The organism is Undibacterium paludis (assembly GCF_022568815.1).
GTDB lineage: Bacteria > Pseudomonadota > Gammaproteobacteria > Burkholderiales > Burkholderiaceae_D > Undibacterium.
This window is the reverse complement of the sequence record NZ_JAKZHX010000010.1, coordinates 114,616-172,286: the sequence shown is the minus strand read 5'-3', so window position 1 is coordinate 172,286 and position 57,671 is coordinate 114,616. Positions and strand designations below refer to the sequence as shown.

The 57,671-nt window shown below is 53.4% G+C and carries 50 protein-coding genes (2 of these 50 only partly in view); 25 read left to right on the top strand and 25 right to left on the bottom strand.

The window, feature by feature from the left end; all coding sequences use genetic code 11:
* Both ompA and LZ463_RS18115 read right to left on the bottom strand, forming a co-directional pair.
* Nucleotides 1-659, bottom strand: partial view of an outer membrane protein OmpA gene (ompA, locus tag LZ463_RS18120; protein ID WP_277624091.1) — the 5' portion only. 1 nt of this gene lie to the left of the window's left edge; only the first 659 of its 660 coding nucleotides appear in the window; it begins with the start codon at nucleotides 657-659; its stop codon straddles the left edge of the window (only 2 of its three bases are visible, at nucleotides 1-2).
* Between the two features lie 302 nt (nucleotides 660-961).
* On the bottom strand, nucleotides 962-1,522 hold the full coding sequence (locus LZ463_RS18115; protein WP_241457219.1) for an OmpA family protein: 561 nt from the start codon (nucleotides 1,520-1,522) through the stop codon (nucleotides 962-964).
* Nucleotides 1,523-2,026: 504 nt separating this feature from the next.
* On the opposite strand from LZ463_RS18115, the gene gyrA reads away from it, so the two are divergent.
* The 12 genes from gyrA (at nucleotide 2,027) to rfaE1 (ending at nucleotide 16,652) form a co-directional block, all read left to right on the top strand.
* Entirely contained in the window at nucleotides 2,027-4,681 is a 2,655-nt protein-coding gene (gene gyrA / locus LZ463_RS18110; RefSeq protein WP_241457218.1) for a DNA gyrase subunit A, read from the top strand.
* 13 nt (nucleotides 4,682-4,694) lie between these two features.
* The gene (gene serC, locus LZ463_RS18105; RefSeq protein ID WP_241457217.1) at nucleotides 4,695-5,798 is read left to right on the top strand and encodes a 3-phosphoserine/phosphohydroxythreonine transaminase; all 1,104 of its coding nucleotides are present in this window, start codon (nucleotides 4,695-4,697) and stop codon (nucleotides 5,796-5,798) included.
* A gap of 220 nt (nucleotides 5,799-6,018) precedes the next feature.
* Nucleotides 6,019-7,092 (top strand): prephenate dehydratase, encoded by a 1,074-nt coding sequence (pheA, locus tag LZ463_RS18100; RefSeq protein WP_241457216.1) that lies wholly within the window; start codon nucleotides 6,019-6,021, stop codon nucleotides 7,090-7,092.
* A gap of 7 nt (nucleotides 7,093-7,099) precedes the next feature.
* Entirely contained in the window at nucleotides 7,100-8,008 is a 909-nt protein-coding gene (locus tag LZ463_RS18095; protein ID WP_241457215.1) for a prephenate dehydrogenase, read from the top strand.
* Nucleotides 8,009-8,088: 80 nt separating this feature from the next.
* Nucleotides 8,089-9,438, top strand: coding sequence for a 3-phosphoshikimate 1-carboxyvinyltransferase (gene aroA / locus LZ463_RS18090; protein WP_241457214.1), 1,350 nt, complete (start codon nucleotides 8,089-8,091; stop codon nucleotides 9,436-9,438).
* A 57-nt stretch (nucleotides 9,439-9,495) separates the two neighbouring features.
* Complete coding sequence (gene cmk / locus LZ463_RS18085) at nucleotides 9,496-10,173, top strand: (d)CMP kinase (protein ID WP_241457213.1); 678 nt, start codon at nucleotides 9,496-9,498, stop codon at nucleotides 10,171-10,173.
* 161 nt (nucleotides 10,174-10,334) lie between these two features.
* Entirely contained in the window at nucleotides 10,335-12,035 is a 1,701-nt protein-coding gene (gene rpsA, locus LZ463_RS18080; RefSeq protein WP_241457212.1) for a 30S ribosomal protein S1, read from the top strand.
* A 27-nt stretch (nucleotides 12,036-12,062) separates the two neighbouring features.
* Nucleotides 12,063-12,368 (top strand): integration host factor subunit beta, encoded by a 306-nt coding sequence (locus tag LZ463_RS18075; protein ID WP_110256992.1) that lies wholly within the window; start codon nucleotides 12,063-12,065, stop codon nucleotides 12,366-12,368.
* Between the two features lie 157 nt (nucleotides 12,369-12,525).
* Nucleotides 12,526-12,840, top strand: a complete 315-nt coding sequence (locus tag LZ463_RS18070; RefSeq protein WP_241457211.1) for a LapA family protein — start codon at nucleotides 12,526-12,528, stop codon at nucleotides 12,838-12,840.
* Nucleotides 12,841-12,930: 90 nt separating this feature from the next.
* Nucleotides 12,931-14,106: a lipopolysaccharide assembly protein LapB gene (gene lapB / locus LZ463_RS18065; protein WP_241457210.1), complete on the top strand. Its 1,176-nt coding sequence runs from the start codon at nucleotides 12,931-12,933 to the stop codon at nucleotides 14,104-14,106.
* Nucleotides 14,107-14,349: 243 nt separating this feature from the next.
* Complete coding sequence (locus LZ463_RS18060; protein WP_241457209.1) at nucleotides 14,350-15,723, top strand: UDP-glucose dehydrogenase family protein; 1,374 nt, start codon at nucleotides 14,350-14,352, stop codon at nucleotides 15,721-15,723.
* 11 nt (nucleotides 15,724-15,734) lie between these two features.
* The gene (gene rfaE1, locus LZ463_RS18055) at nucleotides 15,735-16,652 is read left to right on the top strand and encodes a D-glycero-beta-D-manno-heptose-7-phosphate kinase (RefSeq protein WP_241457208.1); all 918 of its coding nucleotides are present in this window, start codon (nucleotides 15,735-15,737) and stop codon (nucleotides 16,650-16,652) included.
* Nucleotides 16,653-16,718: 66 nt separating this feature from the next.
* On the opposite strand, the gene LZ463_RS18050 is transcribed toward rfaE1, so the two are convergent.
* Nucleotides 16,719-17,525 carry a DODA-type extradiol aromatic ring-opening family dioxygenase gene (locus LZ463_RS18050; protein ID WP_241457207.1) on the bottom strand — a complete coding sequence of 269 codons (807 nt, stop codon included), beginning with the start codon at nucleotides 17,523-17,525 and terminating at the stop codon, nucleotides 16,719-16,721.
* 179 nt (nucleotides 17,526-17,704) lie between these two features.
* Here LZ463_RS18050 and LZ463_RS18045 point away from each other — a divergent pair, with 179 nt between their 5' ends.
* The 3 genes from LZ463_RS18045 (at nucleotide 17,705) to cysM (ending at nucleotide 20,388) form a co-directional block, all read left to right on the top strand.
* The gene (locus LZ463_RS18045) at nucleotides 17,705-18,598 is read left to right on the top strand and encodes a LysR family transcriptional regulator (protein ID WP_241457206.1); all 894 of its coding nucleotides are present in this window, start codon (nucleotides 17,705-17,707) and stop codon (nucleotides 18,596-18,598) included.
* 140 nt (nucleotides 18,599-18,738) lie between these two features.
* Nucleotides 18,739-19,224 (top strand): ComEA family DNA-binding protein, encoded by a 486-nt coding sequence (locus LZ463_RS18040; RefSeq protein WP_241457205.1) that lies wholly within the window; start codon nucleotides 18,739-18,741, stop codon nucleotides 19,222-19,224.
* A gap of 261 nt (nucleotides 19,225-19,485) precedes the next feature.
* Nucleotides 19,486-20,388, top strand: a complete 903-nt coding sequence (gene cysM, locus LZ463_RS18035; RefSeq protein ID WP_241457204.1) for a cysteine synthase CysM — start codon at nucleotides 19,486-19,488, stop codon at nucleotides 20,386-20,388.
* Between the two features lie 209 nt (nucleotides 20,389-20,597).
* Here cysM and LZ463_RS18030 read toward each other — a convergent pair whose 3' ends face one another.
* The 5 genes from LZ463_RS18030 to LZ463_RS18010 form a co-directional block, all read right to left on the bottom strand.
* Complete coding sequence (locus LZ463_RS18030) at nucleotides 20,598-20,897, bottom strand: hypothetical protein (RefSeq protein ID WP_110257001.1); 300 nt, start codon at nucleotides 20,895-20,897, stop codon at nucleotides 20,598-20,600.
* Between the two features lie 314 nt (nucleotides 20,898-21,211).
* A complete protein-coding gene (gene mltB / locus LZ463_RS18025; protein ID WP_347176280.1) occupies nucleotides 21,212-22,237 on the bottom strand; it encodes a lytic murein transglycosylase B in 1,026 nt (341 codons plus the stop codon).
* A gap of 160 nt (nucleotides 22,238-22,397) precedes the next feature.
* Nucleotides 22,398-24,410: a transglutaminase TgpA family protein gene (locus tag LZ463_RS18020; RefSeq protein WP_241457203.1), complete on the bottom strand. Its 2,013-nt coding sequence runs from the start codon at nucleotides 24,408-24,410 to the stop codon at nucleotides 22,398-22,400.
* Nucleotides 24,411-24,412: 2 nt separating this feature from the next.
* Nucleotides 24,413-25,387 carry a DUF58 domain-containing protein gene (locus tag LZ463_RS18015; protein WP_241457202.1) on the bottom strand — a complete coding sequence of 325 codons (975 nt, stop codon included), beginning with the start codon at nucleotides 25,385-25,387 and terminating at the stop codon, nucleotides 24,413-24,415.
* Nucleotides 25,388-25,443: 56 nt separating this feature from the next.
* Nucleotides 25,444-26,364, bottom strand: a complete 921-nt coding sequence (locus tag LZ463_RS18010; RefSeq protein WP_241457201.1) for an AAA family ATPase — start codon at nucleotides 26,362-26,364, stop codon at nucleotides 25,444-25,446.
* A gap of 316 nt (nucleotides 26,365-26,680) precedes the next feature.
* Between LZ463_RS18010 and LZ463_RS18005 the strand changes: the two genes are divergently transcribed.
* From LZ463_RS18005 to LZ463_RS17995, 3 genes are all read left to right on the top strand, one after another.
* Nucleotides 26,681-27,619: a histone deacetylase family protein gene (locus LZ463_RS18005; RefSeq protein ID WP_241457323.1), complete on the top strand. Its 939-nt coding sequence runs from the start codon at nucleotides 26,681-26,683 to the stop codon at nucleotides 27,617-27,619.
* 8 nt (nucleotides 27,620-27,627) lie between these two features.
* Complete coding sequence (locus tag LZ463_RS18000; RefSeq protein WP_241457200.1) at nucleotides 27,628-28,179, top strand: GNAT family N-acetyltransferase; 552 nt, start codon at nucleotides 27,628-27,630, stop codon at nucleotides 28,177-28,179.
* 72 nt (nucleotides 28,180-28,251) lie between these two features.
* Nucleotides 28,252-28,749, top strand: coding sequence for a nuclear transport factor 2 family protein (locus tag LZ463_RS17995; RefSeq protein ID WP_241457199.1), 498 nt, complete (start codon nucleotides 28,252-28,254; stop codon nucleotides 28,747-28,749).
* A 40-nt stretch (nucleotides 28,750-28,789) separates the two neighbouring features.
* On the opposite strand, the gene LZ463_RS17990 is transcribed toward LZ463_RS17995, so the two are convergent.
* The 10 genes from LZ463_RS17990 to LZ463_RS17945 form a co-directional block, all read right to left on the bottom strand.
* Complete coding sequence (locus LZ463_RS17990; RefSeq protein WP_241457198.1) at nucleotides 28,790-29,284, bottom strand: phage tail protein; 495 nt, start codon at nucleotides 29,282-29,284, stop codon at nucleotides 28,790-28,792.
* A gap of 278 nt (nucleotides 29,285-29,562) precedes the next feature.
* Nucleotides 29,563-30,036 (bottom strand): phage tail protein, encoded by a 474-nt coding sequence (locus tag LZ463_RS17985; protein ID WP_241457197.1) that lies wholly within the window; start codon nucleotides 30,034-30,036, stop codon nucleotides 29,563-29,565.
* Between the two features lie 12 nt (nucleotides 30,037-30,048).
* On the bottom strand, nucleotides 30,049-31,602 hold the full coding sequence (locus LZ463_RS17980) for a hypothetical protein (RefSeq protein ID WP_241457196.1): 1,554 nt from the start codon (nucleotides 31,600-31,602) through the stop codon (nucleotides 30,049-30,051).
* A 115-nt stretch (nucleotides 31,603-31,717) separates the two neighbouring features.
* Complete coding sequence (locus LZ463_RS17975) at nucleotides 31,718-36,076, bottom strand: hypothetical protein (protein WP_241457195.1); 4,359 nt, start codon at nucleotides 36,074-36,076, stop codon at nucleotides 31,718-31,720.
* A 26-nt stretch (nucleotides 36,077-36,102) separates the two neighbouring features.
* Nucleotides 36,103-37,083, bottom strand: a complete 981-nt coding sequence (locus LZ463_RS17970; RefSeq protein WP_241457194.1) for a hypothetical protein — start codon at nucleotides 37,081-37,083, stop codon at nucleotides 36,103-36,105.
* A 1-nt stretch (nucleotide 37,084) separates the two neighbouring features.
* Entirely contained in the window at nucleotides 37,085-38,605 is a 1,521-nt protein-coding gene (locus LZ463_RS17965) for a hypothetical protein (protein ID WP_241457193.1), read from the bottom strand.
* Between the two features lie 59 nt (nucleotides 38,606-38,664).
* Nucleotides 38,665-41,907: a DUF6603 domain-containing protein gene (locus tag LZ463_RS17960; RefSeq protein WP_241457192.1), complete on the bottom strand. Its 3,243-nt coding sequence runs from the start codon at nucleotides 41,905-41,907 to the stop codon at nucleotides 38,665-38,667.
* A gap of 29 nt (nucleotides 41,908-41,936) precedes the next feature.
* Complete coding sequence (locus LZ463_RS17955) at nucleotides 41,937-42,416, bottom strand: hypothetical protein (RefSeq protein ID WP_241457191.1); 480 nt, start codon at nucleotides 42,414-42,416, stop codon at nucleotides 41,937-41,939.
* 46 nt (nucleotides 42,417-42,462) lie between these two features.
* Nucleotides 42,463-43,659 carry a hypothetical protein gene (locus tag LZ463_RS17950; RefSeq protein WP_241457190.1) on the bottom strand — a complete coding sequence of 399 codons (1,197 nt, stop codon included), beginning with the start codon at nucleotides 43,657-43,659 and terminating at the stop codon, nucleotides 42,463-42,465.
* A 24-nt stretch (nucleotides 43,660-43,683) separates the two neighbouring features.
* Nucleotides 43,684-44,691, bottom strand: a complete 1,008-nt coding sequence (locus LZ463_RS17945) for an exonuclease/endonuclease/phosphatase family protein (RefSeq protein ID WP_241457189.1) — start codon at nucleotides 44,689-44,691, stop codon at nucleotides 43,684-43,686.
* 416 nt (nucleotides 44,692-45,107) lie between these two features.
* Here LZ463_RS17945 and ylqF point away from each other — a divergent pair, with 416 nt between their 5' ends.
* Nucleotides 45,108-46,040, top strand: a complete 933-nt coding sequence (ylqF, locus tag LZ463_RS17940) for a ribosome biogenesis GTPase YlqF (RefSeq protein WP_241457188.1) — start codon at nucleotides 45,108-45,110, stop codon at nucleotides 46,038-46,040.
* Nucleotides 46,037-46,816 carry an enoyl-CoA hydratase gene (locus LZ463_RS17935; RefSeq protein WP_241457187.1) on the top strand — a complete coding sequence of 260 codons (780 nt, stop codon included), beginning with the start codon at nucleotides 46,037-46,039 and terminating at the stop codon, nucleotides 46,814-46,816. Before ylqF ends, LZ463_RS17935 begins: the two co-directional genes overlap by 4 nt.
* A 1-nt stretch (nucleotide 46,817) precedes the next feature.
* On the opposite strand, the gene LZ463_RS17930 is transcribed toward LZ463_RS17935, so the two are convergent.
* The 3 genes from LZ463_RS17930 to LZ463_RS17920 all read right to left on the bottom strand — a co-directional run bounded on the left by LZ463_RS17930 (nucleotide 46,818) and on the right by LZ463_RS17920 (nucleotide 48,631).
* Nucleotides 46,818-47,249 (bottom strand): hypothetical protein, encoded by a 432-nt coding sequence (locus LZ463_RS17930; RefSeq protein ID WP_241457186.1) that lies wholly within the window; start codon nucleotides 47,247-47,249, stop codon nucleotides 46,818-46,820.
* Between the two features lie 547 nt (nucleotides 47,250-47,796).
* Nucleotides 47,797-48,465 carry a GntR family transcriptional regulator gene (locus LZ463_RS17925; RefSeq protein ID WP_241457185.1) on the bottom strand — a complete coding sequence of 223 codons (669 nt, stop codon included), beginning with the start codon at nucleotides 48,463-48,465 and terminating at the stop codon, nucleotides 47,797-47,799.
* A complete protein-coding gene (locus LZ463_RS17920) occupies nucleotides 48,449-48,631 on the bottom strand; it encodes a hypothetical protein (RefSeq protein ID WP_241457184.1) in 183 nt (60 codons plus the stop codon). The genes LZ463_RS17925 and LZ463_RS17920 overlap by 17 nt, the downstream gene beginning before the upstream one ends.
* A 140-nt stretch (nucleotides 48,632-48,771) precedes the next feature.
* Here LZ463_RS17920 and LZ463_RS17915 point away from each other — a divergent pair, with 140 nt between their 5' ends.
* Together LZ463_RS17915 and LZ463_RS17910 are read left to right on the top strand one after the other, a co-directional pair.
* Complete coding sequence (locus LZ463_RS17915) at nucleotides 48,772-49,575, top strand: AraC family transcriptional regulator (protein ID WP_241457183.1); 804 nt, start codon at nucleotides 48,772-48,774, stop codon at nucleotides 49,573-49,575.
* Between the two features lie 197 nt (nucleotides 49,576-49,772).
* Complete coding sequence (locus tag LZ463_RS17910; RefSeq protein ID WP_241457182.1) at nucleotides 49,773-50,918, top strand: ABC transporter substrate-binding protein; 1,146 nt, start codon at nucleotides 49,773-49,775, stop codon at nucleotides 50,916-50,918.
* Nucleotides 50,919-50,995: 77 nt separating this feature from the next.
* Here the strand turns inward: LZ463_RS17910 and LZ463_RS17905 are convergent, their stop codons facing one another.
* Complete coding sequence (locus LZ463_RS17905) at nucleotides 50,996-51,934, bottom strand: 4-hydroxyproline epimerase (RefSeq protein WP_241457181.1); 939 nt, start codon at nucleotides 51,932-51,934, stop codon at nucleotides 50,996-50,998.
* A 230-nt stretch (nucleotides 51,935-52,164) separates the two neighbouring features.
* The gene (locus LZ463_RS17900) at nucleotides 52,165-52,725 is read right to left on the bottom strand and encodes an SRPBCC family protein (RefSeq protein ID WP_241457180.1); all 561 of its coding nucleotides are present in this window, start codon (nucleotides 52,723-52,725) and stop codon (nucleotides 52,165-52,167) included.
* Nucleotides 52,726-52,874: 149 nt separating this feature from the next.
* Between LZ463_RS17900 and LZ463_RS17895 the strand changes: the two genes are divergently transcribed.
* The gene (locus LZ463_RS17895; RefSeq protein WP_241457179.1) at nucleotides 52,875-54,935 is read left to right on the top strand and encodes an energy transducer TonB; all 2,061 of its coding nucleotides are present in this window, start codon (nucleotides 52,875-52,877) and stop codon (nucleotides 54,933-54,935) included.
* Between the two features lie 127 nt (nucleotides 54,936-55,062).
* On the top strand, nucleotides 55,063-55,554 hold the full coding sequence (locus LZ463_RS17890; RefSeq protein WP_241457178.1) for a rhomboid family intramembrane serine protease: 492 nt from the start codon (nucleotides 55,063-55,065) through the stop codon (nucleotides 55,552-55,554).
* Here the strand turns inward: LZ463_RS17890 and LZ463_RS17885 are convergent.
* On the bottom strand, nucleotides 55,505-56,797 hold the full coding sequence (locus LZ463_RS17885) for a hypothetical protein (protein WP_241457177.1): 1,293 nt from the start codon (nucleotides 56,795-56,797) through the stop codon (nucleotides 55,505-55,507). The two genes, LZ463_RS17890 and LZ463_RS17885, sit on opposite strands and share 50 nt — an antisense overlap.
* A 113-nt stretch (nucleotides 56,798-56,910) precedes the next feature.
* Here LZ463_RS17885 and LZ463_RS17880 point away from each other — a divergent pair, with 113 nt between their 5' ends.
* Nucleotides 56,911-57,534 (top strand): tRNA-uridine aminocarboxypropyltransferase, encoded by a 624-nt coding sequence (locus LZ463_RS17880; RefSeq protein WP_241457176.1) that lies wholly within the window; start codon nucleotides 56,911-56,913, stop codon nucleotides 57,532-57,534.
* A gap of 71 nt (nucleotides 57,535-57,605) precedes the next feature.
* Here LZ463_RS17880 and LZ463_RS17875 read toward each other — a convergent pair whose 3' ends face one another.
* A protein-coding gene (locus tag LZ463_RS17875; RefSeq protein ID WP_241457175.1) for a CE1 family esterase crosses the window boundary here: on the bottom strand, nucleotides 57,606-57,671 show its 3' portion. The gene runs 981 nt beyond the window's last position; only the last 66 of its 1,047 coding nucleotides appear in the window; the start codon falls outside the window, past its right edge; it ends in the stop codon at nucleotides 57,606-57,608.

Below are 57,671 nucleotides of genomic sequence, written 5' to 3'. Positions count from 1 at the left end.
TATTTCAGGTTGCGTGTACCAACAACTTCGATCTCAACGCGACGGTTTTTGGCGCGGCCTTCAGCTGTCTTGTTGTCAGCTACTGGTTGTTTTTTGCCTTTGCCTTCAGTGTAGACGCGGTTGGCTTCGATGCCTTTGCTTACCAGGTAAGCTTTGACAGCTTCAGCGCGACGGATGGACAGTTTTTGGTTGTATTCGTCGGAACCTACGCCGTCAGTGTGACCAACAGCGATCACGACTTCCAGGTTGATGGATTTCAGTTTGGATGCCATGTCGTCGAGTTTGACTTTGGCTTCTGGTTTCAGAACAGCCTTGTCAAAGTCAAAGAATGCGTCAGCAGCGAAAGTGACTTTTTCGGATGTAGGTGCTGGTGGAGCAACTGGTTTCACGGGCGCAACCGGTGCTGGTGGTGGAGTAACAGCGGGTGCCACTGCTGGAGCTGGTTGTACCAGTGGTGCGTCGCAACCTGGAACTGCGTCAGCAGGAGTCCAGTAGCCAGTGCGCCAGCACAGGCCGAATGCATCACGTGCAATCACGCCACGGCCGTCCTGAACGTAGGCGCTGTGTGGCTTGTTTGCCATGATGTCTGTGATTTGTGCGGAAGCAGAAAAGGATGCAACTGCGGACGCTGCGATAACGAGCTTGACTAAATTTTTCATATTTCTCCTCTCGGGTGAGATTATTACCGCAGATGAACTGCGCGAATTAATACTGCATAAAACCGAATATTAACACGACGATGATGACATTACTATTTCGTCAAACAATAGCCCTGTTATTAATCAACCTTCGCTCTATTCTGCCATATCAATTCTGTTTAAGACGAAAATTGTTAAATAGACAAAGTTACACTTAGTTAAAAATGTCGCTTTTTGACAACGAAATGAACAGTTTGCCAAGCTAATACCAGTTTCCCCGAGGGAAACGTTTGGATTTGCTTGGCCTATGGGAAACAAAGATATTATTTTGCCAATCCACGAACTTCGATGACAATCCGGCGGTTCGGCGCCAGGCATTCTGCCAGTTTGGCTTTGGGCAGTTTTTCATCGCAAGCCTTGATTTGCTGGGTTTTGCCCATGCCCAGGGTGTCCATGGCGGCGCTGACACCTTTGCTGGACAGGTAGGCGGCGACGGCATCGGCACGTTTTTCTGACAGTTTCTGCAAGACTTGCGGCTTGCCGGTGATGTCGGTATGACCAGTGACGACGATCATGTCCACTTTGGCGCAGTCAGGCAGCTTGCCCAGTACCTGGGTGTCGATATTCTGTTTGGCGGCGTCTTTCAACTTGTCCTTGTTGGTGTCGAACGACTCGTCACCTGATAGCGTGACAGAAAAATCGCAACGCTTGGGTGGCGCAGGTGGTGCCGGTGGTGTAACTGGTGCCGGCGGGGCAGGCTGTACCAGCACTGGTTCTGCGGCCTTTACGGCTGAGGCAGGTTCGGCAGTCTGTGTTTGCGCTGTGGCCAGGGCGGGCAGGGAAAGTGCGGTCAGCAGGAGCAGCAGGTAAGAATTTTTTGTCATGATCATTGTCTCCAGTATGGGTTGGCTGTGGTTTTATTTTTATGATTTTGATTAGAGCATACAAATTTGTGTTCAGACTGTCATCCGGGCGACTTTGTGGTCGCTTGTGGCTCCTGGCTTTCCCTCAGTTTGCCCGCTGTTTGCTGTCGTTTGCTGCCGTTTGTTTGTGCTTGGGATGCGGGCCAGCTACTCCGCCGGGTACGGCAATTGAACACTGGCGGCTATTGCTGACTTTTGTTGCAACAGTTGCGGCCCATTAGTACGGTCTGAATTGCTATAAATGGAATTCAGCTATCGAGGCATGTTAGAATCAAGAGTTAAACGCCTGTCTTGTTGAAAGGCGTTATCAATTAACCAACGGAGTTCCTGACCAGATTTGGTATTGGCTTTTTCAGAGTGGGGACGCCTGTCGTACTGATTGCATGTGCGGCGGGTATCTACAGTTCTGAATGGCTGGTGCCTGGCATGGTCATGGGTTCCAAGTTCTAATTTTCCGGCTCGCCAATGGATCAATTCGCAAAAGAAACACTCCCGATTTCCCTTGAAGAAGAAATGCGCAAGAGCTATCTCGATTACGCGATGAGCGTTATCGTAGGTCGCGCTTTGCCGGATGTGCGTGATGGCTTAAAGCCTGTGCATCGTCGCGTCTTGTTCGCGATGCACGAAATGAACAATGTCTATAACCGACCTTTCGTCAAATGTGCGCGTGTGGTCGGTGAAGTCATGGGTAAGTACCATCCCCATGGCGATGCGTCCATTTACGACACCCTGGTGCGTATGGCGCAGGACTTTTCGCTGCGTTATACCCTGGTCGATGGTCAGGGTAACTTCGGTTCCGTCGACGGTGACAATGCTGCGGCGATGCGTTATACCGAGTGCCGTCTTGACAAGATCGCCAATGAACTGCTGGCAGATATCGAAAAAGAAACCGTCGATTTTGTTCCTAACTATGACGGTAAGGAGAAAGAACCTTCCGTCCTGCCTACCCGCATCCCCAACCTGCTGATCAATGGCTCGTCCGGTATTGCCGTGGGTATGGCGACGAATATCCCGCCACATAATATTACCGAGACCATCAACGGCGCCCTGCATGTCTTGCGCAATCCTGAATGCACGATTGATGAACTGATCGAGATCATCCCTGCGCCAGACTTCCCTACCGGCGGCATCATCTATGGTGTGTCCGGTGTGCGTGACGGTTATCGTACTGGCCGTGGCCGTGTGGTCATGCGTGCCAAGACTCACTTTGAAGAATTTGGCAAAGACAGTCGTACCGCATTGATCGTTGATGAATTGCCTTTCCAGGTCAACAAGAAGTCGCTGCTGGAACGTATTGCCGAACTGGTACGCGACAAGAAACTTGATGGCATTTCTGATATTCGTGATGAGTCCGACAAATCCGGCATGCGCGTTGTCATTGAGCTGAAACGCGGCGAAGTGCCTGATGTGGTGCTCAACAACCTGTACAAGCAAACGCAGTTGCAGGACACTTTTGGCATGAACATGGTAGCCCTGGTCAATGGCCAGCCCAAGCTGCTGAACCTGAAAGAAATGCTGTCCTGCTTCCTGTCGCATCGTCGCGAAGTGGTGACACGCCGTACCGTGTTTGAACTGCGCAAGGCGCGCGAACGTGGTCACGTGCTGGAAGGTCTGGCGGTTGCGCTGGCCAATATTGATGACTTTATTGCCATCATCAAGGCTGCACCGACACCACCGATAGCCAAACAGGAATTGATGACCCGTGCCTGGGACAGTTCCATGGTGCGCGAGATGCTGACCCGTACTGCGGCAGACAATCCTGGCGGCATTGACGCCTTCCGCCCTGAGAACCTGCCCAAGCATTACGGCATACAGTCTGATGGCCTGTACAAGCTGTCTGACGACCAGGCGCAAGAGATCCTGCAAATGCGTTTGCAACGCCTGACCGGTCTGGAGCAGGACAAGATCGTCAATGAATACAAAGACGTCATGGCAGAAATCGCTGACTTGCTTGATATTTTGTCCAAGCCAGAGCGCGTTACCGTCATCATCACTGATGAATTGACCCTGGCCCGCAATGAATACGGTGAAGGCAACAAAGACGTACGCCGTTCAGAAATCTCGCATAATGCGACTGACCTCGGTACTGAAGACCTGATCACGCCGCAAGACATGGTGGTGACCCTGTCGCACACCGGCTATATGAAGTCGCAACCGCTGTCTGAATACCGCGCGCAAAAACGCGGTGGCCGTGGCAAGCAGGCGACCGCAACCAAGGATGATGACTGGATCGAACAGCTGTTCGTGGCCAATACCCATGATTACATCCTGTGCTTCAGCAACCGTGGCCGCATGTACTGGCTGAAGGTCTGGGAAGTGCCGCAGGGTTCGCGCACATCTCGCGGCAAGCCTATCGTCAACATGTTCCCCTTGCAGGATGGTGAAAAAATCACGGTGATCCTGCCTTTGTCCGGCGACAACCGCACCTTCCCTGAAGACCATTATGTCTTCATGGCGACCAGCCTGGGCACAGTCAAGAAAACGCCTTTGACTGACTTCAGCAATCCACGTAAAGCTGGCATTATCGCGGTTGACCTGGATGAAGGCGACTTCCTCATCGGTGCAGCACTGACCGATGGCAAGCATGACGTCATGCTGTTCTCTGACTCTGGCAAGGCAGTACGCTTTGATGAAAACGATGTGCGCCCCATGGGCCGTACTGCTCGTGGCGTACGCGGCATGAACCTCGATGAAGGTCAGCAGGTGATTGCCTTGCTGGTGGCTGAAAATGAGCAGCAGTCTGTGTTGACCGCGACTGAAAACGGCTTTGGCAAACGCACACCTATCACTGAATACACCCGCCATGGCCGTGGTACCAAGGGCATGATCGCCATCCAGACATCCGAGCGTAATGGCAAGGTGGTGGCGGCAACCCTGGTTGATACTACGGATGAGATCATGCTGATCACGACCGGCGGTATTTTGATACGTACCCGTGTTTCAGAGATTCGTGAAATGGGCCGTGCGACCCAGGGCGTGACCCTGATTGCCGTTGAAGATGGCACCAAGCTGTCTGGCTTGCAGCGCATTGTTGAAACCGATGCGGATGAAAGCAGTGACAGTGCAGCCGATGCAGCAGGTACAACGGGCGGCCCAGCAGAAGACAATACAGCAGAGTAATGGATGATACGGCATGACAACGATTTATAATTTCGCACCAGGTCCGGCAGTTTTACCGAAAGAAGTCTTGCAGCAAGCCGCTGCAGAAATGCTGGACTGGCATGGCAGTGGCATGTCAGTCATGGAAATGAGCCATCGCGGGCCGGAGTTTACCTCCATCATCACGACGGCTTTGAGTGATTTCCGTGAACTGATGGCGGTGCCCGATAATTATAAAGTCTTGTTCCTGCAGGGCGGTGGCCTTGGTGAAAACGCCATCGTCCCCATGAACCTGATGGGGTTGAAGCCCCAGCCTGCCACGGCAGACTTTGTGCACACAGGTTCATGGACGGGCAAGTCACTCAAAGAAGCGCAAAAATACGGCAAGGTGAATATTGCTGCCTCTGGCGAGGCAGGCGGTTTCACTGCCGTGCCGCCGCGTGACAGCTGGAAGCTGACGCCTGATGCCGCCTACGTGCATCTGTGCACCAATGAAACCATAGACGGTATTGAATACCAGTTCACTCCAGATGTGGCGGCAGAAACCAATGGCGCGCCGATTGTGGCAGACATGTCTTCACACATCATGTCGCGTGTGATTGATGTCAGCAAATATGGCGCGATCTTCAGCGGCGCGCAAAAAAATCTGGGGCCGGCTGGCTTGACGATCGTCGTGGTGCGTGAAGACCTGCTCGGCCATGCCTTGCCTATCTGCCCGTCGGCCTTCAACTGGAAAATCATTGCAGACAATGATTCCATGTATAACACGCCACCAACTTATGCGATTTATATCGCTGGCCTGGTGTTCCAGTGGATCAAGCGCCAGGGCGGTGTCGCCGTTCTGGAGCAAAAGAATATCGCCAAGGCAAAGCTGTTGTATGACTATCTCGATTCCAGCGATTTTTATACGAACCGCGTAGCCAAAGACAGCCGTTCGCGCATGAACGTGCCGTTTTACCTGAAAGATGAGAGTCTCAATACGGAATTCCTGGCATCTGCCAAGGAGAACGGTCTGCTGCAACTGAAGGGGCACAAGTCCGTGGGCGGCATGCGCGCCTCGATTTATAACGCCATGCCGATAGAAGGCGTGCAGGCGCTGATCAATTTCATGCAGGAGTTTGCCAGCAAACACGCGTAATTTATTTCGATGTTAATATTGAAATAATTATTCGCTACTTCGTCAGCCCTTTCTGAGCATGGGACAACACCATCACCTGGAAACCGTGGCGCTGACGAGCCAGACCAAAAGCCTGGCGTGAGCGCATTGTATATAGGGCAGTTAATGGCGCGGCATGGCATTGCAAAACACATTTGCCCTGCCATCTTCAACACGATCAAAAACGGTTTTTAGGTATGGTATGAACGACAATAAATTACTTCCCCTGCGCATCAAGATTGATGCGATTGATGCCCAGATTCTTGATTTACTGAACCAGCGCGCCCGCGTTGCTGAAGAAGTTGGCCATGTCAAGGCAGAAACCAATGCGCCGGTATTTCGTCCTGAGCGTGAAGCCCAGGTGTTGCGTGGTGTGGCCGAGCGTAATCCTGGTCCCTTGCAGAATGACGACATACAGCTGATCTTCCGCGAAATCATGTCCGCTTGCCGTGCGCTGGAGCGTCGTGTGGTCGTGGCCTTTCTGGGGCCGGTCGGCACCTTCAGTGAACAGGCCGTGTACAAGCAGTTTGGCCATGCCATCCTGCCTTTGCCTTGCGTGTCGATAGATGAAGTGTTTCGCGCAACCGAAGCCGGTACGGCAGATTTTGGAGTCGTACCTATCGAGAACTCGTCCGAAGGGGCGATCAATCGTACCCTGGACCTGCTCTTGCAAACCAGCCTGGCCATCAGTGGTGAACTGGCGATACCGGTGCAGCATAGTCTGATGAGCAAATCCGGCAATATGGAAGGCATCAGCCGTATCTGCGCGCATTCGCAGGCACTGGCGCAATGCCAGGCCTGGCTGAACCAGCATTATCCCCATATAGAAAGACATGCCGTGGCATCCAATGCCGAAGCCGCGCGCATGGCCAGTGGCGATTACACCGTGGCAGCGATTGCCAGTGAAATCGCCGGCCATCAATATAATCTGGGTATCGTCTCTGCCCATATCCAGGATGACCCGCATAACCGTACCCGTTTTGCCGTGATTGGCCGCCTGCATACCACACCCAGCGGCAAGGACCAGACTTCCATCGTGCTGGCGACACCGAACAAGGCCGGTGCAGTCTATAACCTGCTGGCGCCGCTGGAAAAACACGGCGTTTCGATGACACGTTTTGAATCGCGCCCGGCCCGTACCGGCAACTGGGAATATTATTTCTATGTCGATGTCGAAGGTCATGTCATGGAGGCCAAAGTGGCGGCCGCCATGGGTGAACTGAACGACAAGGCAGCCTTCTTCAAGGTGCTGGGCTCTTACCCTTGTACTGTGTGAGTGCCTGATGCAAAAAGTTTTTGAACGCATTGCCGTATTTGGCGTAGGTTTGATTGGCGGCTCGTTTGCCCTGGCATTGAAAAAGGCTGGTGTCGTTGAGCAGGTGGTCGGGGTAGGGCGTAGCCGCGCTTCGCTTGAAAGGGCGCGGCAACTGGGTATCATTGATGAAATAGCCAGCGATACGGCGCATGCCTTGCGCAATACTGACCTGGTGCTGATTGCGGCGCCGGTAGCACAGACAGCCGCTATCCTGACGGCGATTTACCCGCATTTGCAGCCAGGCACCATTGTTACCGATGCCGGCAGCACCAAGGCTGATGTAGTGGCCGCAGCACGTGCCAGCCTGGCTGAAAAAATCGCCCAGTTTGTACCAGCCCATCCGATTGCCGGTCGTGAGCAGAACGGGCCTGAAGCAGCCCTGGTTGATCTGTATGCAGGCAAAAAAGCCGTTATTACCCGCCTGGCGGAAAACAGCGACGATGATGTAGGTCGTGTGGCCTGGGCCTGGCAGCAGTGCGGCGCCATCATCCATCACCTGGAGCCGGCGGCACATGATGCCGTATTTGCCGCCGTCAGCCATTTGCCGCATCTGCTGGCGTATGCATTGGTCGATGATATCGCGCGCAAGCCGCATGCCGACACCTTGTTCCAGTACGCAGCCAGCGGCTTTCGCGACTTTACCCGTATCGCCGGTTCCTCGCCTGAAATGTGGCGCGATATCAGCCTGGCCAACCGCATGGCCATGCTGGAAGAGCTGGATTCCTACACAGCGCGTTTATCGATTTTGCGGCAATATCTGCTGGATGCAGACGGTGCAGGCATAGAAGGTATCTACGCCAATGCACAGCGTGCCCGCCATAACTGGATCAGCGCGATAGAAGCGGCAGAGAAGCAGCAGCGTGGCGGCGGCGACTGATTTGCATTTCAGTCAATCAGGCTGCACTACTGTAAGCTACGTACCCACAGTACCCGAACCAGAATTCATCAAAGTACATCATGACTCAGACAAGCAAACCAGCAAGCAAACAATACCCGCACCACCTTGACCTGCAACCGGTGATGCAAGTGCAGGGCACGGTCAAGTTACCGGGTTCCAAAAGCATTTCCAACCGCACCCTGTTGCTGGCGGCGCTGGCGGAAGGCGAAACCAGAATCATGGATTTGCTGGCCTCGGACGATACCCTGGTCATGCTCAGCGCGTTGCAGAAACTGGGTGTACACTGGCAGCAAGAAGATGATACGCAAAATTACACGGTGCAGGGCGTGAATGGCCAGTTCCCCCAGCATCAGGCTGATTTATTCATGGGTAATGCCGGTACCGCGATACGCCCGCTGGTCGGCGCCCTGGCTGTGCTTGGCGGTGATTACACCGTACACGGCGTGGCGCGCATGCATGAGCGTCCCATTGGCGACCTGGTTGATGCACTGAACCAGGCTGGCGCGCAGATTGACTATACCGGTAACCCTGGCTACCCGCCTTTGCATATACATCGTGGCCATATCCATGCACAGCGCTTGCAGGTGAAGGGTAATGTGTCAAGTCAGTTCCTGACTGCCTTGCTGATGGCCGCGCCCCTGATGGCGCGCGAGCATGATGTGACGATTGAGGTGGTTGGTGAGCTGATTTCCAAACCCTATATAGAAATCACGCTGAATCTGATGGAAAAATTTGGTGTCAGGGTAGAACGTGATGGCTGGCAGGCGTTTACGGTGAAAAAAGGTCAGCGCTACGTATCGCCAGGCGTCATTCATGTGGAAGGTGATGCCTCGTCAGCATCTTACTTTCTGGCTGCTGGTGCGATTGCCGGTGGTCCAATTCGTGTGGAAGGTGTCGGCAAGGCCAGCATACAGGGCGACGTACGTTTTGCCGAAGCGCTGGAAAAAATGGGCGCAACGATCACCCGTGGAGATAATTGGATAGAAGCCAGCTCGAATGGTGTCTTGCAGGCAATTGATATGGACTTCAACCATATCCCTGACGCAGCAATGACGATAGCAGTAGCGGCCCTGTATGCCAATGGCACCACCACCTTGCGCAATATCGCCAGCTGGCGCGTCAAGGAAACTGATCGCCTGTCTGCGATGGCGACAGAGTTGCGCAAGCTGGGGGCGATTGTGGAAGAGGGTGCTGACTATATGACAGTGACGCCGCCAGCACAGATTTTGCCGGCGACGATAGATACTTATGATGATCACCGCATGGCCATGTGTTTTTCTTTGGCAAGTCTTGATGGTCGTGCGCGTCGTGGTGCTACCATGCGCATCAATGATCCTAAATGCGTGGCAAAGACTTTCCCTGACTATTTTGAAGTCTTTGCCGGGATCAATCACAAAGACTTGTTTTAAAGGTATTAGCGGTTTTTACTTTTTTAAGTTTCGAACACCTGGTAATTTTAGTAGCTTATGACTGTACGTAGTCCTGTAATCACAATTGATGGTCCCACCGCTTCGGGCAAGGGGACTGTTGCGCACCGGGTGGCCAAGCATCTTGGTTTTCATTACCTCGATTCCGGCGCCCTGTATCGCCTGACCGCCCTGATGGCGACACGCCACCATGTTGCCCTCGATGATGAGGCTGAAATTGCCATCATGGCAAGGACCCTGCCTTGCCGGTTTGTCCATGGCCATGTTTTTCTTGAAGATGAAGATGTGACCGATGCCGTCAGGGCTGAAGCCGTTGGTGTGGCTGCTTCGCGCATTGCGGTGTTGCCAGCCGTGCGGCAGGCCCTGGTCGATTTACAGGTGGCGTTTCGCTACACGCCCGGCCTGGTGGCCGATGGCCGTGACATGGGGACGGTGATCTTTCCCGATGCCTCTTTGAAAGTCTTCTTGACAGCAAGTGCCGAAGCGCGTGCAAGTCGCCGATATAAGCAATTGATTGAAAAGGGAATTTCTGCTAATATGGAAGACTTGGTAAAAGATTTGATGGAACGTGATGCAAGGGATAGCGCCCGTGCAACAGCGCCACTCAAGCCTGCACCAGATGCGATTATCCTGGATACCTCTGAATTAACTGCGGAAGAAGCGGTCAATAAAGTACTGATCTGGTATGCGCAAGCACAGAAAACAACAGAAAAGTAGCGTTTTTCAGGTCTTTTGACTTGAGCTGCCTGATGTTTGGCAACTGTGCGGCAAGTCCCCTTGATGACGCAAGGTTATTGAGGGAATGTTCAACCTAACCCGGTAAATGGTGCCTTTTGTACTATTCCGGCTAACTCGTAAATACTATGTCTACTGTTTTCATGTCCCAAGATTTCGCAACCGGTGCAGATAGCTTCGCAGCTTTGTTCGAAGAATCCCTGTCACGTCAGGATATGCGTTCCGGTGAAGTGATTTCTGCTGAAGTCGTTCGTATCGACCACAACTTCGTGATCGTGAACGCTGGCTTGAAGTCTGAAGCCTTTATCCCTGTTGAAGAATTCAAAAACGACCAGGGCGACCTGGAAGTGAATATCGGCGATTTCGTTTCCGTAGCGATTGATTCGCTGGAAAACGGTTTCGGCGACACAATTTTGTCCCGTGACAAAGCTAAACGTCTGGCCTCCTGGCTCGCGCTGGAAAAAGCGCTGGAGTCTGGCGAGATCGTTACTGGTACAGTTAATGGCAAAGTCAAAGGTGGCCTGACTGTTCTGACGAACGGCATCCGCGCTTTCTTGCCAGGTTCCCTGGTTGATACACGCCCAGTGAAGGATACAACTCCTTACGAAGGCAAAACCATGGAATTCAAGGTTATCAAGCTCGACCGCAAACGTAACAACGTTGTGCTGTCCCGCCGCGCTGTTGTTGAAGCGTCCATGGGCGAAGAGCGTCAGAAACTGATGGAAACCCTGAAAGAAGGCACAGTGGTTACTGGTGTTGTTAAAAACATCACTGACTACGGCGCGTTCGTTGATCTGGGCGGCATCGATGGCCTGTTGCACATCACCGACCTGGCATGGCGTCGTGTACGTCACCCTTCCGAGGTGTTGACAGTTGGTCAGGAAATCACTGCAAAAGTATTGAAATTCGACCAAGAGAAAAACCGTGTTTCCCTGGGCGTAAAACAACTGGGCGACGACCCATGGACAGGTTTGTCCCGTCGTTACCCTGCGAACACACGTCTGTTCGGTAAAGTAACCAACCTGACCGACTACGGTGCGTTCGTTGAAGTTGAACAAGGTATCGAAGGCCTGGTTCACGTTTCCGAAATGGACTGGACGAACAAAAACGTTGCTCCAAACAAAGTTGTTCAATTGGGCGACGAAGTTGAAGTCATGGTTCTGGAAATCGACGAAGAACGTCGTCGTATCAGCCTGGGCATGAAACAGTGCAAAGCCAATCCTTGGGATGATTTCGCGATCAACCACAAGAAAGGTGACAAAGTCAAAGGCGCGATCAAGTCCATCACTGACTTCGGCGTATTTATCGGTTTGTCTGGCAACATCGACGGCCTGGTACATCTGTCCGACCTGTCCTGGAATGAAACAGGCGAAGAAGCAGTTCGCCGCTTCAAGAAAGGTGACGAACTGGAAGCCATCGTTCTGGCAATCGACGTTGAGCGTGAGCGCGTTTCCCTGGGCGTTAAACAACTCGAAGGCGACCCATTCAATAACTACTGCGCAATGAACGACAAAGGCGCAATCGTTACTGGTACTGTCAAATCTGTTGAAGCCAAAGGCGCAGTCATCCAGCTGGCAGACGACGTTGAAGGCTACCTGCGTGCATCCGAAATCTCCCGCGACCGCGTGGAAGATGCCGGCAGCCACCTGAAAGTTGGTGACAGCGTTGAAGCAGTTGTGTTGAACGTTGACCGTAAGGCGCGCAGCATCCAGTTGTCCGTCAAGGCTAAAGATGCAGCTGAAACACAAGAAGCAATGCAAAAAATGTCTACTGATTCCAGCGCAGCATCCGGCACAACCAGCCTGGGCGCTTTGTTGAAAGCCAAGCTCGACAATAAAAACTAAGCTCAACAGTCATAAGGTTTTATTACTATGACCAAGTCGGAGCTGATAGCTCGTCTGGCAGAGCGGTATCCACAACTGGTAGCAAAAGATGTGGATATCGCTGTCAAAACCATACTGGACGCCATGTCGGACGCCCTGGCAACGGGGCAGCGCATAGAAATCCGTGGTTTTGGCAGCTTTGCGCTGAACAGTCGTCCGCCACGGATAGGCCGTAATCCCAAGTCCGGTGACAAGGTGATGGTTCCCGAAAAACGGGTACCGCACTTCAAGCCAGGCAAAGAATTGCGCGAACGTGTAGATGCCATGGTGGGGCAACCGATACACGATGACTAAGTCAGGCTGACTAGTCAACAATCGGGCTTCGACAGCGAGGTAAAAATAAAAACGGCATATCGGTTTTCCGATATGCCGTTTTTTTTCAGTACAATGCTCTTTTCGGGATCGCACGTCATAATTGCGTTATTCCCTGCTTATCCTTAAGGATGCATACATGAAATATATTTCAGGATTTTTCTACACGGTCCTATTTATCCTGTTGTTTGGCTTTGCCCTGAAAAATGATCAGATTGTTACTTTGCAATATTTTTTCGGTTATCAGCAATCGGCACCGCTGGTCATCATGTTGCTGGGTTTCTTTGTTGGTGGCTTTACCATCGGTATTCTTGCCATGGTGCCCATGGTGTTTCGCCACAGGCGTGACCTGCACAAGCATAAAAAGACCTTGGCAGAAATTGAAAAAGAACGTGAAGCTGCACAAAGGGCAAGTACTCAGGCGCCACAGCCTGATAGCATTCGCAATACCTGATTCTTTGCATACCATGCAAAGCAAAGCCCGGATGGCTTGAAACTCGTTGAATACGGTCGACCTGACCGCACACAATAAGAAGAAATACACATGGAATTTGAAATTTGGTGGCTACTGGGCATCCCCTTGTTCTTCACCCTGGGCTGGGCTGCTGCCCGCATCGACATACGCCAGCTGATCTCGGAATCACGCAGCCTGCCGCGTGGTTATTTCAAGGGCTTGAACTTCCTCTTGAATGACCAGCCAGACAAGGCTATTGATGTCTTCATCGATATCGTCAGACTGGACCCGGAAGCGGTTGACCTGCATTTTGCTCTCGGTAACCTGTTCCGCCGCCGTGGAGAGACCGAGCGCGCCATCCGTGTGCATCAGAACCTGCTGGCCAGGCCCGATCTGCCGACAGAACAAAAAACCCAGGCCATGTATGAACTGGGCCAGGATTACCTGAAAGCCGGCTTGCTTGATCGTGCCGAAGAAACCTATAACCTGCTGGCCAACAGCCCGTATGAAGCCCAGGCCAGGCGCGCCCTGCTGGAAATCTACCAGCGCGAAAAAGAATGGGCGCGCGCCATCGAAGCGGCCTATGCCTTGCAGGAATGCGGTGCTGGTGGCAGGCAAAAAGAAATCGCTCAGTTTTATTGCGAGATTGCGCAAGACGAACTGGTGCACACCAATACCGATGCCGCTCTTGCCACGCTGGAAAAAGCGTTGGCCATCGACAGGAACAATGTACGAGCGATCATACTCATGGGGGATGTGTATCAGAGCAAGGGTGACACAGAAAATGCCCTGGCGACCTGGCGCAGGGTAGAGCAGCAAAGTGTGCCGCATGTTGCCCTGGTGGCGCAGCGCCTGATGGATGCCTACAAGAAGCTCGACAAGGCGCAAGAGGGGTTGAATCTCATTAATAATTACCTGGCAGAGGCGCCATCGATTGATTTGCTGGAGGTCGCCTTCAAGGCCACGCTGGAGCTTGAAGGCATAGAGGCCGTCAACAACCTGGCCAGTGAAGAATTGCGCCGTACCCCGACCCTGCTGGGCCTGAACAAATTGCTTGATGGCAGGTTGATGGCAGCACCGCCAGAAATCCGGCCGGAACTGGCCGTGGTCAAGAACCTGGTGCATGGTTATGCACAAAAACTGGCGCGCTATCAATGTTCCAATTGCGGTTTCAAGGCCAGGCAGTTTTACTGGCATTGCCCTGGTTGCAGCAAGTGGGAAACCTATCCTCCGCGCAGGACGGAAGAGTTGAATGTCATGAATTAATGAATCCCGGTCCAAGCTACTGTGCGGAGCGATTTTTAGTTTGTTGAAGTGGGAAACTCATCGTCGTACTTCAGTACGAAACGCTTCTCAAAAAAGTGGCACCGCTCGCTACGCTTATATTGGAATTCATCGATACTCGTTAAATTAAAAGAATGTTGAATAAGGGCTGTGATCTGAAACTCTATGTGGATTACTGGATACTCAGATGTACAGAATGACTTATTTTTATTTGGTGATCAAAAAATGAAAATCACAATTATTGGTACAGGTTATGTCGGTCTGGTCACAGGTGCTTGCCTGGCTGAGCTGGGTAATGACGTGTTCTGCCTGGATGTCGATCCGCGCAAGATTGATATCCTCAACAATGGCGGCATCCCCATCCATGAACCTGGCCTCGAAGAGATTGTTGCGCGTAATCGCGCTGCCGGCCGCATACAGTTCTCTACCGACGTAGAAGCCAGTGTCAAACATGGGGATGTACAGTTCATCGCTGTCGGCACACCGCCTGACGAAGATGGTTCTGCTGATCTGCAATATGTGCTGGCAGCAGCCAGGAATATCGGCAAATACATGACGGGCTTCAAGGTCATCGTTGATAAATCTACCGTGCCTGTCGGTACGGCAGACCGCGTTAGTGCAGCGATTTCTGAAGAGCTGGCTGGTCGCGGTGCAACGGCAGAATTCTCTGTGGTCTCCAATCCTGAGTTTTTAAAGGAAGGCGCGGCGGTTGAAGACTTCATGCGCCCTGACCGCATCGTCATCGGTTGCGACCAGACGCCCCAGGGTGAAAAGGCGCGCAGCCAGATGAAGAAGCTGTACATGCCCTTCAACCGCAATCACGAGCGTACTTTCTGGATGGATGTACGCTCCGCCGAGTTCACCAAATATGCGGCCAATGCCATGCTGGCGACACGCATTTCTTTCATGAATGAGCTGGCCAACCTGGCTGACCATGTCGGTGCCGATATCGAGGCAGTTCGTCATGGCATAGGTTCTGATCCGCGCATAGGTCACAGCTTTTTGTATGCCGGTTGCGGCTACGGCGGTTCCTGTTTCCCCAAAGACGTGCAGGCACTGGAGCGCACAGCCCAGGATTATGGCCTGAACCTGCTGATCCTGCAGGCGGTGGAAGCCGTTAATGCAAGGCAAAAGCAGGTGCTGGGCAACAAGATACAGCAGCGTTTTGGGCAGAACCTGAGTGGCCGTCATTTCGCCGTCTGGGGTCTGGCATTCAAGCCCAATACGGACGACATGCGCGCAGCCTCTTCACGCGTACTGCTTGGTGAGTTGCTGCGTTCTGGTGCGACTGTCGCCGTGTATGACCCGGTGTCCATGCAGGAAGCCAGACGCGTGCTGGAGCTCGATTTTTATGATGCCCCTGAATTGCTGGAGTCCATACGCTATGCGGCTAATCCCATGGATGCACTGACTGATGCTGACGCCCTGGCCATCGTGACCGAATGGAAGGCCTTCCGTAGCCCGGACTTTGATCTGGTCAAGACCAAACTGAAGCAACCGGTCATCTTTGATGGGCGTAACCTGTTTGAGCCTGACGTCATGACTGAGCTCGGTATTGAATACCACGGCATAGGCCGCTCGGTACTCACGAATAAATAACTATGCAGCATATGGACGCAAAAACTAAACGTATTCTGGTTGCCGGCGATGTGATGCTGGACCGCTACTGGTTCGGCGAAGTCAATCGCATTTCGCCGGAAGCGCCTGTACCTGTCGTACGCGTGGAAAAGAGCGAAGAGCGCCTTGGTGGTGCGGCCAACGTTGCCCGCAATGCGGTGGCGCTCGGTGTGCAGGCTGCATTGATGGGAGTGATTGGTGATGATGATGCCGGCAACAGTGTGGAGCGCCTGCTCGAATCCTCCGGCATACAGACTTACCTGAGTCGTGACCAGCAGATTTCCACCATCATCAAATTGCGCGTGATAGGCCGCCAGCAGCAGTTGCTGCGCATCGATTTTGAAGAGCGCCCGACAGAGCATGTGTTGCGCGACAAGCTCAATCGTTTCAACTCTTTATTGACCGGCTTTGATGTTGTGGTGTTGTCTGACTATGCCAAGGGCAGTCTGGTGAATGTCAGTGCCATGATAACTGCCGCCAGGTCTGCCGGTAAAATCGTGCTGGTTGATCCCAAGGGCAGTGACTTCAGGCGTTATGCCGGCGCCAGCCTGCTGACGCCGAACAAGTCAGAGTTAAAGCAGATCATTGGTGACTGGGCCAGCGAAGAAGAACTGACGGCAAAGGCCCAGCAACTGCGCATGGATTTGCAACTCGACGGTCTGTTGCTGACCCGCTCGGAAGAAGGCATGACCCTGTTCACTGCCGATGGCGTGACCCATGTACCCGCCATGGCGCGCGAAGTGTTTGATGTCTCTGGCGCCGGGGATACCGTCATCGCCACCATGGCTGTCATGCTGGCGCAGGGCAAATCCATGCAAGAAGCGGTGGTCATCGCCAATCGTGCCGGTGGCATTGTGGTCGGCAAGCTGGGTACAGCGACCGTGACACGAGAAGAACTGTTCCCTGCATGATGATGTAATGATCAAGGGTAAGGAGCAGGCACTCAGGCTCGCCTGCTCCTTACCGCTGACAGGTCGTTAATTGTCTATTGCACCAAAGCGAAAGCTCGATGCGACCACGCCGCCAAAGATGTTTTCTTCATGATAAACGCAACTGGCGACTTCTCCTTCTGCAGCGCCCGCTGCCACCATCAACGGCAATAAATGCTCTTCCCTGGGGTGGGCGATGCGTGCTGACGGGGCGTCTTCCCAGTGGATCAGGCGGGCGACTCTTTCTGTCGTGCTGCTGGCGACCAGGCTGTCCTGCAGCCAGTCATCAAAGCTTGATGAAGGTTCTTTCGCCAGCGGGCCAAAACGACGCAGGTTGTGGTAACTGAGGCCGCTGCCGATGATCAGCACGCCTTCGTCACGCAAAGGCGCCAGCGCCCTGCCCAGTGCCAGGTGCTCTGCCGGGTCCAGGCCCGTGCGTAGTGACAATTGCACCACCGGCATATCGGCCTCGGGGTACATGACTGCCAGCGGTGCGAATGCGCCATGGTCAAACCCGCGCTGGCTGTCAAGCTGTGCTGGCAGAGCGGCTTGCCTGATCAGGCTGACAACCTGTTCGGCCAGCGCCGGCATGCCTGGGGCCGGGTAGCGTATTTTGTAGGTGTGCTCGGGAAAACCGGAATAGTCATACACCATGCCCGGCCATGGGTTGCTCATGACGCGGAATGAAGTCTCTTCCCAGTGGGCGGATATCATCAATATCGCCTTGGGTTTTTCGGGCAACTGGTGCGGTATGTCGACCAGCGATACTTCCAGCGCATGCATGGCGCGCCGTAAATCTTCCATATAGGGCCAGGGGCCGCCGCCGTGCGAGATGAAGTAGGTAGGCAATTTCATATTTGTCCTTTGCGATGACTGATCGAAAGGGATCAGCTACGTGAATGACTTGCGTGCAAGCTTTACATTATTTTTCATGATAATGTTTCTCAATCCGGAAATCGATAGTGTTAAAGTAATTGTATTGTTTCCATAAATGGAAACATTGAAAGACTTCTCTGACGACCCAAAGGCATGGCATGGACGAGCTCGATATCAACGGCATCAGGGTGTTTCGCGAAATCGTCGAGGCTGGCAGTTTCACGGCGGCGGCTGACCGGCTTGGCATGGCGGCACCCATGGTCAGCAAGCATATCGCCAGGCTGGAGCGCAAGCTTGGCGCGCGTCTGCTCAATCGCAGCAGTCGCAGCATGAGCCTGACCGAGGCGGGTAAAAATTTTTTCGAGCAGGGGCGGCAGGCGCTCGATATTCTTGATACTGCCGTCGCTAGCCTGGCACAGGCTGGCGGGCCACCACGCGGCGAATTGAAAATCAGTGCGCCAGTCTGGTGTGCCAATGCAGGTTTTGCTGACCTGTTGGCTGAATTTCACTCCAGCTATCCGGAAATACGCATTGACCTGCATCTCGATAATCATATGGCAGACCTGGTGGCGGACGGCTTTGACCTGGCCCTGCGCGTGACTGATGACCCTACACCATCGCTGATCGCCAGGCGGGTATGCAGCCTCAAATTTCACCTTGTTGCCACACCGGCTTTTCTGGACAGGCAAAAACTGGCTGGCGAAAGGAGGACCATTGCCATGATCATGCCGAATTATGTTCAACTGGAACGCCTGAACCTGCCATCGCTGGCGAATGACCCCGCACTGAAGTTCAATACCATCATGAAATCCAGTGACACGACCCTGAGCTACCATTGTGTGCTGGCCAGTATGGGGGCTGCGTTCTTGCCTGGATGGCTGGTTGATCATGACCTGGCTACCGGCAGGCTGAAAACAGTCGGTGCAGATGGTTCCGGCTTTGACGGCAATCTGTACGCTGTATATGCCAGCAGACGCCAGATGCCGGCCAAGCTGCGTTGCTTTATTGATTTTTTGCTGGAGAAACTTGGGGATCAGGTTTCGGTACCATAACCTGCCTTCAAACTGACACATTTCTGTGAAATACTTGTCAACGATTCCGTGCCGGATTCGTTGATGTCCATGTAGGGCAGGGAATCATACTGGACTATATATCTGAAAAATGGCTGTTCAAATTTCTAGGGAGTGTTCGCATGTTGAAGAAATTACTGTTTGCAATGATGGCCTTGTTGGCTGCTACAGGTTTTGCATTTGCTGATGTCGATGTCAATAAAGGGGATCAGGCTGCACTCGATGGTATCAAGGGCATAGGCCCGGCCAAATCCAAGGCCATCATCGAAGAGCGTACCAAGAATGGCGCCTTCAAGGACTGGGCTGATTTTGAAAGCCGCGTCAAAGGCATAGGCGAAAAGAATTCTACCAAGCTGTCTGAAGCAGGCTTGACTGTCAATGGCCAGGCCAAGCCGGGCGCCGCTGCAAAACCTGCTGCTTCTGCCAAGGCAGATAAAGCCGAGAAGGCCAGCAAGGCAGATAAAGCAGACAAGACTGACAAAGCCTCTGCCCCGTCAGCCTCCGCATCTGCTGCTGCCAAGGCTTCAGCGCCGACTGCTCCGGCAACGCCAGCAGCTGCTTCTGCTGCATCCGCCGCATCCAAGGCATCTGCCAGCGCCAAGAAGTGAAAACCAGGTAGCTTCAGCATCATTAGTGCGAATTACCAGGGCCCCCGGAACTGTTCCGGGGTTTTTTATTAGCTTATGCAAAATATGTATAAGCATGTGCGATGGCCTGGTTTGATGCGTGAAGGGCTTGATTTCTCTAGCTAAATGAACAAAAACAGCTGACGTCGCAGATAAAGACATAGGTCCGGCAGGTGCTTATGCGGCAAGCACCTATGGGTAACTGAGATTAGAATAAGACTTTGCATTTTTCAGCTGCTCACTATGTCCTATCTGACCATCGAAGACACCATTGGCAATACGCCGCTAGTCCGCTTGCAACGCATACCAGGTGAAAACAACCGATTGCGCAACAACGTCATACTGGGCAAGCTTGAAGGTAATAATCCTGCCGGATCCGTCAAGGACAGGCCAGCCTTGTCCATGATCAAGCGGGCAGAAGAACGTGGCCGCATCAAGCCGGGTGATACGCTGATAGAAGCAACCAGCGGCAACACCGGTATTGCGCTGGCGATGGCAGCGGCGATGCGTGGCTATAAAATGGTTTTACTGATGCCGGAAAACCTGAGCATAGAACGCCGTCAGAGCATGGCTGCTTATGGTGCGCAGATCATGCTGACTCCGAAGACTGGCGGCATGGAATATGCGCGTGACCTGGCCGAGCAAATGCAGGCGGAGGGGCGCGGTGTCATACTCGACCAGTTCGCCAATCCTGATAATCCGCTCGCTCATTACGAGACAACAGGTCCAGAAATCTGGCGCGATACCAAGGGAGAGATTACCCACTTCGTCAGCGCCATGGGAACGACGGGCACCATTATGGGTGTATCGGCTTACCTGAAAGAACAAAACCCGAAGATACAGATCGTCGGTGCGCAGCCCGAAGATGGTTCACAGATACCTGGCATACGCAAATGGCCCGAAGCTTATATGCCAAAGATTTATGACAAGGCCAGGGTCGACGTAGTGGAGTCAGTTTCGCAGGCAGATGCAGAGCACATGGCGCGCAGGCTTGCAGTGGAAGAGGGAATATTCTGTGGTATTTCTGCCGCCGGCGCCTGCGAAATTGCCTTGCGTATTGCCCAGACGGTAGAAAACGCCACCATTGTATTTGTTGTTTGTGATCGCGGTGACCGCTACCTGTCGACGGGTGTTTTTCCGGCTTGAGCCAAGAAATAACTGGTATTGAAATGACGGGCGCATGGAAAGTGTGTCCGTTTTTTTATGTTGGCGGACGGCAACAGTAAAGCAGCGGCTGGAACAAGCATAAAAAAATACCGAAACCACGCTTTCGGCGCACTTTCGGTATTTTTCAATTCTGCCGCGGTCTCCGACCATCAAGAAAGAAGATCGGGTGACCGTCAACCTCGGACGAATTACGCTGCGTCTTTTGGTTTGAATTGCTTGTCGCTGATGCGGAATTTTGCACGACGGTCGCCCATCAATTCACGCAATTCCTTGATGCTGACATCGCTGATTTCATGCATGCGGATCAGCAATGATGCGCCGACCGGCAGGCGACGATGCCTGATTTTACTGATGACTGGTGGTGCAACTTCCAGTGCTCTTGAGAGTGCTGCATCATTTTTCAGATGCAATTGCTTGATCAGAGTATCCAACAGATTGTTTGGATCATAGTCGATTTCATCGGATTCAAGCTGGGTCAAATTTGCCATAATTACCTCGCTGTTTTTGTCTATTGATGCTTTATTTAATTGCTTCAATAAAAATTAATCAAACGGTAATATTGTATCTTTAAAATAGAATTTGCTTGTCAGAAAATTAGCAAACCATTGTTAAATCTCTTGACACCTTGCTTTATTCATACGCAAATGTGACAACAAGATAACAACACTCTAGATTAAAAAATACCGAATGGCAATGTTGATTCCGGTAATCTATTACCAGAATAACATAAATTAACAATCGAGGCGACAGGTCTGTAAAGAGGTATTTTTCTTCATCTCTTCTTAAGACGTACCATTTGCATTCATTTTCCGCGAGCTGCTGCAATCGTCCGCCCCAGGTCATAAACTGACATCGCGTAAAAGTAGCTGCGGTTGTACAAGGTGATAGCAAAGAAGTTCTCTGTAGCAAGCCAATACTCCGTTGCTTCGTTGCCATTTTGCAGATCGACAAGCCCATACGGGATATTTGCTGGCGCTTCGCTACTGGCTGTTGTCGCGATGGCTTTTAAATCTTGCAATTGATAGCTGGCGGTCAAACCTTTCCCCAAGGCAGTGGTAAGAGCTTCGGACTTGTCACTGACGATCAGTGTTGCAGGAAAAGCGACAGGCAAGTTGCGTTTCCAGCCATGCTCGGCCAGGTAGTGGGCGACACTGCCTATGGCGTCCACGGGGGAGTCAGTCAGGTTGATTTTGCCGTCACCGTCAAAGTCCACTGCATACTTTCTGATGCTGCCAGGCATGAATTGCGGCCAGCCTATGGCGCCGGCGTATGAACCTTTGAAGACAAAGGGATCCAGCGAAGATTCGCGTGCCATCAGTAGCATGTTTTCAAGTTCTGCGCGGAAAAATTCCATACGCGCATCACGGTTGGGTGTGTCAGGGTAATCGAATGCCAGTGTGGTCAGGGCGTCCATGACACGAAAGCCACCGGTTTGTTTGCCGAAGATGGTTTCCACACCGATCAGGCCGACGATGATTTCTGCGGGCACGCCATATTGCTGTTCTGCTCTGGCCAACTCGTTTGCATATTTGTCCCAGAAGGCGATGCCATTTTCTATGCGATAGGGTTCGACAAAGCGGGCGCGATAGGCTTTCCAGTTTTTGGGTTTGCCAGCGGGTGCCGGACGCATCAGTTGTCTGGCGGTCTCTGTGTAGCGGACCTGCTTGAAGGTGGCTTTCAGTTCGGCTTCTGTAAAGCCATTTTTGTTCACCATCTCGGCGATGAAGTTGTTGACTTCCTTCCACTGCTCAAAATGGCCTTCTTCTTTTTTAAGGGTTTTGCCGCTGCTGGCAGTGCTTGCTGATGATGCAGCTGCATGCTTTTTCACATGTTTCTTTTCCGCAGCCATGGCGGTCTGATTACAGAGTAGGGACGTGGCGATCAGCAGCGGGCAAAGACAGGAAGTCAGTTGCCTGGTCAGTGTTACCGGTTTTCGAGCAGTGAGGGAAACAGGGAAATTGAGAGGATTCAAAATACGTCAATAAAAATTAGCGGCATTCAGCCAGCAAGGTTTTCAAACGCCGGACCAACAGATTTTCCGGCTCAGGGTTTTTGCCATAGCGGGCGGCTGCATACAGTGACAGGAAACGCCGGGCGTTTTCAAAATCTGTCGCCGGCAAGGCGAGGCGCAATCTTTCCAGATAGGCTTGTGGTCCTTCATGCAGAGCACGTGCTGCGGTCTTTTTTTCCATCTTGCGACAGAAAGAAAAGTATACCTTATCGAGTGGACTTGTACGTGGCTTATTGCGCATGATGGGCAAGGCAATCAAGCCCATGATCGTACTGGCGATGACAAAAAATACCAGGATGATCTGGGTCCAGTCAATTTTTTCAAATCCCAGTGAATGCAGCAAGCTGATCTGCGTGCCTTGATTGTAGTTGAGCACCCACTGATTCCATGAGTTGTTGACGGCGCTCCATTGCATGCGAATCTTGTTGAAGACAGAAATCCCGTCCGGGCTCAGATTGATCAGGCCGGCCAGGCCCTGGCGCGGTACGGCATAGTTCAATGAACGTTCAACACGTTCGGGTGCTACTGCTGCGGTTGGGTCAACCCGTATCCAGCCTTTGCCCGCCACCCAGATTTCTGCCCAGGCATGGGCATCAGATTGACGTACTTCGAGATAGCCATCCACCGAGTTCAGACTGCCGCCCTGGTAACCGGCAATCACACGGGCCGGTATGCCCGCTGCCCGCATCAGCAACACAAAGGCACTGGCATAGTGTTCGCAAAAACCTGCCCGGGTATCGAACAGGAATTCGTCGGCGCTGTTACGACCCAGGGGTGGCGGCTCCAGCGTATAGCTGTAGGCTTGTGTACGGAAGTGGTTAAGTACGGCCCAGGCCAGTTGCAGGTCGTCCTGGTATTGCTGGCGCAACTGTGCTGCGAAGGCCAGCGTCCTGGGGTTGTAGCCCTCAGGCAAAAGCAGGGAACGGGCCTGCATCTCCTTACTGCTATTGGCTTCCAGCCGGTATGCAGGATAGGAGATGGCAACATATTTGAGCCTGTCCGTCGTGATCTGTGAACGACGCGCTTCCATCAGGCGATTCAGGTTGCTACTGCCATCACTATTACCTTCCATTTCCGGTGGTGCGGCAGGCATGTCCAGTGCAAACAACCAATTCTGTTTGTTTGCTTCCAGCGTGATTTCCTGACGTACGGGCTGGCCGGTGTAGCTTATCCAGTCGACATCGGTTTTTGTATCCAGCAGAGGCTTACTGCTTTCCTGTGTCCAGTTTCGTCCGTCAAACTGGTTCATGACGACACCACGCCAATAGAGCTGTGGTTTGGCAGGAACTGCCTGGTCAAACTTGACACGAAAGGCGATTTCTTCTGATTGTGCCAGTTCGCTGATATTGCCTGGTGCCATGGAGTCCGACAAACCGCTGCGGCCAGACTGGGCATCCCCGGGCAGACCCCATAAGGGGCCCTGGATGCGCGGGAATAGCAGGAAGGCGACGATAGTGAGCGGGATTGCCAGGCCCAGTATGCTACCAGCCAGTTTCAGCCTTTGCCTGAATGGTGGCACGATGCCCGTGTAGTGGAAAGACAGTTGTGCCGTCAGCAGCAGGCAGATACCGGTCAGGGAAATCAGGGCGGCGAAGATAGTCTGCTGATAAAAGAAACTGGTCAGCAACAGAAAGAAACCAAGATAAATGACGACAAACAGATCACGTCTGGCATGCATTTCCAGCAGCTTGCAGGTCAGCAGCATCACCAGCATGGTGACACCGGCTTCGCGGCCGAAGAAGGTTCTGTGTGTGAGGAAAACACCAGCCATCATTATCACTGCGATGGGCAGCAGCAACCATGAAGGCGGCAGGCGACGGCCAGTGAGTGTCAGCCAACCGCGCCAGAACAGCAGCAAGGCACAAGCGGCACTGGCCCACCATTTGACATGGTCTGCGTGGGGGAGCAGGACAAAGGTGCAGGCGGCAATCAGCAGCAGGGTATCTGCCTTGTCGCGCGACAGTATGGTGCGGAAGAAAGGGGTTTTCATGCTCAGATTTCGTAAAGGGCCAGGGCGCGCAGACAGGCATGGCAATGCTCAGGCCCCTGGGCTGGTGCAAACTGTGTAGACCCCAGGCGAAAACCATAGACCAGGCCTTGCTGGTCTGCTTCCAGTACCCAGCTGGTCATGCGTGAAAGTTTTAATTCCGTATCCAGGTTGCGTGGCAGCGCGGCAAAATCGAGCATGACATCACTGCCCGAGCCGCCGGCAAATTGCTTGGTCACCAGGTTGCCGCCGAGCGAAGGATCAACTCTGGCAATCTGTTTCCAGGCCAGATGTTTGAGTGCGTCACCTGGCTGGTAGGCGCGCACGCCGGCAAAGTCTTCGTCACCGGCGTGACCGGGAACTTCTTTTTTATTCCCCGCGCCAGATACCGGCAAGGGTGGCGGATGCGCCTCCGGCTGGGGGTAGACCAGGGCCTGGGTGTCGGGCAGCCAGGTACTCCAGGCGCGCAACAAACCGAGCGGGAACCAGGTTTGCAGACGTATCCGGGTAATTGCCTGCAAGCCCCTGGTCTGGGTCGGGAAGCTCAGTTGCACCGTTACACGGCTGTCACCGGCGATATCGACGTATTTTTCAGGATGGCCTTTTGCGGCAAAGCCGACACTGATGGCAAAGCGCGCCTGTGGACGGCGGTTGATCAGGTAGACGGTATATTCGGTTTCTTCCCCGGCGAACACGGCCCTGGCAGGACCAGCCAGCAAATGCAGGTAAGCCAGATTGCGAAAGGCAAAAAATACATTGATCAAGGCGATGCCACCGAGCACATAGGTGAGCGCAAAGCCAAGATTGAGGCTGTAATTGGTGGAGGCCAGAAACATGATCAGCAATAGAACGAGATACACCATGCCGGGTTTGCTGGGCAGGGTGAAGACCCGCCTTTGATTGAGGAACACTTCGCCGTTTTCCGGCTTGTGTTCCAGAAAAATCATCCTGCGCAGTTTTTTTTGAATTGCAGTAAACATGCCAATGTCAGTCAGTGTCGGTCAATGTCAATACATACCAGGCGCCCGGGGTGACGTCAGACGCTGACACGCTTCATCAATTGCGCCAGTAACTCACTGCTGGCGCTGACCTTGCCGGTCTGGGATTTCAGGGGGCGCAAGCGATGCGCAATCACGGGTATCAGGACTGCCTGCACATCTTCTGGTAATACATGGTCACGTCCTTCCATGGCGGCCCAGGCGCGCGCCGCCTGCAGCAGGGCGATGGATGCGCGCGGGCTCATGCCTTCGGCAAACAGATCGCCCTGGCGGGTGGCATTGGCCAGTGACTGTACATAATCGATCAAGGGGGCCGAAGCATGTATTTGCCTGAGTTGCTGCTGTGCCTGCATCAGCTCATCTGACTGCATGACAGCAGGCAGTTGCGCCAAAAGACTGCGCCTGTCTTCCCCCATCAGCAGGGCTCTTTCTGCAGCTGCGTCAGGATAGCCCAGCGACAGACACATCAGGAAACGGTCGAGTTGTGATTCTGGCAGGGCAAAGGTGCCCACCTGGTGGGCAGGGTTCTGCGTGGCGATGACAAAAAAGGGTTGGGGCAGGTTGCGCGTCTGCCCTTCTACCGAGACCTGTCTTTCTTCCATCGCTTCCAGCAGCGATGACTGAGTCTTGGGTGTGGCGCGATTGATTTCGTCGGCCAGCAGGACCTGGCTGAAGATCGGGCCAGGATGGAAGATGAACTGTGATTTTTCGCGATCAAAGATAGAAATTCCGACCACATCTGCGGGCAGCAGGTCACTGGTAAATTGCAGTCGGTTGAACTTCAGGCCCAGCGATATTGCCAGGGCATGGGCCAGGGTGGTCTTGCCCACGCCAGGCAAGTCTTCGATTAGCAAGTGACCGCCGGCCAGCAGGCAGACCAGAGCCTGGCGTATCTGTTGTTCCTTGCCGATGATGATGCTGTTGACCTGTTTTGCGACTTTATGTACTTTGGAAAACATGTATTTCCTTATTGATAATGGTTTGCTCATTACCTGCTTGTTTTGCATATGACGTACGCTCGCCCTGCATCCGTTAGCCATGAAACGCTAGCCGCGAATAGGAGGGCAAATCCCTGGATACAGTGTAAACCGAAATATCAGAAACTGTTGCCTGTGGTGAAAAGTTTCAGACAGACGGATTTGCAAAATCGTTCAAATAGGGTGAAACTGTTGTCAAGACAGATAAAATGAAGAGGGCGTCGACTGACGTTGACTGAATATGGCGCGCTGGTACATCCTGGCGCGGCGTATGTTGACGCTGCTCTGGCAAAGAGACATGACTACTGCGTACTACACCCATGCTGACTGCAAACGCCATGAAATGGGATCATGGCACCCTGAATCGCCTGAACGCCTGCAAGCGATCGATGATCAGTTGATCGCCAGCCGCATCAGTGATTTCCTTGACCACCGTGAAGCGCCGCAAGCCAGCGAGGCTGACCTGGCCAGGGTACATACGGCAGATGCGATATACCGGATACGGGAAAACTGTCCTTCAGAACGCTCGGAATACGAGCATTTCCCGCTTGATGCCGATACATCGCTTAACGCCTATACCTGGCGCGCCTCTTTGCGGGCCGCCGGTGCCGCCGTAGCGGCGACAGATGCCGTCATTGACGGTGAAGTTGAAAATGCCTTTTGTGCAATTCGCCCGCCCGGTCACCATGCAACACCGACTGAAGCCATGGGTTTTTGCATGTTCAACAATGTTGCCGTCGCGGCCAAGCATGCGCTCGAATCGCGCGGCCTGCGCCGGGTTGCCATCGTTGACTTTGATGTGCATCACGGCAATGGTACCGAAGAAGCCTTCCGCAATGATGAACGGGTCCTGATGGTTAGTTTTTTCCAGCACCCTTATTATCCGTATACCGGCACTGAACATCCAGCTCCCAATATGGTGAATGTCCCCGTCCCGGCACACAGCTACGGCGATGTGGTGCGCCAGCTGGTCAGTGAGCGCTGGCTGCCAGCCTTGCGTGCCTTTGAACCGGAAATGATCTTTATTTCTGCCGGTTTTGATGCTCATCGTGAAGATGAAATGGGGCAGATGGGCCTGGTCGAAGCTGATTACACCTGGATCACCAGAGAAATCATGGCGATCGCCAAAGAATTTTCAAACAAGCGCATCGTCAGCTGTCTTGAGGGGGGCTACAACCTGTCGGCTCTGGGGCGCAGTGTGGTCGCTCATTTGAAAGTGCTGGCGGATCTCGACTGAGCGCCTACATGCAGATAAATTCAAGGCTTGATCAAGTCAGGACAGACCGGCTCGTGCTGCGCAGGCTGTCCATGGATGATCTGGACAGCGCCATCAGGATACATGGGGACCCAGCCGTCAACCTGCACAATCCCGGTGGGGTACGCACACCGGAGGCGACCCGTGCGTTGATCGAGGATTGGACCGATTTCTGGGACCGGCATGGTTTTGGCTATTGGACGGTGCGTCTGGCAGCACAACCAGAACAGGTTCTGGGTTTTGGCGGTATCATGCGCAAACAGATTGCCAGCTTCAGCGGCCTGAATCTGTACTTTCGCTTTGCCGCTCATACCTGGGGCAAAGGCTATGCCACGGAAATGGCCAGGGCGGCCTTGCACGCTGCTTTTGTCGTTTTGACTGAAGAAGCAGTGTTTGGTCTGACCAGACCTGCGAATATCCCCTCGCGTCGTACCCTCGAGAAAATCGGCATGCGACTATTTTCAGAGGTTGATGATGTATCCGGCGAAGCAGCCAGCCCGATTTACCGCATCACCCGCGATGATTACCTGCAGAGGATTTGATCCGGGTTTGCAAGATAACATTCCTATATTGACCAGGCGTCCAACATGCTTAAAAGACTTTTGCAGGTACTGATGATGACTTCCACTCTGGTTTTTGTCGCACAGGCGTCCGCCGATGAGATTGCCGTCACGACTGAAAAAGTCGCGCGCTTCATTGATGAATGGCACGATGATGCCGCCCATGCACGCTTGCAGTATTTCGACAAGATGGCAAAAGACGGCGTGTATATAGGAACAGACAAGACAGAACGCTGGACGCGTGATGAGTTCAAAGTTTGGGCCAAACGCTACTTTGAACGCCCATCAGCCTGGGCCTTTACATCCTTTAACCGCCACATCAGCATGTCGCCGGACCGCAACTGGATCTGGTTTGACGAGCAGTTGAAAACGCAGATGGGCATCTGTCAGGCGACAGGTGTCATACGGCAGACTGCACAGGGTTTTGAAATCATGCACTACCAGCTTTCACTGACCGTGCCGAATGAACTGACTGACTATCTTGCTGCCGGTGTGAAGCAACTGCTAGAGAAGCATGCCGCAAAGCAGACCGAACAGGAGCAGAAGAAATAAACCCTGCACTTTGCTCAACATGGTTGCGGCACGCTTGCATTCAATACTTGATGATATAAGTCAGGGCAAAATACGGCGGGCGATTTTCATGCGCCTGACCGCCGCCGGTATTGGTTGTGCCGTAATAATGGTTGTCATTGTCCATGCCGCCTTTGCTGCCTTTTTGGTTGCTACCCTGATAGCCAAGTGGCCAGTCATCATAAGCCTCGCCAAAGCCAAAATGCTGATGGCTGGGTATCTGGTTGACATTGAGTGTTACATTTTCAAGGCCCCCTGTATTCTTGAGCGGATAGTTGCTGAGGCCATTGCCTTGCCCGGCGCCGACGACAAAACGGCTACGCAGGTCTGGTACCGTGCCGCCTATGACGGCAAACAGATTGGGGTAGGTCGATTGACTGATGGTCTGGCCTACGCAAAGCAGCCAGCCATTGGGCGCGTCGCTGCCGCCAAAGGCAATGATGGCGCCGACTGGCAAGGGGTTGATGGCTACGGCGTCGGCAGATTGGGATGGGGCTGTGTTGGTTAATGTGCTCATGGTAGTTTTTATCTGAAAAAGAAAAGAGTGGGAATGGTGCAAATATGTATGTCTGTGTTTGCACCAGTGCGATAAAACGGGGCTTTATCTTTCGGACGCGGCAGTTTAGTGGACTGTAACAGTAAAAAGCGAAGTGCCTGCCATGTGCGCGGCAGCCAGGACGGCGTTGCAAATACTCGCGATAGCACCGCTATCGCTGTGCTTATTTGCTGACACCTTGTCTTGCCCTGGTTCTCCGCGTACATGTCCTTCACTTCCGCTTTCACTGTTACAGTCCATTAGTATTTGATGATGTAGGTCAGCGCATAAAAAGGCGGCATGTTATTGTGCGGCACATTGCCGCCAGTGCGGGCTGTCCAGGTTGTAAAGGACCAGTTAGTGGTTGACCAGCCTTCCGAATTACCTCCCCCGTTATTGCCGCCACCGTTACCACCGCCCACACCATATGCATGACTGTGGTTAGGCATTTCATTTTCGCTCAGATAATGAGTTTCTTCACCACCTGCGCTTTTCAGCGGTCGATTGGACAAACCTCCGCCCTGACCCGCACCGACAATGAAGCGGCTGCGAAGATCAGGGACGTTGGCACCTATCAAGCCATATAAATTGGGATAGGTTGCCTGTGTAATACCAGAACCATCGCACAATAACCAGCCGTTCGGAGCGACGGTTCCCGCAAAACTGACGACGGTGCCAACCGGCACGGAGATAGTGGCAGAAGTATTGGCTGTGACTACATTTGGATTTGGCATGAAATACTCCGGTCAGTCGTTAGTTGTATTGCCATACACATTGAGTGTATACGTGGTTTCTGGTGCGGTCGGGTTGACAATATAAGACGTCACGGTTTGTGGTACCGGTAACTTGACTGGGCTGCCAGAGCCAGTGTCTGCAATGATTTCAAAACTGTCCTGCCCCGCGATATCCCATTGCAACTGAAATGCGTAGCTGGCCGGCGGCACGATCGTTGTCGGCTGGATGGTGAAGCTGTTGATCACCGGTGGAAAGATCAGGGGCACCGTGCACTGTATCTTGTTCAACTGGTTTTGCCAGTTGCTATCCGAGTATGCCCAGCAATAAACTGTCAGCGTCTGGGTCTTGGTGACGCCGGTGATCTGGGGATATTCGGTGTCGTAGTTGAGCGCAGGATGTGCCGTACCATAGGTGTACTTGTGTTCGGGTATGGTCATGCCGGGTATGTAGAAACTCAGCTTGACGCTGCCGACACCGAACATGCTCCAGGTCAGCGGGATGGTGACTTGTTCAGTGGAGCTGTTGACGGTGATGGTTTCTGCCAGGCTGTAGATGCCAATCGCACCGGGATTGGGCGGATTCTGCTTGATGATGGAAACAACGAAAACGGTGTCGTTGTAATGCGTACCGTCATTGGCCATGAACCCGGAAAACTGCACATACATTTGCGTCGGGCCAGTCGGTGTCATTGAGATGATGTTACTGAAAGAGAAGGTTACATTGGACTGGTCGCCCGTACCGATGATCTGCTTGTTGGTGTTGTTGGGTGTCAATGTCCATGTTGGTGAATTGGCCTGGCCGGTAACGGACGGGTTTTGTATGCTCCAGCCATCAGTCTGGTCCACGTAGATGCCGCCACTGATCGCCCAGGCCGAGCCCAGTTGTGAAGACTGCTGCTTGTCATCCGGCGCCAGCGAACCGCTGGTGGTGCCATACACAAAACTGACTGATACCTTGGGCGAGCCTGTCCACATGTTATTGCCATTGAACAACGGCGTACTACCGGTATTCTTGAAATTCAGGTACAGGGTATTGGTCAGTGGATTGCTGATGGCCGATACATAGACGACCCCGCCAAATTCCGGCGCGACATTCAAGACCTGCTGCAGGTCCAGGTTGCCTGGCGCGGGAGGGGCAACCAGTGCCAGTGCGGCCGATACCTGAGTGGGCACACCAGCGCCGCCTATGTTGTTGAAGTTGACCTGCACCGCGTCAGCAGTGGGCGTATTCGACGTCAGCACATTATTGATCGTGAACGTGACGGCGCTGTTGCTATACCAGGGGGCGCTGCCACCCGTCCAGTTCAGTTGCAGGGACATGTCGGCGCTGTTGTAACTGAAGGTCCAGCCTGCCGGTGCGATATTGCTGATCGTCATCTGCTCCAGTTGTGCCGCCGTAAAATACAGCGGCATGAACACTTCCAGGTTGGAGGCACTATTGAGATTGATATCAGCCCCGGTATCATTGGTGAGCGCGATATTGAGGCTGGCTGTGACCCCTGTATAAATGGTAGCGGGTGTGCCCGGTACCGCAGGGTTATTCATGGTCATTATTACTGAGCTCATAATTTCTTCTGTCTGGTTTTAGGTTGATCAAAATAATCAATGTCCAGGATTGCTGGCGCGGTTTTTACTGCTTGCTTGCATTACTCTTGTATTGGTCTTTCGCATTGTTCTTCATTTACGCATCATTACTGTCGGGAGTGAGTTCCAGCCAGCCTTCCTGCAAGGTCTGCGGTGAATAACCATAAACCGGAGTTTCATTGGCGGCATTTGGCGTGAGTGGCGTATCGATGGTGTTACCTGGCGTGATCCATGACCAGCCATAGCCACTTTCTGCCGGCAAGGGGACGACCAGCCCCTGGCTCATCTTCAGCATGGGCCTGGTGACGAAATTGACTTGCAGGCTGCTCATTGCTGTTGTGTACTGGTCTGGCGGTATGCTCAGTTCATTGACTGGCAATACGCCCGTCGTCGCATGCACGGCTGCGCGTGGATCAACCAGCATGGTCAGGTTGCGCGATGGCGCATTCAGTGTCAGTTGCACCGTGGTTTCAGTCGGCGCGCGGACGCCTCCCTGCATGCCGGGATCGGCTGCCGGGGCATAGAAAATCTCACCTGTGTAGGGATTGTCACCCGTTCCATCCATCAGGTAGCCAACCAGGCCATCGTCAAGATTGGCAAGATCACCCAGTCTTAATGGGAAGTTGACGTTTTGCAGGTTGGCGCTGCTGTAGGCCATGCGGTCAGTGTAATTGACACGGTTATTGTTGACATCCTGCGGGAAAGGGCTGCCGGGACCATTGTCAGCTTGCGACAGCGGCAGCAGGTTGCCGGCTGTTTCCAGACCAACCGTGGCCCTGACCAGGGCCAGCGGATTACCCAACAGGACGGACAGATTGGCGTCACTCGCATAATGCGAGGGGTTGATGTAATCGGCAGAATCGAGTATCACCTTCATCAAGTCTTGCAGGTAGCTGGCATTCTGGCTATTGATGTACCACATGTAATTGGCCAGATTGGCGTTGACGGTAGGCGAGCCTGGTTCACCGATGTCATACGCCAGACTGTTGGTGGCATTGGCCAGATTGCCGGCACGTGTACGATAGACCAGGGCAGGATTGGTCGTCAGGTGTTCTATGCCGAATGTGCCTATAGGACTGCCGTCTGCATTGTAGAAGAACAGGTTATTGTCCAGATGATTGGGCACGACCCAGCCACAGACCGGCGAGGTGGCCGGGTGGTGGCTCATTTCTTCAAAATCTCCGGTGATACCGGCGATGCTGGTGTCATACGAAGCCGACAGCCACTGGAACCACAGGCGACTTGACGCCAGCAACCTGGGTGGCAGATAAATCTTGCCCTGGTTGGCGGTATCCTCTGCAGGCGGGGTCATGGAGTAAGCGGTAATCACTTCCAGTGATCCATCAGGGTTGCTGGCCGAGGTCGCCAGGTCCATGCGCTGACCAAAGGCATCGACGATTTCTATGCTCATGATCTCCAGGAAGCCCGAGCGCAGGGGACCAAAATTCCCCTGCGCCAGCAAGCCAGTCGATATGGGCTGCTGGCTGTTGAAACCAAAGTCATACCAGTTGTCCCAGGAATTCTGTTTTGCCGCATTGGCGACTGCCGTGGTGATGCTGTCGCGGCTGCCCTTGGTCAGGTCTTCCACGGCGACCTGGGCGACATCGGCAGTCAACACCTGCTGGATATTGAAACCGCTGATCGATTGCGCCAGGAAATTCTTGTCCGCATACAGGTCGGCAATTTGCTGCAAGGTAGGATTGTCAGGGTCACCAGGATGGCCGGCGATATAGGAGTTGATCTGGTAGACCAGCACCCCGGTGGAATTGGAACTCATGGTTGAAGAGTTACCATAGGTGACAGGATCAGGCGAAGTGAAATTCACAGCCTGGTTGCCGTTCATCTTGTAGACATAATCGACGGCGTCGGTGTCCAGGGTAAAGAAGTCGGTGAGGTTGGACGGTGAATAAATCGCATTGCCATTGCTGTCCTTGGCTTCCCACAACAAGGGATTGAGCCTGACATTCCAGACCATGAATACGGGCAGGAAGGGATTGACCTGGCTCGACGGGAAACCGGCTGGCGTTGCCTGGGTACTCCAGCCTATGGTATTGGGCGCCCAGCCATTGTTGGCAGCATTGCTGAAAGTGATATCCAGCGACTGTGGTGCGCTGATAGCAACGACTGGATTGGCTGAAGGCTGGTAATTGTCGCCTGCCACCGTCGTAAACAGACCGGTATCGGCAGGGGCCGGCACGCCACCAGCATTCGGTGCAATATCGAGCGGGCTCAGCCCACCTTGTGCATACATCAGGCTGGTGGTAAAAGCCGGGAGCGAACTGACGGCCGGATTATTGGCGCCGCCTGTCGCAGCGAGGCTGGATGCCACCGCTGTCGCCAGCATGGGAGTGATCAGACACGCTTCGCCTAACAAGGCGCTGACATCGGCGCCCATGGGGATACTGCTGTTGACGGCAGGAACGATGCCTGTACTGCTGGCAGTGACCTGCAACTGATTGCCGTTGTAGCAGATATTGAGCTGGCCCAGTATTTCCAGGCTCAGACGAACGAAGGTCAGCTGAGCTTTGCCATTCCTGCGCGCAGGTTCCATCATGTCGCCCTGCATCAGCACCAGCGGTTCGTTGGGCAGATAGAAGGGATCATTCCTCGTGCACTGCACTTGCCAGGCCGGGTAAGCGGCCAGGGCATTTTGTACGATCTGGTAATTGTCCCAGACCTTGTAAGCCAGGCTGGAGAGTGATACACCATTGACAGGCTGGTTGATGCCGGTTACAGCGCCAGACTCTTCATTCGTGATATACGACAATATGCCGACGGCATTACCCTTGGCGATGACGGCATTCAATTCACCGCCGCTGGCGGTGTTGATGAAATTCGTCATATTGCCGATGCTGATGTTGGGATCAGTGATTTCACCTGTGTACAGTTTCACATAATGGGTCCAGTCCATGAACAATTGCTTGCGCATGGTCGAGAGGGCGGCGCGTCCCATGTCATAGTTTTTCTGTGCCTGGTTCAGCAGGTAGAGCTGCTCTGCCAGGTCCAGTGGCAGCGTCACTTCATCATCCGGATTGACAGGGGTGTCACCACTGACTTCCTGGCTGCCTATGATCCACAGGTAGCCACTGGGGTCGGTAGAGAAGGCATTGCTGTGCAGTGCTTCTTCCAGCGCGATCAGTTTATTGGGGGTTTTTTCCAGATCAGCCAGCAGGCCCAGTTGCAGTGCATCGAGCAGGTATTCATAATTGGTCAGCACATTCGTGTCACTGGTCTGCTGGCCCATGTCAGTCTTGAGCATGGCCGCCACCGCTTCTTCGGTTGAATTGCCGACGGCAATTTCGACTTCGGTATCCCAGACAGAAACGTTTGATGCATTATTCGATTGCAAAAAGTAAGTCGTACCAGGGTTGCTGAGCATGTTCCAGACAACCTCCTGCGTAGTGCCTGCGGACAGGGTTTCTTCAGGATAATTGAGCGAGGCTATCGTGTGATCTTCATTGAGTTCATAACCGACGTCGGCCATATTGAAAGTCCATTTCATTTTTCCGGCAGTAATCTGCTGGAAAAAATCATTGGGTGTCAGTTCAGGCGCGACGTGGTTGTTATTGCAGTCGCTCAGGTACTGGTTATAGTCGTCGGTGATATGGGCATCGATATTGGCAAGTGGATCGGACATGCTTTCATTGAGCCAGCCTGTCACCTGGTAACTGGTGCGAAACTGTATCGTGGCGTTTGCCTTCAATGCCTCATACAAAGACTTGTAACCGGGATAAGGCACATCAGAAAAATTGTCCCAGAAACCAAAGACGCTGCAGCATTCAGGATAGTAAGAGCCAAAATAGGCACCGACAAAACCGATGGAAGTCAGGTAGAGCGGGCTGCCATCGGTACTCTTGTAATAGGGCAGGTAATTCGATGCCGGCGTATTGGCCGGGTTCCAGCTTGCGGCATCGACCACCCGTCCCATGTACATGAAAGGTTGTTGCTGAAAGCCGGGCTGGGCAGGGATGGGGACAGAAATGACAGGCCGTATAATGCCGGATGAGTCGGCTTGCAGCGATGATGCGAGATAGTCGCTTTCCACTACCCAGCTTTTGCTGCTGATGCTGCCATAAGCTTGTGTTGCCGGGTCATAAAAACTCAGGAAGCGTGTCACCAGCCAGCGGTTTGGTGCGGCCGGGAAGACCAGATTTCCACCTTCTGCAGGTTGAGTCCCCTTGCGGAAGTAGTCAGGCAATTCCCATTGCAGATGCACACCGACACCGAGCGGGTTGGCGGGGCTGTTCAGCGGTGCGCCGCTGGTAGTGCTGCCAAGCGGCTTGTAAATCTTGTCACCGGTACTGGCCGCTGCTGGCGGGGAGCCGCCGTTGGGATTGTACCAGGGCATGGAATTGAAGCTGGCTGTCTTGCCCTGGAAACCGCCCACGACATTGGTGGCGTCATTATTGTTGACGCGCAGTGCTGCGATATTGAGTGGAACAATTGCGTTCATCATGATTTTCTGTCGCTGGCTTAATGAATTCAGGTATTCGATTTATAAAAACTGACCATGCCCACACCCTCGGTCATTTCAAAGCCCATCTCGGCCGAATCTATGCTGCTTGGGGTCGTGGTGCCCGGAGGTGGCGCGACAGACTGGTTGGCTCGCAGGATCAGTTTGGACAAAGTATCCATGCCCAGCACGCGTGGCGATATGCTACGGAAACATGAGCTGATATCAGTCGGTGTCACCGTCTGGCTCATGGTGACGCTATTGGTTGTGGTGCCATTGATGGTCGACGTAACGTTGCCAAAGGTGTACAGATTCTTGACCGCCGTTGCGGCATGGCCCCTGACGGTGCAGCCATTCTGGAAACAATCTATGCCATAGTGCAGTGCCTGTGGTGCTTCGTGTATGTCGACACGGTAGGCATCGCCGGCAATCAGGCAGATCAGGGTGTCTGATTGCGGGCCAAGTTGCTCCAGTCGCAGTATCTGCAGCATGACAGGATTCGGGTCTTTTGGTGTGCCGCCAAGCGGATAGACGTTCACTCCCATGCTTGGGTAGTCAAGCACCAGCGAAGAGCGCATGATGAATCCGCTGATGACAGTGGCATTGTTCTGGTCGACAGCAGCGGTTGTGCCAAATGCCTTGGCCCTGACCTGTGATGCCGTGCTCTTGACCTGCATGGTCACCTCTGGCAAGACGGCGGATTGCAGATTCATTTCCGGCGTATCGACCTGCGTGGTCAGGTTACGGCCTATGCTCATGGCGCCATCCGTCAAGGCCGAAATCCAGTTACTGTCCAGGTAAAAAAAACGTAGTGATTCTGGTGGCAGCATGTTTTCATCCGGCACCAGATAATTGAAGGGCACGCCATGCAGCAGTGCCAGGTTGGCCAGCCAGTCCACCAGCACTTGCGGCATGGCGGGGTTTGGGAGGTTGGCCTGCACGTTGGCGGGGCTGGAATAGGCTGTCTGCAGGTTACTGATCAGCGATGAGCGCTTGTACACGGATTTCATATTAAATCTCAGGATTGAGTGACATGATGGTGCGTTTCAGCAGTGAACCAGAGCCATGCGGAGCCGGTGCGCCAGCCACAAGTTTCATTTGCCTGCTCTGCGGCGCCAGGTTCAGCGAAGCTCCCAGGCTCTGTTCCAGCATCTGGTCTTCCACCGATTGTTGTATCTGCATTTCCAGGTCGCGCTTCCAGGTGTAGTAGCTTGTCGAGAATGACGTATCCTGCAAGGCCACCATGCGGCCTATGGTCCAGGCTGCGGCATAGGAGGTGTCAAGCAATCCTGTGGTCGGGTCAAAGATGGTCGCGGCATCGGGTGAGGCAATCGGCACCTGCAGCCACGACTGCGTGACCTGGTAAGGTGTGAGCGGGCCACGGTACCAGGACACTGTCTGACCTGCTGTGCGCAGGGTTTCGTTGAGCGGTACATAACCCATATCCAGTGCCCCGCGCACGACTGCATTGTTCCCCTGGTACAGCAGGCGCAGGTTGGTGTTGACAGCAGCGGGCGGTGGCTGCTTGTTCGGGTCGTCAATCACACGGCCGTTGAGGCTCAGCAACTGGTGGACAAAGGTCGCTGGCTGGCCAGTGCTGAAAAAAGTCCAGTTGCTTAATACAGCCAGCCTCAATGAAAGGTTGCCATTGAAGGTGTTACCCGTTGGCGCGCCGCCGCTGCTGGTACTGGGCAGAAAGTTCTGCAATTCTTCCAGCGACACCAGAAAGGCTACTGTCTTTTTGCCGGTGGCAGGCAGGCGGTTGCCAAATACGACGGAGAATGAACCGGTAGGTTCACCTGGATCTGGTGTATTGGTGGTAGTCGGCTGGTTGATCAGACTGACCACGCGACCATGGGCCATCTGCTTCAAGTCATCGACACTGGGGGCGATCTTCCAGAACAGGCTCAGGGGCACATCAATGGTCTGAATGGCATCTGTCAATGTTTCGCCTGGTTCCAGCCCCAGTATGGTGGTGGCGCCATTAAAGTAGGAATAATTATTCCCCAGGCTGCTGGTTGTGCCAGATGGCAGAGCAGCCTGCGGAAACAGATCGGCCACGCTGCGGGTTGCTGGCGTCAGGTTCAGGCTCAAGCCTTCAGCGGCGCAGGCGCTGACATCGTCTTCATCAAGCAGCATGACCCATAACCAGGTCGGCACGTCGGCATCGGTGTCCGTGCCTGGCTCTGGTGGTGAATAGGGCAGTTGATTGGTCGGGTAGCGCACCCAGGGGAAGGTCTTTTGAGAAAACACCACATGTGGCAAGACATTGCTGAATTCACCCGAGGCATTGTCAGAAGGGAAGACCGAACTGATCACATTGCCAGGCTGTGAAATCGCAAAGCGGTCTGCCGTGACGGCAAAGGTATAGCTGTTGCTATAGTCTGCGCCGGCGACGGCGTTGCCAGCACTATCGAGTATGTTTTGCCTTACCTGCAACTGGTAACCACCGGCATCCAGGCCCGGTAGAAAATGCTGGATAAAGGATACCTGCTGGTTCAGCAAATAGGTTTCGTCGTCATTGACAGCCATGTTGATTCACACCTTCAAAAAATGTTCATTCATGCATTACTTGGCGCAGATCACCCTTGCTAGGCTGCGATCGCTTCGCCCAATACTCCCACCAGCGGCCAGTCTGTCAGGGCTTCTGTCGTTGCCATCGCGGTCAGATTCAATTGCGCAGGCGTATAGGTGCCAAAGCCATTGGCCGTCAGGTCGTCGAGCAAGATATTACGCTGGCCGCTGACCCAGCTATTGGTCAGTGAACTGAGTACATAATGTTGGTTCGTCATCGATTGCGTGCTGGCCCCGGTGACACTGATCTGTAAATCTTCGTCCGGTTTGGTAATGGTCGAGGTGACGGTGTAATTCTGGTCAGACTGTTGTGAGGTATAGCTGAAAGTAGTCTGGTTGCCAGCCGTAAATATCAGTTGTATCAGCGGTACATTGTTGACCGTCAAGGGGTTTCTTGGCAGTGCCGTGATATTGAAACCCATCAATGTGTGGGACAGCAGGGCCACTGTATTGGCGTCTTTGCTGACATTCGGGTCACCCCACAGAGCAGTATTCGAATTACCGAGTACGGGCTGTATCTGCACTTCATCAATGTAGTCATTGAAGCTGCCGTTATTGTCTGCTTTGGTCAGCGTGATGGTGTGAATGGTCTGCACACCCGACAGCTTCATGGGCTTGACGCTGATCGTTGGGTTCCATATTTGCGTGCTGGAGTAAGACTCACTGGCTGCCACGAGATGCGGCAAGGCCGTGGTGCTGGCGATCGGCAATACATTTGGTATCGTCGTTGTCGTGCTGCTGCCGGTACTCCAGCGTGCCACGTTTGATGGTATGGTTGATGCAGTCATCAACTGGAACTGATTCGGATCGATGATCCAGTCCCAGGTCCGGCCTTCGGCATCGACGATGTCCTGTTGCAGCAAGCCTATTGCTACCGATGCCGAAGCATTGTTATCAGTATTGCCTGCGTCATTGCTGCTTGCTGCGAGTTTCTGGGCCTGGGCCGATTTCTGCATGCTGAGCATGCCCATGCTGCGCGCAGACACAGTCTTGGCAGAGTTTGTTGATGTGGAACCGCTGCCAGGCAAGAAGTTGTCTGCCACATTCTGCCAGCTGACAGGGGCAGGATTGGGGGCAGAAGAACCGAAGCGAATGGTAAAGCTGACGATATCGAGATCAACTTCTGCACGGCCACCAAATGACGGTCCCCAGACCTGCAGATTGGCACCGACACTGACACGTATCGTAAACAGGCCCAGATCGACCGAGCAGCCGACATTGACATAGGCATCTGCCTGGTAGACAAAGGGCGCCCAGGCAATCAGGAAGTCCATGCCGCAATTGAACCAGGCCTTGATGGAGCCAAGTGAGAAGGTGGCAGAAAACTGCATGCCCGCCATGAACATTGCCGGTGTCAGCGCCAGGTAGGATGAGCCGGACGCCTGGAAAGGCCCAAGCGCAAAACCCATTTGCATACGTGGCACGGCCGGGTACCAGGCCGGTTTGGAATAGGCACTGTTATAGCCGCCAATCGTGACGACAAAATCCCCTTTGTGCTCACCGCTGAACCATATATTGAAGGCAAAGCCACCGCTGATCTTGACGAAGTCGCCATACAGGTAAGATGCAGGGGTGATGACGCCGGCGACTGCCAGCGCACCACTGTCTGGCGTGAACGAAGCGACGATATCGATTTCTATGTAGGCGAGCGGGCTGCTTGCTCCCTTCGGTAACGTGATGGAGCAGGAGCCGAGCAAACCTATCTGTGTACTGACACCAAACGAGACCGTGACCAGGGCAAAGGCCGAGACCATGTTGAAGGAGGTGAACTGTATGCCAGCAGCCACCCAGTATTGACCGGGCTGGTTGGTCACGACAGGGTTGGAGCCGCCCGCCAGTTGTGTGAGTACACTGCTGAAGGCTGCACCTGCATTCGATGGTTGTGCCGGGGCCTTGCCAGGCAACAGCAGGTAACCGGGCAGGGTCGCCATGGTGGGCAGGTTGAGTGCATAGTTGACGCCAAAACCAAAGGCAAGGCCCGATACATACAGGAAGGGCGGGCCACCCAAGGGCACTTGCAGGTTGGCATAGATGAAGAAGGATGCCGGATTGCCGTGCTGTGCCGGGGCATAGCCGCCTATGGCCTTGAAGCCATAGCTGGCCACCTGCACCACCACTTCACCATAGTAATTGGTGATGTCGTTCTGGATGACTTTCAGGAAAGCGCCGCCCAGTCTGAGGCTGCCACGCTGGAAGTCCATCGCCAGGCCATCAAGATCAAAACTGACTGTATCGCCAGCAGGCATGCCTGGCAAAGGCAGGGGGAAGGTGATGGACAGGCCTTGCAGGTCCAGCGAAAAGCCACCCATGGAAAAACCGGCAGACAGGCCAAAAGTCGCTTCACCGCTTTTATAGTTCAGGCCGATTTTTTGCAGGTCAACCGGGCCAAAGGTCTTGTTGATCTTGATCCAGTTGATCGGGCTGGCTGGCGGGCTGGCGTTGACGCTGCCACTACCCTGATAATAGGTGGCTGGCGCTGTCGAAGCCGGCGCGGCAGGCAGGGCCATGGGCAGGGAAAAATTGCTGACGGCACTGTTGCTGCCTTCTCGCATCAGGCCGGCGGTAAAGGCAAAGCCTTTTTTGTCGAGGCTGAAGGTGGTCTGGTCGCCTGAAGTATTTATCGCATAGCTATTGCTTTCGCGCGAAGGCGGTGAACCGGCAGGTTTCAAAGGATTGCTGCTCTGTGACACCTTGGGGATATTGAAGCTGACCGGCTTGCCATTGTTTTGCGCCGGGTCGGCATTGGTATAACTGAAGCCCAGGTGTTTGAGCGTGTATTCATTGAATACCGGTATGGTGCCGACCAGGGGCAAATCCTTAAAGGCCAGATTGGTGTCGATTGATGCTCCCACCACGTAGCTGCTGACACTGGAGCCGCTGGTCAGTATGGTATCGGCATAAAAACTGAAGCTGAAGGTCTCGGTGCTGCCACCGTTCCGGTACACGAGGTCAAACTTGGCGGCCATGCCCATTTCTGTCGTGGTCGCACCGCTGACAGGTTTGGCATACCTGATCTGTCCTGCCACATAGTCGATAATAGCTTCCAGATTCAGTTCAGGCGGGAACTGCACATCGACACCAAACTGCTGGCCGATATAGCTCATGAACTTGCCTATATCTATCGTGGCATCCTGTACCGAACCACTGAAGGTGTAGACAGAACCAGCCGAGTCGCTTTCCACTTCTGCGCTCAGGGAAACAGGAACAGACCCGATTTGCAGGTTCAGGCCGAGGGTGAGGTCGATAGCAGTATTGGACATGGCGCAAAGTCAGTATGGGTCAAAACGGATCAGGATTGACTGGTGGCAGAAAATGAAATGGCCAGACTTTCTATTTTCAGCCAGTTCGACAAGACGGGCGGCAGAGCAATCAGGCCAACGTCTGGATTGGAGTTCTCCACATCAAGATTGAAAGAAAACAGGAATTCCTTGGTCGTAGAATTGAGGCTGAATTCATAAATGTTCACCAGTGTCTGGTTGCTTGAGTTGAAATTGGCCGGACTCATGCCAGGGAATGCCTGGCTGATCAGGGCCATGCCGGGATTCGTCGACACATCGCCACCACCGAGTTTGGTGTTGATGAAATTGATCACGTCACCAAGATAAATCGTGACCGGCGGATCAAACGGTTCACGGTCAAGCTTGAACAGGAAACCCTTATCCACACCATCCTGTGAATTGCCGTCACCGAGCACGATTTCCGAGGCCAGCGGCACCTGCTCTTCACCTATCACCAGCGTGGTTTTAAAATTGATCGTTGTCGTACTCATGACCAGTGCGCTTTCGTTTTAAAAGAGTGAGTCATCTGCCAGCCCATCACTTGACATAAGCGACGGCAATACTGAAATCCTTGACGCCAAAACTGTCGCTGAACAGGCCAATGTAAGAGCCGCCATTGCCGCTGGCATCCATGGCAATTTCAACAGAAAATTCATTGATGGTGCCTGTTGATGTATCGGCCACGGTGGCAAAATCAAATTTTTCCAGTGTCAGCTGATTTGATATGCCAGTGTTGAAGCTGCCATCGTTCATCAGGTCGCAGAGTATCTGTGAGACCGGCAGGTTTTGCGGGTTATCCAGAGTACCGGTGACAGAAAAAGTGGGGTCGGATCTGGTCGGCATCTGCATCGCCAGATCATAACTAAAATCCGGCGGCACACTGGGCGGGCTGGTCTGCTTGCCGTAAGGGTAGAGCGCGATGGAGCCATTGAGTCCCCAGGTTGGTGTCGGTTGGCTGCTTAAGGGATTGCTGACGCTGATCCAGATCGCCAAGGGGTTCAGGTACAGGGCATTCGGATACAGCGGTATATTGACAATGCCTATTGATGTCGAAACGTTGTTGACGCTGATACTCAACGATGGCGAAGTCTTGACATACAACGACAATTCCAGCGACAACAGATTCAAGGTTGTGCTTGCCGGGTTGTAGTAATTCGTTGGCAGCGTGGTTGGGAACATGCTGGAAAACTGCGCTTGCGGCACCAGGAAATTCAGGTCGCTCAAGCCTATGCCAAAATTGCTGAACGTGGCGCTCATGGTGAAGAGGCCATTGCTCATCGGTATCTGCGTAGTCACATCACCGCTGCCATTGCCTATCTTGACCGTGGTATTGAGATTGAACTGGTCGGTAGTCGGATCATCATCCACTGTGGCCGATTGTGGCGTGGTGTTCTTGATGGCCAGGCTGGCCGCCTGCATGAGCTGGCCGCCTATCAACGGAATGCAGGCTGCCAGTGCGCTCAGTATTGCGGCGTTATTGCTCGACGCCAGGTCGATGTTGAGTATATTGTTGGTGGTCGTGACCGTGCCCGTCATGGGTACTGTCGTCATGCCCAGCATGGACGACAGGACACCCATGGCTTTGCCGGTTGCCTGCAAATCCAGGCTGGCGTTGAAATTCGTGCCGTTGATGGGCGTGCCTGAGGGCACATCAAATACCAGGATACTGAGTATGGAATTGGTCAGCGCCGGATAAGTGCTGCCATAGACATCGGTAAATTTCCAGTAAGCCATACGCTATGCCCCTGCTGTTCTTGTTTAAATGACGTTGAATTCCATGATGACAGGCAGGTGATCAGACACCGCATTGTAGGCATTCAGTACAGCCCGGCCCCTGGCCGGATACAAGTCTTCCGGCGGATCATAGATGGTGTTCTTGGCCTCACCGATGAGATCTACAACTTCTTCCTGGCCATTGCCAATGACAATATTTGGTGTAATCCAGAAAATATTATTGTCATAGGGCGCGCTCAGGTAAGCCGCTTGCCCCGCCTGATTATTGTCCAGCCGTTTCTTTACACTCGAGAGTGAATTGTTCGGCAGGTCAGTCCCGTAATTGGCCAGGTTGCTGAAAGGCCTGACCGTGACACCGTTGCCGTTCACATAGCTGTCAGTTGGCTGGCAATTGAAGTCGCCAAGGAAAAAGGTGTTCTGCACCGCCGCTGACGGGGTGTTCACCAGTTGCCTGCAAAAATCGATGGGCGGACGCATCCTGACAGCAGCACCGCCACTCGGTGGTGGATCATGTATGCCCGAGAAACGCATCGTGGTGCCCGGTTTTGACAAGACATCGAAGGTGGCAACCAGGGGTGTTCTGCCGGGCAGGAAGGCATCGGTGACGGTATTGCGTTCCAGTGTTAGTGCAGTTGGTGTCAATTCCCTGGTGTTATAAATAAAACCTACTGTTTCATGCCGCCCTGTGATGACAGGGACGATGTACTGGTAATTGTATTCCAGCGGATTATGGTTCATCGCAACAACGGCAGCATTCATCGCATCGCGCATGGCGACCAGTGTCGGCAGGCAATTACCTGAAACTGCCCCTCCTTTGCGGGAGCCGCCGGTCTTGAGTTCGATGACCACAAACAAATCGACAGGGAAGGCCGAAACGACGCCTTCCCATTGTTCTGCACCCATGACGACATTGGTCACGTAATCAAGAACGGTGTTGCCCATGCCATAGGTCTGGAACAAAGGCTGGAAGGTATTGGCCTTGGTCAGCTTGTTGAGACTGACATTTTTCAGATTCCAGGAAATTACCTTCATCGCTCATCTGCCTATGGTTATGAAACCTGTGAAACAATAAAAATTCCTACTGCTGCGCTCTTTGCCTCTGACCGGCTTGTTGCTGAAGTGCTGTTTGCCGGACTGTTTGTGCTAGTTTTTCCTGCACCCGGTTCAAGGGCTGGCAATCTGTTGGAGTTTTCCGCGGAGAAATGTTTCGGGTGCTAATAAAAATGCAACAAATCATGGATTGAAAAAATAACATCCACATACAAAATAATCAACAGAATTTACAATTCTGGAAGATATATTAAACATTTATGTCTTTTTGTACACAGCTTGTTCCGTCCTGGAAAGATTAATGCCGGGCTTTTCTGGTGTTGCCTGCAAAATCCGGCGCAAGCCGGGCAGACTTCCGTACAATGTCGCTTTGTTTTTGCCGAAAAAGAAGAATAAGCATGTCCATACAATGGTTCCCCGGTCACATGAACGCCGCCCGCAAGAAGGCGGCGGAAACCATGGAGAACACCGACCTGGTGATAGAGGTGCAGGACGCCCGTATTCCGCAGGCCTCTTGCAACCCCATGGTGGAGTCGCTGCGTACCTTTCGCCAGCGTCCCTGCCTGAAGATTTTGAACAAGGCCGACCTGGCCGACCCGAACGCAACCAAGGCCTGGCTGGATTTCTACAATGCCCAGAAAGACGTGTTCGCCGTTGCCATGAGCTGCAAAAAACCTTCCGATGTCGCCAAAGTGCCCGGCCTGGCCTTGAAGCTGGCCCCACATCGCGGTGTGCCGACCAAACCGCTGCGCATGATGATCATGGGCATACCGAATGTCGGCAAATCCACGCTGATGAATGCCTTGCTCAAAAAGCGTGTTGCCAATGTCGGCGATGAGCCGGCCGTGACCAAGACCCAGCAGCGTCTGTATCTTGGCAAGAACATGATACTGACCGATACACCCGGTATGCTGTGGCCCAAGATAGAACACCCTACCGATGGATTGATGCTGGCCGCCAGTCATGCTATTGGCGTCAATGCGCTGATTGAAGAAGAAATCGCGACCTTCCTGGCCGAGCAACTGCTGATTCATTACCCCAAATCACTGGTGACCCGCTATGGCTTCAATCTGGAAGGTATGGATGCCGTGGCCGTGATTGAAGGCGTCGCCAAAAAGCGTGCTTACAAGCTAAAAGGCGGTGACTGGGATTTTGAAAAGGCCTCGCATACCCTCTTACTTGATTACCGCAGTGGTGCTCTTGGCCGCATCAGCCTGGAGACCCCGACCAGCCGTGAACACTTGCTCGCGACCTATGTGCCACCTGTTTTGCTGGGGCAGGGCAAGAGCGTGCAGACCGGCATGGAGCCGGAACAAGAGGACGAAGAATGAGTCTGGATGCGCCCTATCTCCTGCGCACCGATGCAGATGCGGTTTGTACGTTGACGCTAAATCGCGGTGAACGCTTCAATCCCCTGTCAGAAGAAATGCTGACAGAACTGCTGGCCGCGTTCAAGGCAATTGCGGTAAATGAAAAGATACGCGTAGTCGTATTGGCCGCAGCAGGCAAGGCATTTTGTGCTGGCCATGACCTCAAGCAGATGCAGGCCAGCCCGAGTGACAAATACTACAAAGACCTGTTTGGCTTATGCAGCAAGTTGATGCTGTCCATACAAAAACTGCCGCAGCCGGTGATAGCCCGTGTGCATGGTCTGGCTACGGCAGCCGGTTGCCAGTTGGTCGCCATGTGTGACCTGGCTGTGGCGGCAGAACAGGCGCGCTTTGCCGTATCCGGTGTGAATGTCGGCCTGTTTTGCTCGACTCCCGCTGTTGCCCTGTCACGCAATGTGTCGCGCAAACAGGCGATGGAAATGCTGCTGACCGGTGATTTCATCGATGCGCAGACAGCCTTGCAGCGTGGGCTGGTCAACCGCGTTGTCAGCGCTGATCAGCTCGATACCTGCGTGGCAGAACTGGTTGCCAGCATCGTCGCCAAGCCGGCAGTGGCCATCAGCATGGGCAAGCAATTGTTTTACAAGCAACTGGAAATGGGTGTGGAAGCGGCCTATCAACTGGCCGGGCAGACCATGGCTTGCAATATGATGGATGAAGCAGCGCAAGAAGGTGTGCAGGCATTCCTGGAAAAGCGCCGGCCTGACTGGTCTTGATCTATTGCTCTTGTTTGCGGGTTCTGAAGTGGTCGGCAATCACGGCGCCAAGTGAGCACCACACGCCAGCGACAAAGCAGGTGTACAAGACTGTGTAGGAGGTGGGCAACTGGGCAGGGTTGTCGCCATAGGTGAAACTGGCGTAGGCATAGACCAGTGCAGTGGTCGCTATGCCTAGCAGGTAACCATGCATCATGGGCGATTTCTCGGCCAGATAGCCAACCAGTAAGCCAGGCAGCACGTACTGGGCAAGACCAAAAATGGTCATGAACAGCTGGTTCCCCCACAATCCGGTATCCGTGTTCACCAGTGTTGGAGGCGCTATTGACGCCTTCAGCATCGCAATAAATACGAAATACAGCAAGCCGTACACGACGGTCGACAGGGCGATCGCTTGCGTGTTTGGTTTGGAAATGAAAGGGTGGAATGCCATAGGGGCAAGATTATACCCTTTGATGTCGAAGAATTGGGCAGATTTGTCATCAAGTCGTTTGCCATGTAGCGCAAATCTGTTTGCTTGATTCGCAGCGCGGGCTTTGATGAGCCACACTCCATCTGACGTCATTCCTGCGCAGGCAGGAATCTAGTGGCGTTCGGCACAAACTATCAGATGGATTGAATCAGGGTATTGGTGTTTTGAATGTCTTGATTTTCAAATATCTGCATTCGTATTTTAAGATTGTCGCCCGGTGGTAGACCGGCAGCTACACACCTTTTTGCTTCGCCAAAAAGGTGTGCCAAAAAGGCGACCCAGGCGTCGCTGCCCCCGTTAAAGGGGGGGGCTTTGCTGCAAGTCAAAAAATGGGAAAGCCCGAAAACTCGCTACGCTCAAACATCGTCTTTCTTTTTCCATTTTCTGCCTTGCATCAAAGGCATCGACACATGGGAACTGCAAAAAAACAACCCAAACGTCATTGCGACCTTTGTATATATTCTTTTGGTTACGGTGTGCGCGCTTCTACCTCAGCCAAACACTCCACTTACCCAATCACCTTGCGCGCAAACGACTCCAGGTAATCCATCAGGCCATCTGCCGCCTTGGCGGCCTGTTCTTCATTGCCTTTGGCAATCGCCTTGGCCACCAGCATATGGCAGCGGGCGCCTTCTTCTATGTCGCCTTCATGCTGAAAGGCATACCAGAAGCGGCGGCATTTGATGATCAGCGGGATGACGGCAGCCACGGCAGAAGGGTTGCGGCAGGCTTCATGCACGACATGGTCCAGGGCCTGGTCGGCGGCCATGTAGTCATTGAGGTCATTGCGCTTGGCGGCGACCAGCATCTTGTCGGCACATTCCACGATGTCCTTGCGGTGTTGAGGTGTGGCGCGGCGGGCGGCGCTGGCGGCGATCAGTCTTTCGATGACACGGCGGGTTTCTATCAGTGTCATGTGCTCGGCTGCTTCAATATCGCTGATGATCAGGCCGCGCCTGGGCATCTGCTGTATCAGGCCATTTGATGACATGCGCATCAGGGCTTCGCGCAGGGGAGTGCGCCCCAGTCCTGTTCTTTCCACCAGTTCAGACTCAACCACCGGTGAACCGGGTTTCAATTGCAGTGTGACTATCATGCTCTCTATTGCATCATAGGCGACATCAGCAGCACGCAGTTTGGGGGCAAATGCGGGTGTTTTTTCAGGTGTGGCGAGCATCAGATATCCATGTTCTGTATTTTGTATGGATTTTACCTATTCGTGCGCAAATTTTACCTTGTAAAAGCTTGGTATTATCAAATTCTGCGCGTTTTTTTATACTTATAACTGTTTTTGATGCAAGGTCAATATATTCCTCATCACTATTTTGCCATGGACTATCCATATTTGCTGATACTTTGTGCAGAAATCAGCATAGTAATGGATTTTCTGGTGGTTTTTGCGTTAAGCTTTACAGTATAAATATAATTTAAATATATTTAAAGATGACTTGCTAATTCATCATTCGATTCTGGAGTAAATCAATTGACGCCGCACGCATCCTCGCTCAGCACTACGCCGGCATCGGCAAACCAGACCAATTTCCCGGCGCAGGAAAAGCGCCAGCAAATGGCTTCCCAACTGGCCAATGTGTTTTTTTCGGAAAGCCTGTTCGACGCCATGACAGACATGGTCTTTTTTGTCAAAGACAGTGAAGGGCGTTATCTTGTTGTTAATCAGACACTGGCAAGGCGCTGTGGCGTGCGTGACAAGGATGCCTTGCTTGGCAAAAAGGCCGAAGAGTTGTTTCCGGCTTCGCTGGCTGCCAGCTATGCTGCTCAGGATGCCATGGTACTGAGTGGCAAGAAAGAAATCCATGACCAGCTGGAATTGCATCTGTACCCGAACCGCTCACCGGGCTGGTGCCTGACCCAAAAAATCCCCTTGCGCGATACCCGCCATCAGATCATCGGCATGACTGGCATCTCACGCGACCTGGCCATGCCAGACCAGCGTCATCCTGTGTACGCCAAGATTGCCACGGCAGTTCGCCACCTGCACCAGAACTATACGCAGACCATCGCCATGGCAGACCTGGTCAAGTTGACTGGCCTGTCTGTTGCACAATTGGAACGGAATTTTCACAAAATATTTTCCCTGACGCCCAGGCAGATGATGGTCAAGATACGCCTGGACGCCGCCTCCTCCATGCTGGCCGAATCCCAGCTCAGCATTACCGATATCGCCGTTGCATGCGGTTACCAGGACCATAGCGCGTTTTCACGCATATTCAAGGCTACAGTAGGCATGACGCCCAGTGAGTACCGGGAAGTTGTGCTCAGGTCATGAGCATGTGGACAGAGTATGGAGACCGCTCAATGTGTTTCTGTAAGGAAATGTAACTGTCGTCCGGATGACAATCTTTGGTCAGGATGTGTTTTATTCTTTGCACAATGCTGCGTGGAAATGAACTGCCTGGCATACAACAAAAAAATACTGCCTGTCTGTACTTACGGTGCATGCAGGTGGAAAAATCTGGAGACAATATGTTTGTAAATTTCAATCGCTATACGGCGATGGGCCGTCTTTTGCTCATCAAGTTCATGATGTGCTGCTGTATTGCTGTCGCTCATGCCGAGGGCAACGACATCGTCATCGGTCAGTCGACCGCGCTGACCGGCATCCTGGCTGAATTGGGCGTCGCCCATTCCACTGGCGCCAAAGCCTATTTTGATTACATCAATTCCCAGGGCGGGGTGAATGGCCGGAAAATCCGTTTTATCACCCTGGATGACGCCTATGATGCCAAAAAATCGATTGCCAATGTCAGGCAGCTGATAGAAAAAGAAAAAGCCGTGGCCTTGTTTGGCATGCTGGGCACGCCAGCCAATACCGCCTTGCTGCCTGTGCTGGAAGAAGCCAATATCCTGAGTTTTGCCCCGGTGACCGGTGCCGATGTCGTGCGCAAACCTTTCAACCGCCGCATTTTCAATATCCGTGCCGGTTATACGGTAGAGACGGAAAAGATCATTGATCACCTGAATGTGCGCGGTATCAAGAAAATCGGTGTGGTGGTGCAAAACAACGCCTTTGGTAAAGAAGGCCTGGCCGGCATAGAACAGGCGGTTGCCAAACATCAGTTGAAACTGACCGCGACTGTTGGCATCAACAGCGATTCTTCTGATCTCGACAAGGCCGTCAGCGCCATGGAAGCGGCTGATGTGCAGACCATTATCCTGATCACGGCGGGCAAGCCATCAAGCGATTTTATCCAGGCATTCAATAAAAAGGTCAAGGGCATGCAGTATTTTGCCCTGTCAGTGCTGGCCTCTCAGGCGGGTATCACTGCGCTGGGCAAGGACGGTGTGGGTGTCATCATTTCTCAGGTGTTACCATTCCCTTACTCTGCCACGACGGCGTTGGTACGTGAATACCAGAAGGTGATGGGCAAGATGGGTGTCACCGAATATTCTTACCTGGGCATAGAAGGTTTTCTTGATGCCAAAGTTTTTGTCGAAGCCATCAAGCGTTCAGGCAAGGACGTCACCAGCGAACGCTTGATCACGGCCCTGGAGGGAATGGGGCGCTCAGACTTTGATGGTTTTATCGTTAACTTTGGCAAGAACAATCACCAGGGTTCTGATTATGCTGAATTGACTGTGGTGTCGAAAGACGGGCGCTTCCTGCGCTAAAAGCTGCCATAGGCTGTCATGCAAAGCCAGGTGATCAGGGGCTGGCTGATCAACTGGCAGCAGGTATCGCGTTTTGTCTAGCGTATGCCCCAGATAAAAGGATCGCGCTCATCGAGCAAAAGTTGGGCTTCTGCATTGACAAAGGCGCTACCGCGCAGGCTGGGCAAGATCCTGCCATTGCCCGCGTCGTGGTAGCTCGCTTCAAAGACACTGCCCAGTATGCTTTCCTGACGCCAGACCTGGCCCGCTGCCAGCTTGCCATCTGCTGCCAGGCAAGCCAGTTTGGCGCTGGTGCCGGTGCCACAAGGGGAACGATCATAAGCCTTGCCAGGGCAAAGCACAAAGTTCTGGCTGTGGTTGTCGGACGACATCGGTGCGCCAAACAATTCTATGTGATCGATCAGTGCACCGTCTTCACCGGTGATGCCTTGTTCTTCCAGTGCCTTGCGCACCCGCCAGCTGAAATCAGTCAACTGGTCAACATTGGACAGCTTCAAATCCTGGCCATGTTCATTGATCAGGAAGAACCAGTTGCCGCCCCAGGCAATGTCACCGCTGATGACACCATGCCCGGCCAGTTCCAGCTTCACCGCATGGCGGTAACGATAGGCCGGTACATTGTGTATGGTGACGGTATGGTCGGCATGCAGTTCGGCTTCGACGATGCCAACCGGGGTGTCGACCTTGTGCTTGCCCACACCGATTTTGCCCTGATGCGCCAGGGTGACGATAAAACCTATCATGCCGTGACCGCACATACCCAGGTAACCGACATTATTGAAGAAGATGATGCCAGCTACGCATGAAGCATCACTTGGCGTGCAGGCCAGCGCACCGACGATGACGTCCGAACCACGCGGTTCGCAGACGGTGGCTGAACGATAGTGGTCAAATTGCTCACGAAAGACTTCAAGGCGCTGTGCCAGGCTGCCGGTGCCGAGGTCAGGGCCGCCAGCCACGATAATGCGGGTAGGTTCACCACCGGTATGAGAGTCGATAACCGAGATTTTTTTCATATGATTGCCTGCATGCCAGGTGATATGTTGGGCGCAACAAGGGCAGCCCTGGCAATTGCCTGCCCCTGCTTCAGTGGACTGTATGCATTGAAACTGTTCACTGAGGGTGAATGACCGTCAGCTTAGGGGATGCCGACGGTAAAGTCTTGATGTGATTGGCTTTTTCGCATGACGAAATCGGCATAGTCATCATGCGCACAAGGGCGTGGAGCACCGGGGATTATCCGGCATTACTCAGGCTTGCCAGTGTTGACCAGGTTCTTGTAGCGTTTGATCTGTTCTTCCAGCATGGCATTTGCGCCTGGTGCCATTTTTTCAAACCCGCCCAGCATGTATCCCCCTACACTGTAGGTCAAAACCAGCTTGCTGCCGGTTTGCCCGGTTTCTGCCATGCCTGGCGCGATAAAGTCCCAGCTCATGCTGCCTGCCAGCCCCGATGATTGCATGGGGCCGAGTGCACCGCTCATGCGCAGGGCTTTGCCAGGGGCAGCATATACCACGCGCATATGTTCGACACCGCCGCCTTTGGGGAATTTTTCGCAAAAACAGCCACCAGGGCGTGCATCAATACTAAGGTTCCTGGTGTCATGGGTGTAAGTGTGCGAAGGATTCCACCAGTTGCCAACCTGGCCCACCAGCGCTTCATAGGCGACATCGGTGGTGACATTGAGCTGCACCTCATGCCTGATCTGGAAACCGTTAGGGCTGATATTGACGACTTCTGCATGGCTTGCAGCGATGCTGCCGGCAGCCAGGGTCATGCCCAGGCACGAGCGCAGGAATGAATTCATGGAAAACTCCTTTTCTGAATACCATCAAAGATTGAAACCGGATTTATCAAACTTTCGCACTTTTTTGACACCTACAGATGGTAAAGTACGTTTCGCGTTTTGACCATGCGATAATCGAACCAGAATCAGGAAATAATTAAACTTGTTGCATGAATCCGCCTGCTGCCAAAACTGAAAAAAAGATACCGAAAGAGATCAAAAGACGTCTTACCGGCGGCTTGATCATCTCTTTATTGGTACATGCTTTCATCCTTTCATTGCAGTTTGGCTTGCCAGGTTTGGGTATGCCTGCGTTGGAAGCTCCATGGAATAAGCGCCGTGCCGAAACCCCGGCGATTACTGTGCAAATTGCCAATTCAGCAGCACCGACTAATCCAGAGCACAGCACACCGGCCAGTAACGTTGCCAACCATGAGCTTGTGCCGCCGGTACCGGCGGTGGCAGACATCAAACCCAAACCGCTGACAGAAACGGTTACGGCAAGTGCAGCAGCACCTGTGACTACGGCCAGCAACAAGAGTGAGAGCAAGGCGGCCATTTCCGGCATACGACTGGTTGCACCGCGCAAGGCCGAGCCCGTACCCGCTCCGGTGCAGGCCAAAACCAGCAATAAGCCACGTGCCGCCAAAAAATTTAATGCTGACGCCACGCCACCAGTGGCGCAGAAACGCAAAGTCCAGTCGCCTGACCTGACCCGCGTCATCACCCAAGACATCCCTCGTGATGAAAGCTTTACCATGGCCGTGCCCAATCCAGATGACTTGCCCAAAAAAGCGGATGCTGAGCCTGACCCCAAAAAACAATATGATGACGTCACCCAGCCAGGTGTAGATGAAGAATCGGCAGAAGAAAAAGCAGCCAAGGCCCAGGAGAAAGAGCAAAGACGCAAAAAACGTGAAGAACTGATGCGCAAGAAGGCCGATGAGCTGGCACAGCAGGCGGCAGCTGACGGCAAAGAACAAATGAAGCAAGTCGCCAGACAGATTGAAGACGACAGCCGCAAACTGGCCGAAGATGCCAGCCGTGCGCAGGCCGCCGCACTGGCTTTGCAAAAACAGCAGGAAGCCGAAGAACAAAATCGCCGCGCCCAGCGTGAGGCGGCCGCAGCAGAAGAGCTGAAGCTGGCAGAACAAAAACGTCAGGACGACAACAAACGCCAGGAAGAAGAACGCCAGCTGCGTGCACAGCAATTGCAACTGGCACTGGCGCAAGCACAAAAAGACCAACAGCAAAAAGAACAGCAACTACGCGAGCAGCAGGCCAAAGAGCAACAAGCTGCCCTGGAAGCTGAAAAACGCAAGCAGGAAGAACAACGCCAGCAAGCCGCAGTACGCCAGAAACAGGCGGAAGACCTGCTGGCCAGGCAAAAAGCAGAAGAGCAGTCAGCCAGACAAAAGGCAGATGAACTCGCAGCGCGGCAACGTGCAGAACAAGTCGCCGCCGAACAGCGTGCACAAGCACAAGCACAAGCACAAGCACAAGCACAAGCACAAGCACAAGCACAAGCACAAGCACAAGCACAAGCACAAGCACAAGCACAAGCCGCTGCTGCCAAGGCCGCGGCAGCGCAGGCTGCTGCTAATGCTGCCAGTGCCGCCAATCAGGCAGCCGCCAATAATCACAGCGCCAATACCGGAAGCAGCACTGGTCCAAGCACCGGTCAGCAAAACAATGCTGGCGCGACCACTCCCGGCAATGGCAGTACCCAGGGCAACCAGGCTGATCCTTTTGTTCTGCCCAAAAACCTGCCTGGTAGCGACCTCGCCAGTCGCGCCAGGGAGCAGGCGCGTGGCCTGGACCTGTTGCGAGGCACACCGCCAGCACAAAGAACAGACATGGTGGAACGTCCGCAACGCCGCAGCCTGTTCGGCAGCCAGGCCAAGGACGTGCCTGTGCGTCTGTACATAGAAAGCTGGAAACAGAAAATAGAACGCAATGGCAACCTGAATTATTCGCAAATCTCCAAAGACCGTGCGCGTGGTGACCCGGTTGTCGTCGTGCTGGTGCGCAGTGACGGCAGCATAGAGGACATTACTCTGCTGCGCTCCAGTGGCCGTGCTGACATTGATGAAGCAGTACGCCGCATTGTGCGCCTGAATGCCAAATATTCTGCTTTCCCGCCGAATATCGCAGCCCAGTATGACGTCATCGAAATCCGGCATATCTGGAATTTTGATGACAAGTTGCGGCTGATTGAAGAATTGCGTTGACGGCAGGTCTTTGTAGTCGTTGTCAGTGTCGGCTACCGTTGACGTATTTGTGTTATCCCCTCCCAAAAAACTGATGCAGAAAATAAAAAACTATTCCTACGTCTCCTTTGCACTTGCTGGAGTTAGCGTGGCTGTCGCCATCATGTCCGGCTTTGGTGAAAATCTGCAATCACTGACCTTGCTGTTTTTCTCTGATCCGGGACATGCAGGCCTGACAGATATCATCTCAGGGCAGATATGGCGTCTGCTGACTCCGATGTTCATCCACTTCGGCGCCATGCATCTGCTGTTTAACATGTTGTGGTTATGGGACTTGGGCGCTGTCATTGAAAACAGGAAGGGTCCGACATTTCTGATGGGTTTTGTACTGGCTGTCTCTGCGACATCGAACCTGGTTCAGTATCTGTTTTCACAATCGCCCTATTTTGGCGGCATGTCAGGTGTCGTCTATGGCCTGTTTGCCTATGTCTGGATACGCGGGCGCTATGACGCCAGTTTCAGCAGCGGCATGCGCAAGGCGACGGTGCATATTTTATTGCCAGGCCAGGGAACCCGCACCTGGCAAGGGGTCAAGGCAAGGTCGTCGGTTTGGTCAGGTAGCTGGTTGAGTAAGTCTTGAATTGCCCGCCGTCGGTATTGATATTGGTCTGATTGACTTCACCGGGGCTGAAGACTGCGCCCAGGCCGCCGACGGCAACCATATCGGCAGTGTGGGTCAAAAAGTAACGGACCTTGTTGTCGCGCCATTTGCCTGCCGAACCAAATTGTGTGGATGGTACGCCCATCGGTGTCTGCCACCACAGCACGGGTAATTGCAGGCCCTGGTAATAGCTTTTTGCCAGTGCAAAATGATCGTTGAAGTTGGGGGAGGTCAGATTGCTTTCATCCCAGTACCAGCCGGTGCCGGCACGGGTGCAATACGACACTTGCGGCAGGCTTTCAAAACAGCCGGCGTCCCTGTCCAGGGTTTGCATGACGATGAAGTCAGCCTTGTCGGCATCAAGCTTGAGCATGTATTGCATGGCCGTGGCATACAGGTCGCCAAACAGGGCGGGGGGAAAGCCCACATAGGCATTTGGCGCCTGTGTCCTGGCCATTTGCAGCAGGCACTGGCTGATGCCTTTGACGCTGTTTGACAGGTTGGCGCAGTCGGGGTTGATCGTGACCTGTGCCGGCACCGTGACCGGGTCGGCGTTGTTTGATGCCCTTTGGGTATAGCCCCAGAAATCCGGCTCAAAATTGACCAGGGTGGGTTTGCCATAAGCCTTGATCTGCTGGAACATCAGGCGCACATTGTTCCAGTAATTTTGCATGAAGGTCGTGTTGGTCAGGCCGCTCAGGTTGCCATCACCATTGCTGGCCATCTGGTACAGCGTGAACATGGGGACTGCGCCAAGCTTTTCGGCATTCTGGGCGACGATCTGTACATAGGCGCCAGACGGGCTGTTCCAGGTCGGCCATGAGCCGGCGCCAACACCCACCAGGTACTGGTCATAGATATCAGGTTTGAGGCTTTGTCTTTGTACGTCTGCAATATCGACAGTACCCAGGCCCACCAGAAAACGTGTTGGCCTGCCGAGTTTGGCAGCCAGTGCTGCAGCTTTTTTTTCCAGTGTCACGACCGTGGTGCTGCCGGTCGTCGTGCCCGTTCCTGTGGTGGTTCCTGTCGTTGTTCCTGTAGAAGTCCCGGTACCGGTCGTCGTCCCCGTATTTGTTCCTGTGCCCGTTGTGGTACCTGTACCGGTATTGGTTCCGGTACCTGTAGTGGCGCCTGTTGTCGTGGCAGAAGTTGATCCACCACCGCCACCGCAGGCACTGGTGGCGAGCAGCAAGCTTGCCGCGAGGAAAAGAGGGAGCTTCATAATACAAAAAAGATGACGTCAAAGGATCTTCACATGATAGACCAAGGCGTTCACGCTGACCTGCATGAGGGGTAAAGCTTGCTGGTAAAATCACAATCCTTCACAATGTTGATATGTTGAATCCCCTTTCCAGGCGCAGTCTTTGCCTACAATGCCACCGTCCCGTCGCCAGTTGTATTTGCCGCTGGGTACAAACGGTCGCCAACTTGCCGGAAGTAGTTGTCTTGCAACATCCGCTTGAAGTGCGACAGGCCAAAGGCAGCGCCCGCCTGCTGATGCTTTGCCTGCAAAATGCAGGATTGCTGAAAGGCGAGGCATTTGATGAAGCACCATTGCAAACCGTCTTGCATGCCGGTGGACGTCAACCTGTCCTGCTTTACCCGGCAACCGATACGAGCGAAGCAGCTGACCTGCTGTTTGACCCAGCGGCTTTTGATATGAGCGGGCAAGTAACTGAAAACATACGCCTGATCATACTTGACGCCACCTGGCGCAAAAGTCGCAAGATGCTCTACCTGAATCCCATCCTGCAACAGTTGCCGCGTATGAGTCTGCAAGACATGCCCGCTTCACACTATCGCATACGCAAGGCGCATGCGCCTGATCAGTTGTCGACGCTGGAAGCAACCTGTTATGCGCTGATGCAACTAGAGCGGAATGAGACAAAATATCAGCCGCTGTTACAAGCCTTTGATGGGTTTGTAGGACAGCAGATGGCTTTATCCACACCTGCATGACGAAAAGCAGAAGTGTGCAAGCTTCTCATTGACCCGGGGTACGGGTCTTCGCAAATGCCGGTCATCCTGTTTCAAGGTTTCAGGCCCGCTCTTTTGTCCTTGAAAAATATCCAGGCTTCTTCAGCGATTTCCAGGTC

Coding starts and splice junctions, on each gene's coding strand:
- lapB (WP_241457210.1), top strand. CDS start 12,931: ATGGAATTTGAAATTTGGTGGCTACTGGGCATCCCCTTGTTCTTCACC.
- LZ463_RS17910 (WP_241457182.1), top strand. CDS start 49,773: ATGTTTGTAAATTTCAATCGCTATACGGCGATGGGCCGTCTTTTGCTC.
- LZ463_RS17965 (WP_241457193.1), bottom strand. CDS start 38,605: ATGGCTGTCAATGACGACGAAACCTATTTGCTGAACCAGCAGGTATCC.
- LZ463_RS17920 (WP_241457184.1), bottom strand. CDS start 48,631: ATGGATAGTCCATGGCAAAATAGTGATGAGGAATATATTGACCTTGCA.
- rpsA (WP_241457212.1), top strand. CDS start 10,335: ATGTCCCAAGATTTCGCAACCGGTGCAGATAGCTTCGCAGCTTTGTTC.
- LZ463_RS17990 (WP_241457198.1), bottom strand. CDS start 29,284: ATGAGCACATTAACCAACACAGCCCCATCCCAATCTGCCGACGCCGTA.
- LZ463_RS18060 (WP_241457209.1), top strand. CDS start 14,350: ATGAAAATCACAATTATTGGTACAGGTTATGTCGGTCTGGTCACAGGT.
- LZ463_RS18030 (WP_110257001.1), bottom strand. CDS start 20,897: ATGGCAAATTTGACCCAGCTTGAATCCGATGAAATCGACTATGATCCA.
- LZ463_RS17925 (WP_241457185.1), bottom strand. CDS start 48,465: ATGCTCGCCACACCTGAAAAAACACCCGCATTTGCCCCCAAACTGCGT.
- LZ463_RS17985 (WP_241457197.1), bottom strand. CDS start 30,036: ATGCCAAATCCAAATGTAGTCACAGCCAATACTTCTGCCACTATCTCC.
- LZ463_RS17905 (WP_241457181.1), bottom strand. CDS start 51,934: ATGAAAAAAATCTCGGTTATCGACTCTCATACCGGTGGTGAACCTACC.
- LZ463_RS18040 (WP_241457205.1), top strand. CDS start 18,739: ATGTTGAAGAAATTACTGTTTGCAATGATGGCCTTGTTGGCTGCTACA.
- gyrA (WP_241457218.1), top strand. CDS start 2,027: ATGGATCAATTCGCAAAAGAAACACTCCCGATTTCCCTTGAAGAAGAA.
- LZ463_RS17995 (WP_241457199.1), top strand. CDS start 28,252: ATGATGACTTCCACTCTGGTTTTTGTCGCACAGGCGTCCGCCGATGAG.
- LZ463_RS18045 (WP_241457206.1), top strand. CDS start 17,705: ATGGACGAGCTCGATATCAACGGCATCAGGGTGTTTCGCGAAATCGTC.
- LZ463_RS17935 (WP_241457187.1), top strand. CDS start 46,037: ATGAGTCTGGATGCGCCCTATCTCCTGCGCACCGATGCAGATGCGGTT.
- LZ463_RS18010 (WP_241457201.1), bottom strand. CDS start 26,364: ATGTTTTCCAAAGTACATAAAGTCGCAAAACAGGTCAACAGCATCATC.
- LZ463_RS18075 (WP_110256992.1), top strand. CDS start 12,063: ATGACCAAGTCGGAGCTGATAGCTCGTCTGGCAGAGCGGTATCCACAA.
- aroA (WP_241457214.1), top strand. CDS start 8,089: ATGACTCAGACAAGCAAACCAGCAAGCAAACAATACCCGCACCACCTT.
- pheA (WP_241457216.1), top strand. CDS start 6,019: ATGAACGACAATAAATTACTTCCCCTGCGCATCAAGATTGATGCGATT.
- LZ463_RS17885 (WP_241457177.1), bottom strand. CDS start 56,797: ATGAAGCTCCCTCTTTTCCTCGCGGCAAGCTTGCTGCTCGCCACCAGT.
- LZ463_RS17895 (WP_241457179.1), top strand. CDS start 52,875: ATGAATCCGCCTGCTGCCAAAACTGAAAAAAAGATACCGAAAGAGATC.
- LZ463_RS18005 (WP_241457323.1), top strand. CDS start 26,681: ATGACTACTGCGTACTACACCCATGCTGACTGCAAACGCCATGAAATG.
- LZ463_RS17930 (WP_241457186.1), bottom strand. CDS start 47,249: ATGGCATTCCACCCTTTCATTTCCAAACCAAACACGCAAGCGATCGCC.
- LZ463_RS17955 (WP_241457191.1), bottom strand. CDS start 42,416: ATGAGTACGACAACGATCAATTTTAAAACCACGCTGGTGATAGGTGAA.
- LZ463_RS17980 (WP_241457196.1), bottom strand. CDS start 31,602: ATGAGCTCAGTAATAATGACCATGAATAACCCTGCGGTACCGGGCACA.
- LZ463_RS18070 (WP_241457211.1), top strand. CDS start 12,526: ATGAAATATATTTCAGGATTTTTCTACACGGTCCTATTTATCCTGTTG.
- LZ463_RS18000 (WP_241457200.1), top strand. CDS start 27,628: ATGCAGATAAATTCAAGGCTTGATCAAGTCAGGACAGACCGGCTCGTG.
- LZ463_RS18095 (WP_241457215.1), top strand. CDS start 7,100: ATGCAAAAAGTTTTTGAACGCATTGCCGTATTTGGCGTAGGTTTGATT.
- LZ463_RS17950 (WP_241457190.1), bottom strand. CDS start 43,659: ATGGCTTACTGGAAATTTACCGATGTCTATGGCAGCACTTATCCGGCG.
- ylqF (WP_241457188.1), top strand. CDS start 45,108: ATGTCCATACAATGGTTCCCCGGTCACATGAACGCCGCCCGCAAGAAG.
- LZ463_RS17900 (WP_241457180.1), bottom strand. CDS start 52,725: ATGAATTCATTCCTGCGCTCGTGCCTGGGCATGACCCTGGCTGCCGGC.
- serC (WP_241457217.1), top strand. CDS start 4,695: ATGACAACGATTTATAATTTCGCACCAGGTCCGGCAGTTTTACCGAAA.
- LZ463_RS18015 (WP_241457202.1), bottom strand. CDS start 25,387: ATGTTTACTGCAATTCAAAAAAAACTGCGCAGGATGATTTTTCTGGAA.
- LZ463_RS18115 (WP_241457219.1), bottom strand. CDS start 1,522: ATGACAAAAAATTCTTACCTGCTGCTCCTGCTGACCGCACTTTCCCTG.
- LZ463_RS17945 (WP_241457189.1), bottom strand. CDS start 44,691: ATGAAGGTAATTTCCTGGAATCTGAAAAATGTCAGTCTCAACAAGCTG.
- LZ463_RS17880 (WP_241457176.1), top strand. CDS start 56,911: ATGTTGAATCCCCTTTCCAGGCGCAGTCTTTGCCTACAATGCCACCGT.
- LZ463_RS17970 (WP_241457194.1), bottom strand. CDS start 37,083: ATGAAATCCGTGTACAAGCGCTCATCGCTGATCAGTAACCTGCAGACA.
- cysM (WP_241457204.1), top strand. CDS start 19,486: ATGTCCTATCTGACCATCGAAGACACCATTGGCAATACGCCGCTAGTC.
- cmk (WP_241457213.1), top strand. CDS start 9,496: ATGACTGTACGTAGTCCTGTAATCACAATTGATGGTCCCACCGCTTCG.
- LZ463_RS17975 (WP_241457195.1), bottom strand. CDS start 36,076: ATGATGAACGCAATTGTTCCACTCAATATCGCAGCACTGCGCGTCAAC.
- LZ463_RS18020 (WP_241457203.1), bottom strand. CDS start 24,410: ATGAAAACCCCTTTCTTCCGCACCATACTGTCGCGCGACAAGGCAGAT.
- LZ463_RS18050 (WP_241457207.1), bottom strand. CDS start 17,525: ATGAAATTGCCTACCTACTTCATCTCGCACGGCGGCGGCCCCTGGCCC.
- LZ463_RS17960 (WP_241457192.1), bottom strand. CDS start 41,907: ATGTCCAATACTGCTATCGACCTCACCCTCGGCCTGAACCTGCAAATC.
- rfaE1 (WP_241457208.1), top strand. CDS start 15,735: ATGGACGCAAAAACTAAACGTATTCTGGTTGCCGGCGATGTGATGCTG.